The sequence below is a fragment of the Streptomyces abyssomicinicus genome (assembly GCF_008974245.1).
In the GTDB taxonomy this organism is placed as follows: Bacteria; Actinomycetota; Actinomycetes; order Streptomycetales; family Streptomycetaceae; genus Streptomyces; species Streptomyces abyssomicinicus.
The window spans coordinates 1-56621 of the sequence record NZ_BBZI01000015.1; the positions used below are offsets into that span (position 1 = coordinate 1).

Annotated in this window: 50 protein-coding genes, 5 tRNA genes and 3 pseudogenes; 40 read left to right on the forward strand and 18 right to left on the reverse strand. The window is 73.9% G+C overall.

The annotated features are described in order from the left end of the window. The first annotated feature begins 465 nt into the window (after positions 1-465). From GBN72_RS31585 to GBN72_RS31620, 8 genes are all read left to right on the forward strand, one after another. Complete coding sequence (locus GBN72_RS31585; RefSeq protein WP_151775414.1) at positions 466-1062, forward strand: YceI family protein; 597 nt, start codon at positions 466-468, stop codon at positions 1060-1062. A gap of 181 nt (positions 1063-1243) precedes the next feature. Continuing rightward, positions 1244-2764: a hypothetical protein gene (locus tag GBN72_RS31590; protein ID WP_151775415.1), complete on the forward strand. Its 1521-nt coding sequence runs from the start codon at positions 1244-1246 to the stop codon at positions 2762-2764. Continuing rightward, complete coding sequence (locus GBN72_RS31595) at positions 2761-3507, forward strand: HAD family hydrolase (protein ID WP_151775416.1); 747 nt, start codon at positions 2761-2763, stop codon at positions 3505-3507. The genes GBN72_RS31590 and GBN72_RS31595 overlap by 4 nt, the downstream gene beginning before the upstream one ends. Positions 3508-3602: 95 nt before the next feature. Continuing rightward, positions 3603-3674: transfer RNA gene (locus GBN72_RS31600), tRNA-Gln, on the forward strand. A gap of 21 nt (positions 3675-3695) precedes the next feature. Further along, positions 3696-3768: transfer RNA gene (locus tag GBN72_RS31605), tRNA-Glu, on the forward strand. A gap of 29 nt (positions 3769-3797) precedes the next feature. Further along, a tRNA-Glu gene (locus GBN72_RS31610) sits at positions 3798-3870 on the forward strand. A gap of 22 nt (positions 3871-3892) precedes the next feature. Continuing rightward, positions 3893-3964: transfer RNA gene (locus tag GBN72_RS31615), tRNA-Gln, on the forward strand. 28 nt (positions 3965-3992) lie between these two features. Beyond that, positions 3993-4068, forward strand: a tRNA-Glu gene (locus GBN72_RS31620). A 141-nt stretch (positions 4069-4209) separates the two neighbouring features. Here the strand turns inward: GBN72_RS31620 and ndgR are convergent. Continuing rightward, positions 4210-4926 (reverse strand): IclR family transcriptional regulator NdgR, encoded by a 717-nt coding sequence (gene ndgR, locus GBN72_RS31625; protein ID WP_151775417.1) that lies wholly within the window; start codon positions 4924-4926, stop codon positions 4210-4212. A gap of 156 nt (positions 4927-5082) precedes the next feature. Here ndgR and leuC point away from each other — a divergent pair, with 156 nt between their 5' ends. The 4 genes from leuC to GBN72_RS31645 all read left to right on the forward strand — a co-directional run bounded on the left by leuC (position 5083) and on the right by GBN72_RS31645 (position 8494). Next, positions 5083-6507 carry a 3-isopropylmalate dehydratase large subunit gene (gene leuC / locus GBN72_RS31630; RefSeq protein WP_151775418.1) on the forward strand — a complete coding sequence of 475 codons (1425 nt, stop codon included), beginning with the start codon at positions 5083-5085 and terminating at the stop codon, positions 6505-6507. Positions 6508-6534: 27 nt separating this feature from the next. Next, the gene (leuD, locus tag GBN72_RS31635; protein WP_151775419.1) at positions 6535-7128 is read left to right on the forward strand and encodes a 3-isopropylmalate dehydratase small subunit; all 594 of its coding nucleotides are present in this window, start codon (positions 6535-6537) and stop codon (positions 7126-7128) included. 338 nt (positions 7129-7466) lie between these two features. Further along, positions 7467-7697, forward strand: a complete 231-nt coding sequence (locus GBN72_RS31640; protein WP_151775420.1) for an SCO5555 family protein — start codon at positions 7467-7469, stop codon at positions 7695-7697. A 137-nt stretch (positions 7698-7834) separates the two neighbouring features. Then, entirely contained in the window at positions 7835-8494 is a 660-nt protein-coding gene (locus tag GBN72_RS31645) for an HU family DNA-binding protein (RefSeq protein ID WP_151775421.1), read from the forward strand. A 113-nt stretch (positions 8495-8607) separates the two neighbouring features. On the opposite strand, the gene GBN72_RS31650 is transcribed toward GBN72_RS31645, so the two are convergent. After that, entirely contained in the window at positions 8608-8820 is a 213-nt protein-coding gene (locus tag GBN72_RS31650; RefSeq protein ID WP_151775422.1) for a hypothetical protein, read from the reverse strand. 24 nt (positions 8821-8844) lie between these two features. After that, positions 8845-9486, reverse strand: coding sequence for a 2-phospho-L-lactate guanylyltransferase (cofC, locus tag GBN72_RS31655; protein ID WP_151775423.1), 642 nt, complete (start codon positions 9484-9486; stop codon positions 8845-8847). 214 nt (positions 9487-9700) lie between these two features. On the opposite strand from cofC, the gene GBN72_RS31660 reads away from it, so the two are divergent. The 7 genes from GBN72_RS31660 (at position 9701) to GBN72_RS31690 (ending at position 17950) form a co-directional block, all read left to right on the forward strand. Continuing rightward, positions 9701-10486 carry a lysophospholipid acyltransferase family protein gene (locus GBN72_RS31660; protein ID WP_151775424.1) on the forward strand — a complete coding sequence of 262 codons (786 nt, stop codon included), beginning with the start codon at positions 9701-9703 and terminating at the stop codon, positions 10484-10486. Continuing rightward, complete coding sequence (locus GBN72_RS31665; protein ID WP_151775425.1) at positions 10483-11523, forward strand: NAD(P)H-dependent glycerol-3-phosphate dehydrogenase; 1041 nt, start codon at positions 10483-10485, stop codon at positions 11521-11523. The genes GBN72_RS31660 and GBN72_RS31665 overlap by 4 nt, the downstream gene beginning before the upstream one ends. A gap of 106 nt (positions 11524-11629) precedes the next feature. Then, positions 11630-12799, forward strand: coding sequence for a D-alanine--D-alanine ligase family protein (locus GBN72_RS31670; RefSeq protein ID WP_151775426.1), 1170 nt, complete (start codon positions 11630-11632; stop codon positions 12797-12799). Positions 12800-13151: 352 nt separating this feature from the next. After that, on the forward strand, positions 13152-14369 hold the full coding sequence (locus GBN72_RS31675; protein ID WP_151775427.1) for a polyprenyl synthetase family protein: 1218 nt from the start codon (positions 13152-13154) through the stop codon (positions 14367-14369). Continuing rightward, on the forward strand, positions 14366-15937 hold the full coding sequence (gene crtI, locus GBN72_RS31680; RefSeq protein ID WP_151775428.1) for a phytoene desaturase family protein: 1572 nt from the start codon (positions 14366-14368) through the stop codon (positions 15935-15937). The genes GBN72_RS31675 and crtI overlap by 4 nt, the downstream gene beginning before the upstream one ends. After that, a complete protein-coding gene (locus GBN72_RS31685; protein WP_151775429.1) occupies positions 15924-16946 on the forward strand; it encodes a phytoene/squalene synthase family protein in 1023 nt (340 codons plus the stop codon). The genes crtI and GBN72_RS31685 overlap by 14 nt, the downstream gene beginning before the upstream one ends. Continuing rightward, entirely contained in the window at positions 16943-17950 is a 1008-nt protein-coding gene (locus tag GBN72_RS31690) for a Rieske (2Fe-2S) protein (protein WP_151775430.1), read from the forward strand. The genes GBN72_RS31685 and GBN72_RS31690 overlap by 4 nt, the downstream gene beginning before the upstream one ends. Before the next feature lie 124 nt (positions 17951-18074). Here the strand turns inward: GBN72_RS31690 and GBN72_RS31695 are convergent, their stop codons facing one another. The 4 genes from GBN72_RS31695 to GBN72_RS31710 all read right to left on the reverse strand — a co-directional run bounded on the left by GBN72_RS31695 (position 18075) and on the right by GBN72_RS31710 (position 23746). Further along, a complete protein-coding gene (locus GBN72_RS31695) occupies positions 18075-19571 on the reverse strand; it encodes an FAD-dependent oxidoreductase (RefSeq protein ID WP_174887243.1) in 1497 nt (498 codons plus the stop codon). Between the two features lie 125 nt (positions 19572-19696). Next, the gene (locus GBN72_RS31700; RefSeq protein WP_151775432.1) at positions 19697-20998 is read right to left on the reverse strand and encodes a lycopene cyclase family protein; all 1302 of its coding nucleotides are present in this window, start codon (positions 20996-20998) and stop codon (positions 19697-19699) included. 190 nt (positions 20999-21188) lie between these two features. Beyond that, positions 21189-22484 carry an NAD(P)/FAD-dependent oxidoreductase gene (locus GBN72_RS31705; RefSeq protein WP_151775433.1) on the reverse strand — a complete coding sequence of 432 codons (1296 nt, stop codon included), beginning with the start codon at positions 22482-22484 and terminating at the stop codon, positions 21189-21191. A gap of 209 nt (positions 22485-22693) precedes the next feature. Next, entirely contained in the window at positions 22694-23746 is a 1053-nt protein-coding gene (locus GBN72_RS31710) for a MerR family transcriptional regulator (RefSeq protein WP_151775434.1), read from the reverse strand. 183 nt (positions 23747-23929) lie between these two features. Here GBN72_RS31710 and GBN72_RS31715 point away from each other — a divergent pair, with 183 nt between their 5' ends. The 3 genes from GBN72_RS31715 to GBN72_RS31725 all read left to right on the forward strand — a co-directional run bounded on the left by GBN72_RS31715 (position 23930) and on the right by GBN72_RS31725 (position 26151). Beyond that, positions 23930-24589, forward strand: coding sequence for an RNA polymerase sigma factor (locus GBN72_RS31715; protein ID WP_151775435.1), 660 nt, complete (start codon positions 23930-23932; stop codon positions 24587-24589). Positions 24590-24699: 110 nt separating this feature from the next. Then, the gene (locus GBN72_RS31720; protein WP_151775436.1) at positions 24700-25545 is read left to right on the forward strand and encodes a DUF4397 domain-containing protein; all 846 of its coding nucleotides are present in this window, start codon (positions 24700-24702) and stop codon (positions 25543-25545) included. Between the two features lie 189 nt (positions 25546-25734). Further along, a complete protein-coding gene (locus GBN72_RS31725; protein WP_151775437.1) occupies positions 25735-26151 on the forward strand; it encodes a hypothetical protein in 417 nt (138 codons plus the stop codon). Between the two features lie 63 nt (positions 26152-26214). On the opposite strand, the gene GBN72_RS31730 is transcribed toward GBN72_RS31725, so the two are convergent. Together GBN72_RS31730 and GBN72_RS31735 are read right to left on the reverse strand one after the other, a co-directional pair. Next, positions 26215-26730 (reverse strand): DUF3515 domain-containing protein, encoded by a 516-nt coding sequence (locus GBN72_RS31730; RefSeq protein ID WP_151775438.1) that lies wholly within the window; start codon positions 26728-26730, stop codon positions 26215-26217. Between the two features lie 20 nt (positions 26731-26750). Continuing rightward, a complete protein-coding gene (locus GBN72_RS31735; RefSeq protein WP_151775439.1) occupies positions 26751-26984 on the reverse strand; it encodes an Lrp/AsnC family transcriptional regulator in 234 nt (77 codons plus the stop codon). 269 nt (positions 26985-27253) lie between these two features. Between GBN72_RS31735 and GBN72_RS31740 the strand changes: the two genes are divergently transcribed. Further along, complete coding sequence (locus GBN72_RS31740) at positions 27254-28219, forward strand: thiamine-phosphate kinase (RefSeq protein ID WP_151775440.1); 966 nt, start codon at positions 27254-27256, stop codon at positions 28217-28219. Between the two features lie 5 nt (positions 28220-28224). Further along, positions 28225-29028, forward strand: coding sequence for a bifunctional hydroxymethylpyrimidine kinase/phosphomethylpyrimidine kinase (gene thiD, locus GBN72_RS31745; RefSeq protein ID WP_151775441.1), 804 nt, complete (start codon positions 28225-28227; stop codon positions 29026-29028). 163 nt (positions 29029-29191) lie between these two features. Here the strand turns inward: thiD and rpmB are convergent, their stop codons facing one another. Then, positions 29192-29377, reverse strand: coding sequence for a 50S ribosomal protein L28 (rpmB, locus tag GBN72_RS31750; protein ID WP_151775442.1), 186 nt, complete (start codon positions 29375-29377; stop codon positions 29192-29194). Positions 29378-29668: 291 nt separating this feature from the next. Between rpmB and GBN72_RS31755 the strand changes: the two genes are divergently transcribed. After that, positions 29669-31399 (forward strand): DAK2 domain-containing protein, encoded by a 1731-nt coding sequence (locus tag GBN72_RS31755; RefSeq protein WP_151775566.1) that lies wholly within the window; start codon positions 29669-29671, stop codon positions 31397-31399. Between the two features lie 64 nt (positions 31400-31463). On the opposite strand, the gene GBN72_RS35705 is transcribed toward GBN72_RS31755, so the two are convergent. Continuing rightward, positions 31464-34478 (reverse strand): tetratricopeptide repeat protein, encoded by a 3015-nt coding sequence (locus GBN72_RS35705; protein ID WP_164540997.1) that lies wholly within the window; start codon positions 34476-34478, stop codon positions 31464-31466. Next, positions 34475-36337, reverse strand: coding sequence for an HSP90 family protein (locus GBN72_RS31765; protein WP_151775567.1), 1863 nt, complete (start codon positions 36335-36337; stop codon positions 34475-34477). The genes GBN72_RS35705 and GBN72_RS31765 overlap by 4 nt, the downstream gene beginning before the upstream one ends. A gap of 173 nt (positions 36338-36510) precedes the next feature. Here GBN72_RS31765 and recG point away from each other — a divergent pair, with 173 nt between their 5' ends. The 8 genes from recG to mutM all read left to right on the forward strand — a co-directional run bounded on the left by recG (position 36511) and on the right by mutM (position 44132). Further along, positions 36511-38718: an ATP-dependent DNA helicase RecG gene (gene recG / locus GBN72_RS31770; RefSeq protein ID WP_151775443.1), complete on the forward strand. Its 2208-nt coding sequence runs from the start codon at positions 36511-36513 to the stop codon at positions 38716-38718. 89 nt (positions 38719-38807) lie between these two features. Beyond that, a complete protein-coding gene (gene rsmD, locus GBN72_RS31775) occupies positions 38808-39395 on the forward strand; it encodes a 16S rRNA (guanine(966)-N(2))-methyltransferase RsmD (RefSeq protein ID WP_151775444.1) in 588 nt (195 codons plus the stop codon). 26 nt (positions 39396-39421) lie between these two features. Then, positions 39422-39901, forward strand: a complete 480-nt coding sequence (gene coaD, locus GBN72_RS31780; RefSeq protein ID WP_218042108.1) for a pantetheine-phosphate adenylyltransferase — start codon at positions 39422-39424, stop codon at positions 39899-39901. A 123-nt stretch (positions 39902-40024) separates the two neighbouring features. Then, on the forward strand, positions 40025-41221 hold the full coding sequence (locus GBN72_RS31785; RefSeq protein WP_151775446.1) for a cell division initiation protein: 1197 nt from the start codon (positions 40025-40027) through the stop codon (positions 41219-41221). 163 nt (positions 41222-41384) lie between these two features. Beyond that, a complete protein-coding gene (locus GBN72_RS31790; RefSeq protein ID WP_151775447.1) occupies positions 41385-42038 on the forward strand; it encodes a YceD family protein in 654 nt (217 codons plus the stop codon). A gap of 2 nt (positions 42039-42040) precedes the next feature. Further along, positions 42041-42214: a 50S ribosomal protein L32 gene (gene rpmF / locus GBN72_RS31795; protein WP_052859918.1), complete on the forward strand. Its 174-nt coding sequence runs from the start codon at positions 42041-42043 to the stop codon at positions 42212-42214. Positions 42215-42233: 19 nt separating this feature from the next. After that, on the forward strand, positions 42234-43145 hold the full coding sequence (gene rnc / locus GBN72_RS31800; RefSeq protein WP_151775448.1) for a ribonuclease III: 912 nt from the start codon (positions 42234-42236) through the stop codon (positions 43143-43145). 120 nt (positions 43146-43265) lie between these two features. Continuing rightward, positions 43266-44132: a bifunctional DNA-formamidopyrimidine glycosylase/DNA-(apurinic or apyrimidinic site) lyase gene (mutM, locus tag GBN72_RS31805; RefSeq protein WP_151775449.1), complete on the forward strand. Its 867-nt coding sequence runs from the start codon at positions 43266-43268 to the stop codon at positions 44130-44132. Between the two features lie 68 nt (positions 44133-44200). Here the strand turns inward: mutM and GBN72_RS31810 are convergent, their stop codons facing one another. Together GBN72_RS31810 and GBN72_RS31815 are read right to left on the reverse strand one after the other, a co-directional pair. Continuing rightward, entirely contained in the window at positions 44201-44692 is a 492-nt protein-coding gene (locus GBN72_RS31810) for an SMI1/KNR4 family protein (RefSeq protein WP_151775450.1), read from the reverse strand. A 36-nt stretch (positions 44693-44728) separates the two neighbouring features. Next, a complete protein-coding gene (locus GBN72_RS31815) occupies positions 44729-44935 on the reverse strand; it encodes an Imm32 family immunity protein (RefSeq protein WP_151775451.1) in 207 nt (68 codons plus the stop codon). A 306-nt stretch (positions 44936-45241) separates the two neighbouring features. Here GBN72_RS31815 and GBN72_RS31820 point away from each other — a divergent pair. After that, a pseudogene (locus GBN72_RS31820) lies at positions 45242-45621 on the forward strand (transposase); the annotation flags it as partial. Here GBN72_RS31820 and GBN72_RS34910 read toward each other — a convergent pair. Further along, entirely contained in the window at positions 45614-46045 is a 432-nt protein-coding gene (locus GBN72_RS34910) for a hypothetical protein (RefSeq protein ID WP_246213040.1), read from the reverse strand. The pseudogene GBN72_RS31820 and the gene GBN72_RS34910 overlap by 8 nt on opposite strands. 271 nt (positions 46046-46316) lie before the next feature. Here GBN72_RS34910 and GBN72_RS35710 point away from each other — a divergent pair. Further along, positions 46317-46751 (forward strand): annotated as a pseudogene (locus GBN72_RS35710) (carbohydrate binding domain-containing protein); the annotation flags it as partial. 150 nt (positions 46752-46901) lie between these two features. Continuing rightward, a pseudogene (locus GBN72_RS35715) lies at positions 46902-47807 on the forward strand (right-handed parallel beta-helix repeat-containing protein); the annotation flags it as partial. A gap of 32 nt (positions 47808-47839) precedes the next feature. Here GBN72_RS35715 and GBN72_RS36240 read toward each other — a convergent pair. From GBN72_RS36240 to GBN72_RS31845, 3 genes are all read right to left on the reverse strand, one after another. Further along, a complete protein-coding gene (locus tag GBN72_RS36240) occupies positions 47840-48211 on the reverse strand; it encodes a transposase (protein ID WP_151775454.1) in 372 nt (123 codons plus the stop codon). 38 nt (positions 48212-48249) lie between these two features. Continuing rightward, the gene (locus GBN72_RS31840; RefSeq protein ID WP_151775455.1) at positions 48250-48603 is read right to left on the reverse strand and encodes a DUF1330 domain-containing protein; all 354 of its coding nucleotides are present in this window, start codon (positions 48601-48603) and stop codon (positions 48250-48252) included. Between the two features lie 158 nt (positions 48604-48761). Beyond that, complete coding sequence (locus GBN72_RS31845) at positions 48762-49928, reverse strand: CAP domain-containing protein (RefSeq protein ID WP_151775456.1); 1167 nt, start codon at positions 49926-49928, stop codon at positions 48762-48764. A gap of 144 nt (positions 49929-50072) precedes the next feature. On the opposite strand from GBN72_RS31845, the gene GBN72_RS31850 reads away from it, so the two are divergent. From GBN72_RS31850 to ftsY, 4 genes are all read left to right on the forward strand, one after another. Then, entirely contained in the window at positions 50073-50354 is a 282-nt protein-coding gene (locus GBN72_RS31850) for an acylphosphatase (RefSeq protein WP_151775457.1), read from the forward strand. 387 nt (positions 50355-50741) lie between these two features. Beyond that, complete coding sequence (locus tag GBN72_RS31855; RefSeq protein ID WP_151775568.1) at positions 50742-50954, forward strand: hypothetical protein; 213 nt, start codon at positions 50742-50744, stop codon at positions 50952-50954. A 373-nt stretch (positions 50955-51327) separates the two neighbouring features. Beyond that, positions 51328-54882, forward strand: a complete 3555-nt coding sequence (gene smc, locus GBN72_RS31860; protein ID WP_151775458.1) for a chromosome segregation protein SMC — start codon at positions 51328-51330, stop codon at positions 54880-54882. A 115-nt stretch (positions 54883-54997) separates the two neighbouring features. Further along, entirely contained in the window at positions 54998-56206 is a 1209-nt protein-coding gene (ftsY, locus tag GBN72_RS31865; RefSeq protein ID WP_151775459.1) for a signal recognition particle-docking protein FtsY, read from the forward strand. The last annotated feature ends 415 nt before the right edge of the window (positions 56207-56621 follow it).

Here is a 56621-nt window from a genome sequence, read left to right on the forward strand (position 1 = left end):
CCCCGCCAGCGCACGCGCCCGGATCTCGCGCAGCTCCGCCACGCGCCCTCGCGCGTCGGCCGGCTCGTTCAGGTCCTCAGTGGGCTCGCCCAGCGCCTCATCCACAACGGTCATGCAGCGACCTTACGAAGCGGGCCTGAGGGACGGGGCCATCGACTCCGTACAGTGTCCGGCGCGATTTCCTGGTGCTACCGAACAGAAGACCTGGGCCATGCAGGCGTTCCTCCTGCCCGACCGCCCGTCCGGTTGTAGGAGTCGCACAAAGGGCGTGCTCCACCCGGGGGACGGCCCGCGCCGGTGCGCGGGTGGGGCCGGCCGGGTGATGCCGGAGCTTACCTCCCCGAGTCGGTTGAATCTTAAACAGAATCGCGCTACCTTCGGAGACGTCGGAGGTCGTTGAATCTTCAACCGACAGCCTGACCGTTCGCGTTCCATCCGTCGTCCCGACCCCCTGAGGAGCACACCATGGGCATCTTCAACCGCAGCAACGCCGGCGCCGAGAACACCCCGGTGAGCCCGGACCTCGCCGCCCTGACCGGGGACTACACCCTCGACCCGTCGCACACCACGCTGGGCTTCGTCGCCCGCCACGCGATGGTCACCAACGTCAAGGGCCAGTTCCGCGAGTTCACCGGCGCCCTCCACCTGGACGGCTCGGACCCGTCGAAGTCCACCGCCTCGCTGGACATCGTCGTGGAGAGCATCGACACCGGCTCCGCCGACCGTGACGGACACCTCAAGAGCGCCGACTTCTTCAAGACCGACGAGTTCCCGACCATGACCTTCCGCTCCACGCGGATCGAGGCCGTCGGCGGCGACGACTACCGGGTCACCGGCGACCTGTCCCTCCTCGGGGTCACCAAGCCGGTCACCATCGACCTGGAGTTCCAGGGCGCCGCCAAGGACCCGTTCGGCAACGAGCGCGTCGGCTTCGAGGGCCGGGGCGAGATCCTGCGCTCCGAGTGGGGCGTCACCTGGAACGCCGCGCTGGAGACGGGCGGTGTGCTGGTCTCCGACAAGATCAAGCTCCGCTTCGACATCTCCGCCGTCAAGAGCGCCTGACGCCCATGGGCTGCGCAGGTTCCCCGTCCGGGCCCCGGACGGGGAACGCGCGCCGCCCGCGCCCGGGGCCCGCGCGCGGCCCACGTCCGGGCGCAGTCGGGCTACACGCGGTCCCCCTCCTGCGGGACGCGGCCCCCGTGCCCCCTGTGCACCGGCACCGCCGGCCCGCACGCTGGTATCCATGCCTCACCTCATGGTCGCGCGACCCGCAGTGCTGTGGCCCGCGGCGGCAGCCGCCGTCTTCACCGCCGCCCAGTTCGTCCTGATCCCCGGTACCGGGCTCGGCTGGGACGAGATCGTCTACGTCACCCAGGTCGAGGGCGGCACCCCCACCGCCTACTTCTCGGCCCCCCGTGCCCGCGGCGTCAGCTGGCTGAGCGCCCCGGTCGCCGCGCTCACGGAATCCGCCGCCTCCCCGGCGGTGCTGCGCGTCTACCTGGCCGTCCTCGCCGGACTCGGGCTGCTGGTCGCCCTGCGCGCCTGGCGCGCCCTGCTCCCGCCCGCCGTCCTCGGCGCCGCGGGACTCTTCTTCGCCGGGCTCTGGATCACCCTCTTCTACGGCCCCCGCGCCATGCCCAACGTCTGGTGCGCCCTGGGCGCGCTGGCGGCCACCGGCTGGTTCCTGCGCGCGGTACGCCGCCGCCCCGGCGCGGCAGAGGACCGCCGCGCCCCCTGGCTCGCGGCCGCGGCCGTCGCCTTCGTCGCCGTGATGCGTCCGGCCGACGGCCTCTGGCTCGCCCTGCCGCTGGTGGCCGCCGCCCTGCTGGTGCCCGCGTGGCGGGGCCACCGGGCCCTGCCGCTGCTGCTGGCCGCCGGGCTGGCCCTCGGCGCGCTGCCCTGGGTGGTGGAGGCGTACGCGTCCTACGGGGGCCCGCTCGCCCGGCTGAGGCGCGCGGGGGAGATCCAGGGCGGCATGGGCCTGCACTTCGCCGTCGACGACCAGATCCGCTCCCTGGTCGGCCGGACCCTGTGCCGTCCCTGCACCGGCCCCTGGAACCACCGCTGGACCGCCCTGTGGTGGTTCCTGCTGCCTCTGGCCGCCGCCGCCGGGGTCGTCGCCGCCCGGCGGGCCGGCCGGGGGGCCGCCTCGGTCCTCGCCACCGTCGTCGCCGCCTCGCTCGCCGTCACCTACCTGTTCACCATCGACTACGCCGCCCCCCGCTTCCTGCTGCCCGCCTACGCCCTGCTGGCGGTCCCGGTCGCCGAGGCGCTGGCCGCCGCCGTCCGCGCCGTGGGCCGCGCCCGCGGCCGCACCCGGGCCCTGCTCGGCGGCGCGCTGGCGCTGCTGCTGCTCGGCCACGTGACGGTCCAGCTCGCGGTGGCGGCCACCGTGACCGAGCGCAGCCGGGCCCAGCACCGGGAGCTGACCGCCGCCGCCGCGGAACTGCACCGCCTCGGCGTGCGTCCCCCCTGCGTGGTCACCGGCGACCAGTTCGTCCCCGTCGCCTACTACGCGGGCTGCTCCTCCCGGCAGCCGGCCGGCGGCCACGACGGCAGCATCACGGTGGCCGGGCTGCTGCGCCTCGGGCGCTCCCAGCCGCTCGCGGTGATCACCGTGGACGGCCGACGGCCTCCCGGTTACGCCGGTGGCTGGCGTCCCGCGGAGCTGGCCGGGGGCCACGTCGCCTGGCTGCCGCCGGACGGACCGGCCGGGCCGGAACGGGGACAGGGTGCCGGTGGCGGGCGTACCGTCGAACCATGAGGATCCAGGCCGTCGTATGGGACGTTGACGACACCCTCTTCGACTACCGCGCCGCCGACCGCAGCGGAATCGCCGCCCATGTGGCCGCCGAGGGCCTGTCGACGGCCTTCGAGAGCCCCGACCACGCCCTCGCCCGCTGGTTCGAGGTGACCGAGTTCCACTGGGCCAGGGTGTCCGCCGGCGAGCTCACCTACGAGGAGCACTGCCGGGAGCGGGTGCGGGCCTTCACCGGCCGGGACCTGGACGACGACGAGGCCGACGCCTGGTTCGGGCGGTACATCGCGCACTACGAGTCCGCCTGGGCGCTCTTCCCCGACTTCCTCCCCGCCCTGGAGGCCCTGGTCCCCAGCCACCGCCACGCGGTGCTGTCCAACTCCAGCCTGCTGGTGCAGGAGCACAAGCTGCGCACCCTGGGCGTGCTGGACCGCTTCGAGGCGGTGCTCTGCGCCGTCGACCTGGGCGTCGCCAAGCCCGCCGCGGAGGCCTTCCACGCGGCCTGCGACGCCCTCGGACTGCCGCCGGAGCAGGTGGCCTACGTGGGCGACCACCCGGAGATCGACGGGCGGGGCGCCGCCGAGGCAGGCCTGCTCTCCGTCCTGATCGACCGGTACGGCGAGGAGCCCGCCGGGGAGACGGGTGACGGCGCGGGGGAGCGCGCCTGGCGGCGCATCCGCTCGCTCGCGGAGCTGCCCGCGGTCCTGGGGGCGGAAACCCGTTTTGGAGCACGGTCAACCTTCGGGTAATGTTCTTCCTGCGCCGAGGGGAACGGGCCGAACAGCCCGGGACAGGAAGCGCGAAACTAGAACAAGAACCCCCGGCGTGGGGGCTTGCGTTCCAGTGGCCTATGGTGTAATTGGCAGCACGACTGATTCTGGTTCAGTTAGTCTTGGTTCGAGTCCAGGTAGGCCAGCTCGCAGAGCTCATCTGCAAAGCCCCCGTTGTGTAGCGGCCTAGCACGCCGCCCTCTCAAGGCGGTAGCGCCGGTTCGAATCCGGTCGGGGGTACTGATTCTCTCCGGAGGATCGCAACAAAGGCCCCCGTTGTGTAGCGGCCTAGCACGCCGCCCTCTCAAGGCGGTAGCGCCGGTTCGAATCCGGTCGGGGGTACAAACTGGTCTAACCATGTAATTGGTCTATGGTGTAATTGGCAGCACGACTGATTCTGGTTCAGTTAGTCTTGGTTCGAGTCCAGGTAGACCAGCTCGGATCTGCGGAAACGTAAGATCCTCGCCCCCGTTGTGTAGCGGCCTAGCACGCCGCCCTCTCAAGGCGGTAGCGCCGGTTCGAATCCGGTCGGGGGTACCAGTAGGACAAGGGTCCCGTTCACAGAACGGGACCCTTGTTCGTGCGCTGGTCGTTCGCGTGCCGGTGGTGAGGCGGGGTGTGGAACGGGTGGTGTGAGAACGGCCCGTGCCCGCTCGGCGGGCGGGCACGGGCCGTTCGGGGTCAGCTGGCGCGCCTCAGCGCCTCGGAGAGCCGCGAGGCCGCGTCTATGACGGCCTGCGCGTGCATCCGGCCCGGATGCCGGGTGAGGCGCTCGATCGGACCGGAGACGGACACGGCCGCCACCACCCGGTTCGACGGGCCGCGCACGGGGGCGGACACCGAGGCGACGCCCGGCTCGCGTTCGCCGATGGACTGGGCCCAGCCGCGGCGCCGCACGCCGGAGAGCGCGGTGGCGGTGAACCGGGCTCCCTGGAGGCCGCGGTGGAGCCGCTCCGGCTCCTCCCAGGCCATCAGGATCTGCGCCGACGAGCCGGCCTTCATGGTCAGCGTCGACCCCACGGGAACGGTGTCCCGCAGTCCGGACAGGCGCTCGGCGGCGGCGACGCAGATCCGCATGTCGCCCTGGCGGCGATAGAGCTGGGCGCTCTCCCCGGTGACGTCCCGGAGATGGGTGAGCACCGGGCCGGCGGTGGCCAGCAGCCGGTCCTCGCCGGCCGCCGCGGCCAGCTCGGCCAGGCGGGGCCCGAGAATGAAACGGCCCTGCATGTCCCGCGCCACCATGCGGTGGTGCTCCAGTGCCACGGCCAGTCGATGGGCCGTGGGCCTTGCCAGTCCGGTCGCCGCGACCAGACCCGCGAGGGTGGCCGGACCGGACTCGAGAGCGCTCAGTACAAGGGCGGCCTTGTCCAGAACGCCGACGCCGCTGCTGTTGTCCATGCAACGATATTCGCGTCTCACTCTGTGAAACGCAAGTTCACTTTCCCGTGGAAGCCGCCACTCTGGATGCATGGCGTCGTGGTCGCTGCTCCAGGCGGCCGCCACCTGAGTCTCAAGAAGTGCGGGGCCGACGAGGTCCCCGCCGAAGGGAAAGCGATGGGTAGGACACTGGCGGAGAAGGTCTGGGACGACCATGTCGTCCGGCGCGCCGAGGGCGAGCCCGACCTCCTCTACATCGATCTGCACCTGCTTCACGAGGTGACCAGCCCCCAGGCCTTCGACGGCCTCCGCAAGAGCGGACGCAGCGTGCGCCGCCTCGACCTCACCATCGCCACCGAGGACCACAACACCCCGACGATCGACATCGACAAGCCGATCGCCGACCCGGTGTCCCGCGCCCAGCTGGAGACGCTGCGCAAGAACTGCGCCGAGTTCGGCGTCCGGCTGCACTCGCTGGGCGACGTCGAGCAGGGCGTCGTCCACGTGGTGGGACCGCAGCTGGGGCTGACCCAGCCGGGCACCACGGTGGTCTGCGGCGACTCGCACACCTCCACCCACGGTGCCTTCGGCGCGCTGGCGTTCGGCATCGGCACCTCGCAGGTCGAGCACGTGCTGGCCACCCAGACGCTGCCCATGGCCCGCCCGAAGACCATGGCGATCACCGTCGACGGCGAGCTGCCCGAGGGCGTCACCGCCAAGGACCTGATCCTCGCCGTGATCACGAAGATCGGCACCGGCGGCGGCCAGGGCTACGTCCTGGAGTACCGCGGCAGCGCCATCGAGAATCTCTCGATGGAGGCCCGGATGACCATCTGCAACATGTCGATCGAAGCCGGTGCCCGCGCGGGCATGATCGCCCCCGACGAGACCACCTTCGCGTACCTCGAGGACCGCCCGCACGCGCCGCAGGGCGCCGACTGGGACGCCGCCGTGGAGTACTGGCGGACCCTGCGCACCGACGACGACGCGGTCTTCGACGCCGAGGTCGTCATCGACGCCGCGGAACTCGCCCCGTTCGTCACCTGGGGCACCAACCCCGGCCAGGGCGCGCCGCTTTCGGCCTCCGTGCCGGACCCCGCCTCCTTCGAGGACGCGTCCGAGAGGTTCGCCGCCGAGAAGGCCCTCGAGTACATGGGCCTGGAGGCCGGCACGCCGCTGCGCGAGGTGAAGGTGGACACCGTCTTCGTCGGCTCCTGCACCAACGGCCGCATCGAGGACCTGCGTTCGGTCGCCGAGGTCATCAAGGGCCGCAAAGTCGCCGACGGCGTACGGATGCTGGTCGTCCCGGGCTCCGCGCGGGTCGGGCTGCAGGCGGTCTCCGAGGGCCTGGACGTGGTCTTCAAGGAGGCCGGCGCCGAATGGCGGCACGCGGGCTGCTCGATGTGCCTCGGCATGAACCCGGACCAGCTCGCCCCCGGCGAGCGCTCCGCCTCCACCTCCAACCGCAACTTCGAGGGACGTCAGGGCAAGGGTGGCCGCACCCACCTGGTCTCCCCGCCGGTGGCCGCCGCCACCGCCGTCCTGGGCCGGCTGGCCTCCCCGGCCGACCTGACCGACGCGCCCGTCCCCGCCGGCGTCTGAGAGATCTGGAACCGAGGAACCCACACCATGGAAGCCTTCACCGTTCACACCGGCCGTGCCGTCCCGCTGCGCCGCAGCAACGTCGACACCGACCAGATCATCCCCGCGCACTGGCTCAAGAAGGTCACCCGGGACGGGTTCGAGGACGGGCTCTTCGAGGCCTGGCGCAAGGACCCGGAGTTCGTCCTCAACCGCCCCGAGCGGGAGGGCGCCACCGTCCTGGTGGCCGGCCCCGACTTCGGCACCGGCTCGTCGCGCGAGCACGCCGTCTGGGCGCTGCAGAACTACGGCTTCAAGACCGTGATCTCCTCCCGCTTCGCCGACATCTTCCGGGGCAACTCGCTGAAGAACGGCCTGCTCACCGTGGTGCTGGAGCAGTCCGTGGTCGACGCGCTGTGGGAGCTGGTCGAGAAGGACCCGACCGCCGAGATCACCGTCGACCTCGAGGCCCGCGAGGTGCGTGCCGAGGGTGTCACCGCGGCCTTCGAGCTGGATGAGAACTCCCGCTGGCGGCTGCTGAACGGGCTCGACGACATCTCCATCACCCTGCGCGAGGAGGCGGACATCGCCGCCTACGAGGCGGGGCGGCCCGCCCACAAGCCCCGGACGCTCGCCGCCTGAGCCCGGGCCGGGCGCCGCCCCGAGCCCTTCCGCTCCGAGCGGCCCGCCACGCCAAGGCCCCCGGAACCGACCTGACCGGTCGGTTCCGGGGGCCTTTTTCGGCCACCCCGAAAGCGGCTCCGACGCGCCCCGCCGCCACGATCGGGGGTACTGCCGCGCCCTGCCGCGTAGACAGGTTGACGCCGCCCGATTCGTTCCCAACTCCCTGTGTTAGCTGCGGTGTTGCGCGGGTACCCGGGCCGTGGCGGCACCCCCGGCGGATGCCGTCGAAGGGCCCGTCCAGGCAGCAGTTGCCCCCTGCGCAGGCGACAACTCGCCCTAGATGGCACAATCTGTGCATGGAACACGACGGCCAACTCGCGCTCTATGCGGCGGTCGCGGACCGGCTCAAAGAAGCGCACACACAGGTGCGCGCACTGCAAGTCCCGGAGGGCGTACGGGTGGCGCTGACCCGGAAGCTGCTGATCATCACGGCGGCGGCCAAGCACGATCTCGCCGACGCGACAAGGCGGCTGGAGAGGTTCACGGAGGACCTCGCGCAGGGGCGATTCCCCGCCGAGAGCCACTGAGCACTCCGGGGCGGTCGAGTCCGTTGCGGCACAAGGGTGATTAGCCCGTTTCGTGTTTGATTTGCGGTATATATCTGCCTAACGTGCGAAAACGCTTGAACGGATACGTTCTGGCAAATGTCTCCGAAGGGGAAGACGTGAACAAGGCGCAGCTCGTAGAAGCGATTGCCGACAAGGTCGGTGGCCGTCAGCAGGCCGCCGACGCGGTGGACGCGGTCCTGGACGCCATCGTCCGCGCGGTCGTCGCCGGGGACCGGGTGTCGGTCACCGGTTTCGGTTCCTTCGAGAAGGTCGACCGTCCGGCGCGCTACGCCCGCAATCCCCAGACGGGGGAGCGGGTCCGGGTCAAGAAGACCTCCGTGCCCCGCTTCCGCGCCGGCCAGGGCTTCAAGGACCTGGTCAGCGGCTCCAAGAAGCTCCCGAAGAACGACGTCGCGGTGAAGAAGGCCCCCAAGGGCAGCCTCACGGGCGGCGCCTCCGCCACCGTGAAGAAGGCCGCGGCCAAGAAGACCACCGCCGCGAAGAAGGCCTCCGCCGCCAAGACCACGGCGGCCAAGAAGACCACGGCCACCGCCAAGAAGACCACCGCGGCCGCCAAGAAGACCACGTCGGCGACGGCGAAGAAGACCTCGGCCGCCGCGAAGAAGACCACCCCGGCGAAGACCACGGCCACCGCCAAGAAGACGGCCGCCAAGAAGGCTCCGGCCAAGAAGGCCGTGGCCAAGAAGGCGCCCGCCAAGAAGTCCACGGCGCGCAAGACCACCGCGAAGAAGACCACCTCGCGCGGCGGCAAGTAGGAACGCCACGCGCCTTCGGGGCTGCTCACGCGCCGGGCCGGACTCCTCCCAGGAGCTCCGGCCCGCAGCGCGTCACGGGCCGTCCGCGCGGTCCGGAGGGCCCGCCGCGGGGTTCAGAAGGTCTGCAGGGTCACCAGGGTGATCCGCGGGGCACCGCCGGCCGCAGGGGCGTCCGCCACCTCCAGGCGCACCCGCTGGCCCGGGCGCAGCAGCAGCAGCCCGCCCGCGTCGAAGGCGGCGGCGTCGAAGGGGACCGGCGTGCCGTCGTCGAGGAGCACCTGACCGGTGCGGGTGTCCGGGTCGAAGGTGTAAGCGGTGGCATGCATGGCGTCAGGGTACCGGCGTGCCGCTCAGGGGCCGGCCGGCAGCAGGAGCGCGGCCAGCACGGCCGTGCGCGGGCCCACCCCCAGTGCCAGGGCGGCCCGCAGGTCGGCGGCGGTGTCCACGTCCTGGCGCACCGAGTCCACGTCCGCCGGCAGCAGCTCGACGGCGCCCGAGGCCGCGTGCCGGGCCCGGGAATCCTCCCCGAATTCCGGACGCAATTCCCGGCCGGGCGAAGCCGCCAGCAATGTCGTCCCGATTCCCGCCGCGTCCGGGAGAAAGGCCCGGGGGAATTCCGCCGCCGCTTCCAGGACGCGGGCCAATTCCGCCGGCCGCAGTGCCGGGAGATCCGCGTTGAGCGCGGCCACCGCCCCGCCGGGCCGTGCCCGGCGGGCCACCGAGGCGCCGTGGGCCAGGGCGGCGTTCAGACCGCCGCCCGACGTGGCCTCCGGTACGACGCGCGCCCCCAGGGCCCCCAGTTCCCGTGCGGCCAGGGCGTCGTCCGTGACTACCGCCACATCGCGTACCTCGGGGCAGGCCAGTACGGCCGCCACGGTGTCCTGCGCGAACGCGAGCGCGAGGCCCGGCCGCAGCCCGTCCGAGGCGGCGTCCGACAGCCTGCTCTTGGCCCGCGCGAGGGGCTTCAGGGGGATGACCAGGGTCCAGTGCACGCGTGTTCGTCCTTCTCTCGACGCCGACATTGTCCCCCCGCGGGTCCGGCGACAGGGCGACGGCGGCCGTCGGACGGGGCGTACGGTGTTCTCGACAGACGGTCGGCCCGGGGCCACACTTGTGCGACCCACGACCGGCCGAATCCGAAGAACCAGGCCCCCGCCCCGTACGGCTCCCCGTACGGCCCGGAGTGCCCAAGAGGAAGGTGTGCGCGTGCCTCGCCGCAGAATCGGCTTCTGGTACCGCTTCGCAGCGGTCATCGCAAAACCGCCGCTGGTGCTTCTGCTGAAGCGGGACTGGCGAGGAATGGAGAACATTCCGGCCGAGGGCGGCTTCATCACCGTGGTGAACCACATTTCGCATGTGGACCCGCTCGTCTACGCGCACTACCAGTACAACACCGGCCGGCTGCCGCGCTTCCTCGCCAAGAGCGGACTGTTCAAGAAGGGCTTCGTCGGCGCCGTCATGCGCGGCACCGGGCAGATCCCCGTCTACCGGGAGTCCACCGACGCGCTCAGCGCCTTCCGCGGCGCCATCGACGCCGTGGAGCGCGGCGAGTGCGTCGCCTTCTACCCCGAGGGCACCCTCACCCGTGACCCGGACGTGTGGCCGATGACCGGCAAGACGGGCGCCGCCCGGGTCGCGCTGCGCACCAAGTGCCCGGTCGTCCCGGTCGCCCAGTGGGGGGCCAACGAGGTCCTGGCGCCGTACGGGAAGAAGCCGAGCCTGTTCCCGCGCAAGACGGTGCGGGTGACCGCCGGCCCGCCCGTCGACCTGTCGCGCTTCTACGACAAGGAGATGACGCCGGAGCTCCTCAAGGAGTGCACCGACGTCATCATGGACGCCATCACCCGCGAGCTGGAGCAGATCCGCGGCGAGAAGGCGCCCGAGGTGCGGTACGACCCCCGTGAGGTTCGCATCGAGCAGCGGCGCAGGGCGGCCCGGCAGGCCGCCGAGCAGGCCGGGTCCACCGCGTCGGGGGAGGGGAACGGCAGGTGACCGGACCCGAGACGGGCGGACCCGGTACGGCCGCCCCCGTGAAGGCGGCCGTCTTCGGCGCCGGTTCCTGGGGCACCGCCTTCGCGATCGTCCTCGCCGACGCGGGATGCGAGGTCACCCTCTGGGCGCGCCGTCCGGACGTGGTCGACGCGATCAACTCCACGCGGGTGAACGCCGACTACCTGCCGGGCGCCGAACTGCCCGCGGGGATCCGGGCCACCACCGACCCGGCCGAGGCGGCCCGCGACGCCGACTTCACCGTGCTCTCGGTCCCCTCGCAGACCCTGCGCGGCAACCTGGCCGCCTGGGCGCCGCTGCTCGCCCCCGGCACCGTGCTGGTCTCCCTGATGAAGGGCGTCGAGCTGGGCTCCGCGATGCGGATGAGCGAGGTGGTCGCCGAGGTCGCCGGGGTGGGCCCCGGGCGCGTCGCCGTGGTCACCGGCCCCAACCTGGCCCGCGAGGTCGCCTCCCGGCTGCCCACCACCGCCGTGGTGGCCTGCGCCGACGAGTCGGTCGCCCGCCGCCTCCAGGCCGCCTGCCACACTCCCTACTTCCGGCCGTACACCAACACCGACGTGGTGGGCTGCGAACTCGGCGGCGCCGTCAAGAACGTCATCGGCCTCGCGGTCGGCATCGCCGACGGCATGGGCCTCGGCGACAACGCCAAGGGCTCGCTGATCACCCGCGGGCTCGCCGAGACCACCCGGCTCGGGCTGGCCATGGGCGCCGACCCGCTCACCTTCGCCGGCCTCGCCGGCCTCGGCGACCTGGTCGCGACCTGCTCCTCGCCGCTCTCCCGCAACCACACCTTCGGCACCAACCTCGGCAAGGGGATGACGCTGGAGGAGACCATCGCGGTCACCCGGCAGACGGCGGAGGGCGTCAAGTCCTGCGAGTCGGTGCGCGACCTCGCCCACCGGCACGGGGTGGACATGCCCATCACCGAGACGGTGGTCGAGATCGTCCACGAGGGCAAGCCGCCGGTCGTCGCCCTCAAGGAGCTCATGGGACGCGATCCCAAACCGGAACGCCGCTGAAGGACGCCTGGTCGGCCCCCTCGCGCGGGGCAGACCGGGCGAATCGTCCGTGTGCCCGACCGTGCCCGCTGACCTGTCCGGAACCAGCGGGTACGCTCAATCCGTTATGAGCACCCAGAACCTCCCCCAGAGCCCTGAGCGGACCGCCGGGCAGCCGCAGCGCAAGCCGCGCGTCGCCGTCGTCTTCGGCGGCCGCAGCTCCGAGCACGGCATCTCCGTGGTCACCGCCGGCGCCGTGCTGCGCGCGATCGACCGGACGAAGTACGACGTCCTGCCGATCGGCATCACCCGGGAGGGGCGCTGGGCCCTGACCGCCGACGAACCGGACCGGATGGCGATCACCGACCGCGTCGTCCCGGCCGTGGAGGAACTCGCCGAGTCCGCCGAGGGCGGCGTGGTGCTCCCCGTCGACCCGGCCAGCCGCGAGGTCGTCTACAGCGAGCCCGGATCGGTCTCCAAGACGCTGGGCGAGATCGACGTGGTCTTCCCCGTCCTGCACGGCCCCTACGGCGAGGACGGCACCCTGCAGGGCATGCTGGAGCTCTCCGGCGTCCCCTACGTCGGCGCGGGCGTCCTCGCCTCCGCCGTCGGGCAGGACAAGGAGTACATGAAGCGGGTCTTCACCTCCTTCGGCCTGAAGGTCGGCCCCTACGTGGTGATCCGCCCCCGCGAGTGGGAGCTGGACCAGGCCGCGGCCCGCAAGAAGATCGTCGACCTGGCCGGCGACCACGGCTGGCCGCTCTTCGTGAAGCCGGCCCGGGCGGGCTCGTCCATCGGCATCACCAAGGTCGACGACCTGTCCGGACTGGACGAGGCCATCGCCGAGGCCCAGTTCCACGACCCCAAGATCATCGTCGAGGCGGCGCTGGTGGGGCGCGAGATCGAGTGCGGCGTCCTGGAGTTCGAGGACGGCCCGCGGGCCAGCGTCCCGGCGGAGATCCCCCCGGCGCAGAGCCACTCCTTCTACGACTTCGAGGCCAAGTACATCGACTCCGCGGCCGGCATCGTCCCCGCGCCGCTCACGCCGGAGCAGACGGCCGAGGTCCAGCGCCTGGCCGTCGAGGCGTTCGAGGCGGCGTCCTGCGAGGGGCTGGTGCGGGCGGACTTCTTCCTCACGGAGGAAGGGGAGTTCGTGATCAACGAGATCAACACGATGCCGGGGTTCACGCCGATCTCCATGTACCCGCGGATGTGGGAGGAGTCCGGGGTGTCCTACACGGAGTTGGTCGACCGGTTGCTGCGGGCGGCGCTGCGGCGGCGGACGGGCCTGAGGTAACGGTTCGCCTCGCGGGGCGCCGCCTCGCGGGGCGCCGCCTCGCGCCTCCGGCGTAGCCGCCCCCCCCGGGCCCCGCCGGGGGATCCCACGTGTTCCCGGGCCGCGGAGTCCCGCCCCTTCTCCCGCCCCACGACGAACCGCCCGCCGCACCGCGGGCGGTTCGTCGTTTCTCGTGCCCATCCTCCTTCCCCTTCGCCGCCCGGGATCCCCCGGCCCGGTCACCCGGACAGGGCCGGTGGGGTGACGCCGGGCCGGGAGGGCGCCCGGAGCGGGCAGGGATCAGCGCATCCATCCACCATCCCCCGGCCGAAGCACTGGCGTGCAGCTGACCGAGAGTGAAGAGGGGTTGTGCATGCTGGGACTGCGGCTCACGGTGGCCGAACCGGTCAGGCGGCTCGACGGCCCACGCGACGGCCCGGGCGACGACGGCCGGGGCAGCGACGGCCCAGGCGACGACGGCCGGGGCGGCGACGGCCCGCTCACGGCCCGGGAGGCCGTCCGGGCGGCCGAGACGGAACTCGCCGGCGTGCTGGACGACGCGCTGGCCAGGGCACGCGACACCGACCCCGTCTTCGCCCGCGACGTCGCCGACCGCCTCGCCGCGTTCGTGCGCCGCGACGGCAAGCGGCTGCGCGCCGCGTTCGCCTGGTGCGGATGGCGGGCCGTCGGCGGCACCGGCGACGCCGCGCCCGTGGCCCGCACGGGCGCGGCCCTGGAACTCGTCCAGGCGTGCGCGCTGGTGCACGACGACGTGATGGACGGGTCGACGCTGCGCCGCGGCGGCCCGGCCCTGCACGTGGAGTTCGAGGAGGCGCACCGAGACGCGCGGCGGACGGCCGGCCCGCCGGGCACGTTCGCCCTCTCCGCCGCCGTGCTCGCCGGCGACCTGGCGCTGGCCTGGGCGGACGACCTGATGGCGGAGACGGCGCTCGGCTCGCCGCACGGACGGCGGCTGCTGCGTACCTGGCAGGCCATGCGGGGCGAGATGGTGGCCGGGCAGTACCGGGACGTCCGCGCCCAGGCCACCGCCGCCTCGGGCCTGGACGAGGCGCTGACCATCGCCACCCTCAAGAGCGCCATGTACACGGTCGAACGCCCCCTCGCGCTGGGGGCGGCGCTGGCCGGGGCCGAGGGACCGGCCCTGGACGAGCTGCGCCGCGCCGGGCGCTGCGCGGGGCTGGCCTTCCAGCTCCGCGACGACCTGCTCGGCGCGTTCGGCGACCCGGCGCTGACCGGCAAGCCGGCCGACGACGACCTGCGAACCCGCAAGCTGACCTGCCTGCTCGCCCTCGGGCTCCGGCTCGCCGAGGCCGCCGGCGACACCGCGGCCGCCGCCGCGCTCGCCCCGGACGCGCCGGCCGGGACGGACCAGGACGTGCGGCGGATGCGCGCCGCGCTGACGCGGACCGGGGCGCGGGCCGCCGTCGAGGCGAGGATCGGGGAACTCGCCGTGACCGCCCTGCGGCACTTCGGCCGGAGCGGCGCCCACCCGGCCGTGCGGCGGGAGTTCGCCGAGCTGGTCGGCCGGGCCGCCGGGGTCACCCTCGCGGACACCGGGGAGGCGGCGTGAGGACGGTACCGGGTCCCACGGACCACGTCGTCGTGGTGGGCGCCGGGCTCTCCGGCCTCGCCTGCGCGCTGCACCTGCTCGGCGCGGGCCGCCGCGTCACCGTCGTCGAACGCGACGCCGGCCCCGGAGGCCGGGCCGGCCGGGTCGGCCTGGGCGGATACGCGATCGACACCGGCCCCACCGTGCTGACCATGCCCCACCTGGCCGACGAGGCGTTCGCCGCGGTCGGCGACAGCCTCCGCCACCACGTGGAGCTCACCCCCCTGCACCCGGCCTACCGGGCGGCCTTCGCCGACGGCAGCGCGCTCGACGTCCACACCGACGGCGCGGCCATGGAGGACGAGGTCAGGCGGTTCGCCGGACCGGCCGAGGCGGACGGCTACCGCAAGCTGCGGGAGTGGCTGGAGCGGCTGTACCGGGCCCAGATGCGGCGCTTCATCGACACCAACTTCGACTCGCCGTTCCAGCTCCTGCACCCGGACCTGGCGCGCCTGGCGGCTCTCGGCGGGTTCGGCCGCCTCGACCGGCGCATCGGCCGGTTCCTCGCCGACCCCCGGCTGCGCCGCGTCTTCTCCTTCCAGGCCCTGTACGCCGGCGTCGCCCCGGCCAGGGCCCTCGCCGCCTACGCGGTGATCGCCTACATGGACACCGTGGCCGGCGTCTGGTTCCCGCGGGGCGGCATGCACGCGCTGCCCCGCGGGATGGCCGCCGCGGCGGCCGGCGCGGGCGCCGGGTTCCGCTACTCGTCCGAGGTGACCGCGCTGGAACGCGCCGCCGGCCGGGTCCGCGCGGTGCGGCTCGCCACCGGCGAACGCATCGCCTGCGACGCCGTGGTGCTGACCTGCGAACTGCCCGCCGCGCACGGACTCCTGGGGCGTGCCCCGAAGCGTCCGGTACGGCTGCGCCACTCGCCGTCGGCCGTCGTCCTGCACGCCGGGACGGACCGCACCTGGGACTCGCTGGCCCACCACACCCTGTCCTTCGGCGCCGCCTGGGAGGACACCTTCGAGGAACTCACCCGTACCGGACGCCTGATGAGCGACCCGTCGCTGCTGATCACTCGCCCCACCACGCACGACCCCGGCCTGGCGCCGCCCGGCCGGCACCTCCACTACGTCCTCGCGCCCTGCCCGAACACCGCCGTCGGCCCCTCCGCGGCGGCCTGGCACGACCTGGGCCCCCGCTACCGGGACAGTCTGGTCGCCGAACTGGAGCGGCGGGGACTGGACGGGTTCGCGGACAGCGTCCAGGAGGAACTGCTCGTCACCCCGCTGGACTGGGCGGGGCAGGGCCATGCCGACGGCAGCCCCTTCTCCGTCTCCCACACCTTCGCCCAGACCGGCCCGTTCCGCCCCCGCAACCTGGTGCGCGGCGCGGAGAACGTGGTGCTGGCGGGCTGCGGCACGACCCCCGGCGTCGGGGTGCCCACGGTACTCATCAGCGGCAGGCTCGCCGCCGCCCGCGTCACCGGAGGGACCCCGCGCAGGACGTCCGTGCACCTTCCGCCGGCGCCACGCGCCGACCGGGCCGTCCCGCCGGCCCCGGCAGGTGTCCATGACGCGCCGTGAACTCGACGCCGCCCGGATCACCGACCCCGCGCTGCGCGCCGCCTACACCCGGTGCCGCCGGCTCAACGCCCGCCACGGCCGCACCTACTTCCTGGCCACCCGGCTGCTGCCGGTGGAACGCCGGTCCGCCGTGCACGCGCTGTACGGGTTCGCCCGCCGGGCCGACGACCTCGTGGACGACCTCGACGGGCCCCGGACGCCCGCCGAGCGCGACGCGGCGCTGCGGCGCCTCGAGACGGACCTCGCCCGCGCCCTGCGGACCAGGACGGGGCGGACCGGGACGGGGCGGACCGGGACGGGGGACGATCCGGTGGTCCGGGCCGTCGCCGACACCGCCGGGCGGTACGGCATCGGGCACCCGCTGTTCGCCGACTTCCTCACCTCGATGCGCAGCGACCTGCACGTCACCGACTACCCGACCTACGCCGACCTGCGGACCTACATGCACGGGTCGGCCGCGGTGATCGGGCTGCAGATGCTGCCCGTGCTCGGCACGGTGGCGCCCCGCGAGGAGGCGGCCCCCTACGCGGCGGCCCTCGGGGAGGCGTTCCAGCTCACCAACTTCCTGCGCGACGTGGGCGAGGACCTGGACCGCGGCCGGATCTACCTGCCGGCGGACCTCCTCGGCGCGCACGGGGTGGACCGGCCGCTGCTGGAGTGGAGCCGCCGCACCGGCCGCACCGACCCGCGCATCCGGGCCGCCCTGCTCGCCGCCGAGGCGCTGACCAGGCAGGTCTACCGCGCGGCGGAACCCGGCATCGCGCTCCTCGACCCGCGGACCCGCCCCTGCGTGCGCACCGCCCACACCCTCTACGGCGGGATCCTCGACGCGATCGCCGACCAGGGGTACGCGGTGCTGCACCGCCGCGCCGTGGTGTCCGCCGGACGGCGCGCCGTCACGGCGGCCGCCGGACTGGCACAGATCGCCGGCGCGCGGGCCCGCGCCCGCACCGCACGCCGCGCACCCCGCCCGGGCGCGGCGCTCTCCTGGAAAGGACCCGTCGAGTGAGCGAGCGAACGGACCGGGACGGCTGGACCTCCCCCTTGCGGCGCCGCCGCCGGTCGGCGTGGGCGGCGCAGACGCCCACCTGGCGTGACGCGCGGCCCGGCCTGATCGCCCAGGCGCTGAAACGGGCCTCCGCGCGCCCCTCCGGCAACTGGTTCGTGGTCGGCGCCTCCCGCGGCATGCGCGCCGCCGACCGCCCGTACGGCCGGACCGTCGGCGGGAGCGAGGTCGTGCTCTGGCGGTCGGACGGCGGCGGACTCCGCGCGGGCCCCGGCGCGTGCCCGCACCTCGGCGCCCCCCTGCGGGACAGCCGGGTGGTGTGCGGCACCCTGGTGTGCCACTGGCACGGCCTGGCCCTCCGGGGCGGCGCCACCGCCGGATGGGAGCCGTACCCGGTGCACGACGACGGGGTCCTGGTGTGGGTCCGGCTGGACGCGGTCGGCGGCGAGGAGCCGACGGCCCTCCCCCTCGTCCCCGCGCGGCCCGGGACGGGCAGCGGCGTGGACGCCGTGTACACCGGCGTCGGGCGGTGCGAACCCGAGGACGTGGTCGCCAACCGGCTCGACCCCTGGCACGGCTCGTGGTTCCACCCGTACTCCTTCGTGGACCTCACGGTGGCCCGGCCGCCCCGCGGGGAGGACGACGACGCCTTCGTCGTCGACGTCTCCTTCCGGGTCACCGACCGCCTGGTGGTGCCCGTCCGGGCCGAGTTCACCGCCCCCGGGCCCCGCACCGTCGTCATGCGCATCACCGAGGGGGAGGGGCGCACCTCGGTGGTGGAGACCCACGCCACGCCCCTGACGGCCGCCGACGACCCCCACCCGCGGACCGCCGTCGTCGAGGCGGTCGTCGCCGCCTCGGACCGGCGCGGCTTCGCCCTCGCCCGGGCGGCCGCCCCCGTGCTGCGCCCCTTGATGCGGCGGACCGCCGGCCGCCTGTGGCGGGACGACCTCGCCTACGCCGAACGCCGCTGGGCGCTCCGCGGCACCGGCCGGTTCCCGGGCTGAGCAACCCCCGGGCGCGCCCCGGGCCCCTCGGACGAGCCGCTGCCGGGTGCGCGTCCGCAGCCGGGCCCGGGGCGCGTCCAGAGCCGGGCCCGGGGCGCGTCAGGACGGGCCCGGGGCCCGGCGGTCAGCGTCCGGCGAGGGCGGCCAGCCCCCGCAGCGCGGCGGAGCGGCCCGCCCGGGGCACCGTCCACAGCACCTGCCCCCGCACGCCCCAGTCGGCCAGCAGGGCGCCGGCCGCCAGGAACCCGGTGGTGGCGGCGCGTTCCATCAGCGCCACCGGCAGGTCGCAGCGGATCGCGTCACCGGCCAGCGTCACCCGGGGATGGGGCGTGCGCACGGCCGGCCGCCTGCGGTGGGAGCCGACCGGGAAGAACGGGCAGTCGGCCCGCCACTCGTGACGGGCGTCCACGACGCGGGCCCCGCGCGTCTCGGGGTAGACCCGGCGGAGACCGGCGAGCAGTCGGTCCTGCACCTCCTCGCGGTCCGCGCCGGCCGGCACCGCGTAGGCGTGCAGCTCGACCACCGAGCCGCCGGTGCGGGCGGCCCAGCGGGCCGCCTCCCCCTCGTAGCGCTCCAGGACACTGACGTTGTCCAGGCCGTCGTAGCCGCTGGTGCCGAGGAAGCCCGGGCGCCCGGCCCGCACCGGGCGGTCCAGCCAGAGCCGGGACACCAGGAAGGGCGGCGCGGTCCGCAGCGCGGCGACGTCCTCCCGCCAAACCGGGGTGCCGAGGGCCGGCGAGGCCTCCACCAGCGCGCGCAGCGCCCCGGGGTCCAGGGCGAGCACCGCCGCCTCGTGGCGCTCCACCGAGCCGTCGGCGACGACCTCGACGCCCCCGTCCTCGTGCGGCCGGACGCCGTGGACAGGGGTGCCGGTGCGCACGCGTGCCCCGAGCGTCCGCAGGTGGTCGCCGAGCGGTTCCCACAGCGCCTGCGGGAAGGGCTCGGCCGGCACGTCGAACAGCAGCCCCTCGGAGGAGCCGAGGAAGTAGATGTGGAACATCAGGAGCAGCTCGGCCGCCGACAGTTCGCGCGGGTCGGCGAAGAAGCTGCGGGAGAACACCTCGAACGCCAGGTGGTGCGCCGCCTCGGGGAAACGGACCCGGTCCAGGAAGGCCGTCGCGCTCGTGCCGTCGAAGCGTTCGTAGACCTCGGGGACGCGGACGTCCAGGAGCGGCAGCGCCGCCCGGGGGTCCATGGCCGCCAGGTCGCGCCAGCCGAAGGTGGGGCTGAGGGCGACGAAGCCGAGGGCGCTGAACGGCGGGGTGCGCGGCACGCGGGCGAAGCTGTCGGTCAGTCCGCCGCTGTGCCGCAGCGGGTAGTCGGGCAGCGGCCGGAGGCGGTCGAGCCCGGGGTCGGTCCTCCGCAACAGGCCCCGCAGGTTGTAGTACTGGCGGAAGAAGGCGTGGAAGCCGCGGCTCATGGTCGCCGCCGACCCGTCGGCCAGGCGGGTGCGCCAGCCGGCCAGCCGGCCGCCGAGCGTGTCCCCCCGTTCGTACAGGGTCACCCGGGCGCCCCGCTCGGCCAGCAGCGTGGCCGCGGCGAGACCCGCGATCCCGCCGCCGACCACGGCGACGCCGGGCGCGTCACCGGGAGTGAAGCGCTCACGGCCCGGTGCGGGCATCAGGATCTCCGCCCTGCGGTCACGGCCCCGCCGGGCGGCGCGCGGCCGGGTTCCCGGCGGGCGCCGGCCGGGGGCGGGCGGGGCGTGGTCGAGCGCGCGGACCGGGCGGGGGTCGAACGGCGGCGTCATCGGTGGCTCTCTCCGGTGGACGGTGCGGACGGCGGACGACGGGGGAGGAAGGGCAGTTCGAGGGCGGTCCGGAGCATCGGGCCGACGGGTGTGCGCAGTCCGACGCCGAACTCCTCCCACAGGGAGGTGCCGCCGTCGAGGAAGCGCAGCAGCCGCTCCGCCGGAACGCGGCGGAACAGGTCCGTGAAGAAGGCGGGGCCGTCGACGCGGCCGGTGTCCAGCGCCCGCAGCAGCACCGCGTCCATGGCGAGGGCCCGCCGCCCGTGCGGCGGTGGCACGCTCGTGCGGCCCGCGCGCAGGGCGGCGGCCACCGCCCGGCTCTGCCGCTGCACGGCGGCGAAGGTGTAGCCGGTGGCCGGGCGGGTGGCGCCGCCCGCGGTGCCGATCCGGAAGACCGAGCGGCCGGCCCGGCGGGCGAAGCGCCCGTCCGTCATGGGGATCACGCCCTGCTCCGCGGCCTCCACGGTCAGCGCGCCCAGTCCCAGGACGTCACGGCAGTAGTGGTCCAGGGCCGCCTCGTACGCCTCGGTGGCCAGCGGCGCGCGGGAGAACTCGGTGTACTCGACCAGCGCCCGGTCCGCGGCCAGCGGCAGGACGTACCCGAAGGCCAGGCCGTGCCGGGGCTGCGGCACCCGGAAGTCCATCAGGTCGGCGACCGCCGGATCGAACCGCGGGACACCGGTGCGCACGAACCAGCCGCGGAAGTGCTGCAGCAGGTGGGTCCGGGCGGGGGGCAGGACGCGCGGCGGGCGGGAGTCGAACACGAGGCGGGCGCGGAGCGAGAGGGCGCCGCCGTCCGGCGCCGTGCAGTGCACCACGGCGCCGTCGGCCGCCTCCCGGACCGTGTCCGCCGTGGCCCGCAGGAGGCGGGCCCCGGGGGAGCCGGCCAGCCGGGCGCGCACCAGGCTCTCGAAGCCGGTGGACCGGATCATGCGGTAGCGCAGCGGAGCGGGGTCCACGGTCAGGGCCCGTCCGTCGGCGCCGTGGACGCGCAGCCGGGACCAGGAGGCGACGACGGCCTCGTCCAGGCCGTCGCCGTCGCCGTCGGTGCCGGTGCCGTCGGTGCCGCCGTCGTCGCCCGGGTGGTCGCGGTGCCAGTGGCACCAGGTCCGTTCGGGCGGACGCAGGGGGCCGTCGGGGGCCTCCACCAGCGTCAGGGTGAGGGGAGGGGAGACCCCGGGGGAATCCGGGGGCCCCGCGATCTCCGCCAGCCGGTGCGCGAGGCTCAGTCCGGCCGCGCCGCCGCCGAGGACGACGACGTCCGAGACCTGAGGGGCCGCGGCGGAACGCCGGCTCATCCGGCCGTCCGGTCGTCGCTCCGGGCCGGGTGCGGGCGGGGGACGCCGGATCGTCCGCGGGTACGGGCGCCGTCGAGGGTCACAGTCCACTCCCGGAAGTCGAAGACGGGCGTCGGCCTTGCCCACGCATCGTCTCTTCCGGATCCGGGCCGCCGGCGGATGCGGCGCGCGGTCCGCGCCGGATCCGCCGTCAGCCGGGTGACGGATCGGCCAGCAGCTCCCTGGCGGCCCGCGTGCCTGACGCCAGCGCGCCCTGGACGCTGCCGGTGGCCCGGTGGTCGCCGCAGACGTACCGGCCCGCCGCGACACGCGTGGGGCGGCTCAGCGGCCACGGGGGCTCCATCACGGGCAGGGCGCCCCGGACGGTGTACACGGCGACCTGCCGCCAGTCGCGGGTGTCGGCCCCGTACAGCTCGCCCAGGCGGCGCAGCACCGCATCGTCCGCCCCGGGACGGTCCTCGCCCAGCACCGACGTGGAGACCAGAGCGGTCCCCGGCGGCGCGTAGGCGGGCGTGACCTCGCTCGGCACGCACGTGTTCAGCACGTGCCCCGCGCCGTCCACCATCAGCGTCGGCTCGGCCAGCGGGGGGCGCGGTGCGGCGTGGTAGTAGGTGGTGACCGTGCGGCCGGCCGGCACGTCCAGCCCCGGCAGCAGCCGCGCCGCGGCGGCCGCGTCCGTCGCCACCACGACGCCGGGCGCGGCCAGTTCACGGCCGTCGGCGAGCAGCACCCCCTCGCCGGTGACCGCCTCCACCGGCGTCTCCAGCCGCAGCGTGCCCGGGGGCAGACGGCCGGCCAACTGCTCCGGGACGGCGCCGATCCCGCCGGCGGGCAGGCACAGCGTGCCCCGGACCATGCTCCGCCAGACCAGGTGGAAGAAACGGGCGGACGTCTCCAGCCGGTCCTCCAGGAACACGCCGGAGAGGAAGGGCCGCAGGATCTCGTCGACCGTGCCGGCCGAGACCCCGGCCCGGGACAGGGCGGCGGCCGTGGAGCGGTCGTCCGGGCCGCGGGTGAGGAAACGGGCGGGCAGCAGGGCGTCGCGCGCGGTGAGCGCGCCCAGGGCGGCGAGGTCGCGGGCCGGCAGCACCCGCCCGGGCAGCAGCGCCCCCGCCTCCCCGGGGCGCCGGGTCGGATCCGCCAGCCGGACCGGCCCGGCCGAGGTGTGGGCGACCAGGCCGGGCGTGAACGGCCGCAGCCGCAGCGCCCGCAGGTCCAGCCGCCGCTTGACCTGCGGGTAGGAGGTGTTGAACACCTGGAAACCGCGGTCCAGCAGGAACCCGTCACGGCGGTCCGTGCGCATCCGGCCGCCCACGCCGTCGGACGCCTCCAGCAGTGCCACGCGTCGTCCCGCGCGGCACAGGTCCAGCGCGCAGGCCAGGCCGGCGAGGCCCGCCCCGACGACGACGGCGTCCGGGGTGGGCCGGGTGCTCGGGGCGGCGCGGCCGCCCGGGGCGGTGCGGGCGCTCGGGGGGTGACCGGTCATGGTTCCCTTCCTCCGGCGTTCCTCCGCCGCCGCGCGCGGGCGGTGACGGGTCCGCCGCCGGGGAAGTCCCGGACGGCGACGGGTCCGCCCGGGCCTCCCGCGGGCGGGTGCCGTCCGCCGGGGCGGGCGGCACCGCGGCCGAGTACCCGGCGGGCCGGTCCTCGTCACCTGGGCGCGGCGCCCGCAGTCCGCACCGCCGCGCGGCACGGTCACCGGCGCACGGCCGTCTCCACCGCCGCGACGGCCTCCGCCAGCCCCGGCGGATGGGGGAGCCCGGGTGCGGTCTGCCCGGCCCAGCCCGGGCCCAGCGTCAGCACCGCGGGTCTCCTGCGGGCACCGCGAACCCCCCACTCGATCGCCGCGACGTGCTGGGCCAGCGGCCGGCTGGCCGTGGTGCGGGACTGCGCCCACAGCCCCACCACCGCCGGACCGGTCCGGCGCACCGCGGTCACCAGCGACTCCACCGGCAGCGCGCCGCCGAACATGCGCACCGGCAGGCCCCGTTCGGCCAGCGACGCGGCCAGCACCTCCAGCGGCAGCGTGTGGTTCTCCCCGGGGACACAGGCGAGCACCGTCGTGGCGCCGGGCCGGTCGGCGGCCACGGGCGGCGCGTGACGCCGCAGCGCTCCCGAGACGTGCCAGGACAGGAAGTGCTCGACCTCGACGTAGCGCTCCCCGGAGCTCTCCCACTTCCGGCCGACCGCCTGGAGCGTCGGCATGATCACCTCGGTCCAGGCGGCCACCAGGCCGTGATCCCCTATCGCCTCGTCCAGCAGCCCGTCGAGGGCCACGGCGTCCAGGCGCAGCGCCGCCCGCGCGATCCCCTTGCACTCCTGCCGCACGTCCCCCAGGCGCAGCCCCGACCCGGCCCGGCTGCGCGCGCGGGCGCCCGGCCTCGGGCGGGCGGCGGCCGCCGCCGCCGTGGCGCGCGGGGGAGCGCCGGACTCCGCTTCGGCGAGGACCACCCGGGCGGCCTCGGCCGGCGGCACACCGGTCGCCGTGAGCGCGCACATCCGCTCCAGGCGGGCGAGGTCCGTGGCCGTCCAGCGTCGGTGCCGGCCCCCGGTGTGCGCGGTGGGGCCCAGCCCGTAACGGCGGTCCCAGGAGCGGACCGTGGTCGGTGCCACGCCCAGCCGCCGCGCCACCTCGCCGGTGGTCAGCCCGCCTTCCCGCGGCGCGCCCGGCAGCCCGTCGCGCCCGTCGTGCCCCTCGCGCTCGCCGTGCTCGTCGCGTCCGCCGTGCTCGCCGTGCTCGCCGTCCATCGCCGCACCTCCTGCTGCTCACCTCCATCGTACGACGCACAAACGACGCATGTTGAGTGCGTCGTTATCACTCACAAGACTGACATCACGAGCCGGTGGTCAGGGCGCGCACGCCGTCCCGGCCCGCTCCGCGGGCGGTCGACGCCGACGCCCGCACGGCGCAGACGGCAGGAGGAACAGGTCATGACCACGTACATGCCGCACGCCGGTGTCCGTCCCCCGGCCCCGGCCGGAGCCCCGCGCGAGACCCCGGCGCCCGGCCGCCCGGCCCCGGACGACGAGGAGCTCGCCCATGGCCTGCGCGCCGCCGACGAGCATGCCTTCGCCGCCGTCTACCGACGCTGGGGCCCCCTCGTCCACACCATGGCCACCCGCTCGCTCGGCGACACCCACGAGGCCGAGGACGTCACGCAGCAGGTGTTCATCGGCGCGTGGCGCGGGCGGGACGGCTACCGCCCGGAGCGCGGAACGCTGGGCGGTTGGCTCGTCGGCATCACCCGCCGCAAGATCGTCGACGCCCTGGCGGCGCGCACCAGGCGCCTCACGCTCGTCGACAGCGTCACCCGCGCCGACGACGGCGGGGGAGCGCGCCCCGAGGGTGCGCCCGAGGAGGTCCTGGACCGGGTCCTGCTGGTCGACGCCCTGTCCCGGCTGCCCCGCGGACAACGCGAGGTGCTGTGCCTGGCCTTCTACGAGGACCTGACCCAGGCCCAGATCGCCGACCGCACCGGACTGCCCCTGGGCACCGTGAAGAGCCACACCCGGCGCGGCCTGCTACGGCTCCGCGCGGCGATCGAACAGGGTGACGGCGTCGGCGTGACAGGGGAGCGGGCCGGGCCGTAGGTGACCGGAATGGAGGAAATGTCCCTCCTGTGCATCCGTTCCGGGGGGCACCCGCGAACTACGGGTGAGACCGCGCAACCGGCGCGGACCTCGAAGAAGGGATCACTCCCATGACCTCCCGGACTCCCCTCCTCATCGGTGCCTCCGCCGGAGCATGCGCCCTGGCCCTCGCCGTCGCCGCCCCGTCCGTGACCGCCGCGGCCGCCGACAGTGACTGGACGGGCACGGTGTCCGTGTTCCACGGCGTTCCGGGGACGACCGTGGACGTCTACGCCAACGGGGACCGGCTGCTCGGCGACTTCAAGCCCGGCACGGTCACCAAGCCGCAGGCCCTGGACGCCGGAACCTACGAGATACAGCTGTTCAAGGCCGGTCAGGGCCCCGACGGCACGCCGGTCCTGGAGAAGAAGGTCCAGGTGCCGGAGGGAGCCGACGCCACGATCGCGGCGCACCTGTCCGCCGACGGCGAGCCGCAGCTCACGACCTTCAAGAACGACACGTCGAAGGTCGACGCCGGCCAGGCCCGGCTGACCGTCCGGCACGTGGCCGCCGCCCCGGCAGTGGACGTCAGGGCCGGGGGCGAGCCCGTCTTCACCGGGCTGACGAACCCGAACCAGGACTCCACCGTGGTGGACGCCGGCACCGTGAACGCCGACGTGACCCTTGCCGGCACCGGCACCGTGGCGATCGGCCCCGCGGACCTGAACCTCAAGGCGGGCAGCGACACCGTCGTCTACGCCTGGGGCAGCGCGGACGACCAGAACCTCGCCCTGGCGACCCAGACGCTCGGCGGCACGGAATCCTCGCCGAACGCCGTCCACGCGGGCGGCACCGGCGCGGCGGCCGCCGTCACCCCCAACTCCCCGGAGGCCTGGCTGGCGTGGGCCGCCGTCACCGGACTGGTCACCCTGACGGGCGTGCGGGTGGCACACCGGGTCTCCGACCGGCGCGGATGAGGGAACGGGACGCCGCCGCCTGCTCGCCGTGACGACCGCCGCCCCTGGCGGCGGTCGTCGCCGTGCAGCCCCTCCGGGTGCGGGAACGGGCGCCCGAACCCCTCGTGCAGGGACGCGCCGCGCGGGAACGCCCGCACGGCCAAGGCACGCGCGGGTACGTCCCGCCAGGCGAACAAGGGAAAACGAACGGTGGCGCACGTCGACCCCACGCACCTCATGGAACTGGCCCTCGGCAACGGCGTGACACCCGACGACGGCACGCTGCGCCACCTCGCGGGGTGCGGGCACTGCCGGGAGGAGCTGCGCCGGACCCTGCGGGTCGTCGTCGCGGCGCGGGGGGTGCGGGAGCGGGACCTGCCGAGCGAGCCGCCGGAACGGGTGTGGCGGGCCGTCGCCCGGAACCTCTCCGCGACGGACCGGCCCCTCACGCCACCGCCCCCACCGGCCCCGGCCTCACTGGCCCCGGCCTCGCCGGCCCCGGCCTCGCCGGCCCGGATGTCTCCCGGGGCCTCCCGGTGGGCGGCCCGGCGGGGGACGGCGTGCCGCGCGGCCTGCCGTCGGCTTCTGTCCGCGCTCGCCGCCGTCACCCGACGCCTCAGGGGCTGACCGGCCGCCGGCCGGGCCGGTGGGGGATTCAGCGGAGGCCCGCGGCGGAAAACTCTGGCGCTGCTAGTCCGCGACGCCCTGCGGGATCGTCCTCTTGATCGCCGGGGCCAGGTCGACCAGGGCGAACGAGCCGCTCACGGCGGCGACCTCCCCGGGGAGCGAGACCTCGACGTAGGCCCGGCGCAGCGACGTGGTGAAACGGTGTGCGCCGTCCTCCAGCTCCTCGAGCACCCACCCCACGCCGTCGACCTCCACGGTGACAGCGTCGGGATCGCTCATCACCGGGGGCCGCGGGATCCCGCAGCGGAGTATGATCGCCGGGCTTCCCCAGCCCGCCGTGAGCTCGGACTCCGGCTCCGGGTCGGAGCGGTCCTCGTCGACCACCGTCTCCGGCAGAGCCTTGTCCAGCCCACGGCAGAGTCCGGTCACTTCCTTGCCCGGAGAGGGAACCGCCGCCTCGGCCCGGTCGTCTGCCGAGGAGCAGGCGGCAGCCAGCAGCACCAGCCCGGCCACGCCCGCCGGGGCGAGAGGACGGGCACGACGGGCACGGGGACGAGGCCGGTGGCGGTAGGAGCTCACCGGCCCAGGGTAGACGGGGGCTACAGATGCACGACCGGGCAGGTCAGCGTCCGCGTGATGCCGTCCACCCCCTGGATCTTCGCGACCACCATGCGGCCGAGTTCGTCGACCGAGTCGGCCTGGGCGCGCACGATCACGTCGTACGGTCCGGTCACGTCCTCGGCCTGGATCACACCGGAGAACTTGCTGATCGTGTCGGCGACGGAGGACGCCTTTCCTACCTCCGTCTGGATGAGGATGTACGCCTGTACCACGGAACCTCCAGGGCGGCTTCGAGGATCGTGTGGAGAGAAGGAACGACACGGTATCGCGTAGTCCCACCCCGGGGGGAGACCTCACCGATCAAGGGCTCGCGCGCCAGGGTGCACTCCTCGGCGCCGGTTGACGCCCGCCCGCGCCGGCGACGGGCGGCCACGCCCGTCAACGGCCGACGGGAACAGCCGCCCCCGCGGACATGCACACAGGGGATACCCATGACACTGATACCCGGCACAACGACCGCTGAAGGGAACGGTGAGGCTCGGTGAAGGGAACCGTGGGGGAACTGGGGGAGTTCGGGCTCATCAGGGAGCTCACCTCGCGGCTCACCACCACCCCGGCGGTCCGGCTCGGCCCGGGCGACGACGCCGCCGTGGTCGCCGCACCCGACCGGCGGGTGGTGGCGAGCACGGACATCCTGCTCGAGGGACGCCACTTCCGCCGGGACTGGTCGACCGCCTACGACGTGGGCCGCAAGGCCGCCGCGCAGAACCTGGCCGACATCGCCGCGATGGGCGCGGTGCCGACGGCACTGCTGCTCGGCCTGGTACTGCCCGCCGAACTGCCGGTGACCTGGCCGACCGAGCTGATGGACGGCCTGCGCGACGAGTGCCAGGTGGCGGGCGCCGCGGTGGTCGGCGGGGACGTGGTCCGCGGCGACACCATCACCGTCTCCATCACCGCCCTGGGCGACCTTCGCAACCACGAGCCGGTGACCCGGGCCGGCGCGCAGCCGGGCGACCTGGTGGCCGTCACCGGCTGGCTGGGCTGGTCCGCGGCCGGGTTCGCGGTGCTCTCCCGGGGCTTCCGCTCGCCCCGCGCCTTCGTCGAGGCCCACCGCCGCCCCGAGCCGCCCTACCACGCGGGCCCGGCCGCGGCCTCGCTCGGCGCGACCGCCATGTGCGACGTCAGCGACGGACTGATCGCCGACCTCGGGCACATCGCGGAGGCCAGCAAGGTGCGCATCGACATCCGCTCGGGCGCGCTGGACGTCCCCACCCAGATGAACGACATCGGTTCGGCGGTCGGCGTCGACCCGCTGCAGTGGGTGCTCACCGGGGGAGAGGACCACGCCATCGTGGCCACCTTCCCGCCCGACGTGAAGCTGCCCGCGCGGTGGAAGGTGATCGGCGAGGTCCTCAACCCGTCGGCGCTGCCGCAGGTCACCGTGGACGGCGCGCCCTGGACCCGCAAGGGCGGCTGGGACCACTTCTCGGACATGGAGGGCTGAGGGCGATGACCGACACGGGAGCGCCGCCGCTGGTGCTGACCGTCGCCGGATCCGACTCCGGCGGCGGCGCCGGCATCCAGGCGGACCTCAAGACGATGCTGGCCCTCGGCGTGCACGGGATGAGCGTGCTCACCGCGGTCACCGCGCAGAACTCACGCGGCGTGCACGGCGTCTGGGACCTGCCCGCCGAGGCGGTGCGCGCCCAGTACCGGGCGGTGGCCGACGACATCGGCGTGGACGCGGTCAAGACCGGAATGCTCTCCTCGGCGGAACTGGTCGAACTGGTCGCCGAGTTGATCAGCGGCACGGCCGTGCCCGCCGTGGTCGACCCGGTCAGCGTCTCCAAGCACGGCGACCCGCTGCTCGCCGCGTCCGCGCTGGAGGCGGTGCGCACCCTGCTGCTGCCCGCGGCCACCGTCGTCACCCCCAACCTGGACGAGGTGGCCCAGCTCACCGGCGTGCGGGTGGAGGACGAGACGGGAATGCGGAGGGCCTCCGCGGCACTGCTGGAGCTGGGGCCGCGGTGGGTGCTGGTCAAGGGCGGCCACCTGGCCGGCGAGGCGGTCGACCTGCTGACCGACGGCTCCGAGGAGCACTGGCTGCGCGCCCCGAGGCTGGACAACCGGCACACCCACGGCACCGGGTGCACACTGGCCTCCGCGATCGCCTCCCACCTGGCGCTCGGACGGCCGGTGCCGGAGGCGGTGGCGCTGTCCAAGGAGTACGTCACGGGGGCGATAGCCGCCGGTTTCGCGCTGGGCGCGGGCATCGGCCCCGTGGACCACGGCTGGCGCGACCGCGGACGGTAGAAGCTCCGGACCGCCCCGGGTGCACGCGCTGCGCCCGGGGTGCCCGGAGACAGCAGAAAGCCGGTCCACGGAAATCGTGGACCGGCTCAATGCAGCGAACCGGCAGTGGCCGCGCGTGATGTCCCCGCAGCCCGGGGAGTCCCGGGACGACGGGTGATGGACGTCAGCGCGAGACCTTGCCGGCCTTGATGCACGAGGTGCAAGCGTTCACGCGCTTCGGCGTCCCGCCCACCACGGTACGAACGCGCTGGATGTTGGGGTTCCAGCGACGGGGCGTACGGCGGTGCGAGTGCGAGATGTTGTTGCCGAAGCTCGGGCCCTTGCCGCAGACGTCGCAGTTGGCAGCCACGGGTCACTCCAAAGACTTCAGATGCACTTACGGTGGACCCCGGCATGCCAGGGGTCGGATCGAAGGGATCTGAGTGGCCTTGCCAGGGGAATGGCCCGAACGGATCGGGCAACCGGAGCAGCATACAACGACTGCGTCCGTACAACGAAACTACCACGGGACGGGCATCGACCCGCCCGGAGCCCCCGCACCGGACCGGGACACCAGGGCCGGTCACCGCGGGCACCCGCGGGCACTACGCTGCCTACCGGTCCGGAAGACCAGCAGAACAGGGAGGCGCAGGTGGCGCAGGTGCCGAAGGTGCCGGAGACGTTCTTCGACGCACCCGCGGTGCGCGCCTGGTGCGCTCTCGCGCTCGACGCGCTGGGCAGGGCGCGCGAGGAGATCGACGCGATCAACGTCTACCCGGTGCCCGACGGTGACACCGGGACCAATCTCTACCTGACCCTCGAGTCGGCCGCCGCGGGCGTCGAGCAGGCCTTCGCCGACGGGGCCCGCCCCTCTCTCCCCGAGGTCATGCGGGCCATGGCCCACGGTGCGCTCGTCGGCGCCCGCGGCAACTCCGGCACCATCTGCGCGCAACTGCTGCGAGGCATGGCCGAGGGCCTGGACGACAAGGCCCCGCACGCCGACGCCGACGCCCTCTGCGCGGCGCTGCGGCGGGCCGCCGATTCCGCCTGGGAGGCCGTGGCACGTCCCGTCGAGGGCACCGTGCTCTCCGTCGCCTCCGCCGCCGCGGTGGCCGCGACCGCCGCGTCGGCTGCCTCGGCGGCCTCGGCCGACGGGGGCGGGGACTGCGGCGCGGTGGTGCGCGCGGCGTACGAGGGCGCCTGCGAGGCCCTGGCACGCACCCCCGGGCAGCTGGAGAGCCTGGGCCGGGCCGGTGTGGTCGACGCGGGCGGGCGCGGGCTGGTCGCCGTGCTGGGGGCGCTGGTGGAGGCGCTCACCGGGGAGCGGCCGTCCGCGTCACCGGTGACGCGGCCCGCAGGGGGGACGCCGGTCGGCCCGGCCGTCGGCGCGAACGACGCCTACGGGGCGGACGCCTGCGCGGCGGGACACGGGCACGGCGGCGACGACGGCGACGGCGACGGGCCGGGGTACGAGGTCGTGTACCTGCTCGACGGCAGCGACGACGAGGCCGTGGCCCGGCTCCGGGAACGGCTCGACGCCCTCGGCGACTCCCTGGTGGTCGTCGGCGGCGACGGGCTGTGGAACGTGCACGTCCACGTCGACGACGCGGGGGCCGCGGTCGAGGCCGGCATCGAGGCGGGACGGCCGCACCGGATCCGGATCACCCACTTCGCGGGCGACCAGGGGGTACGGCGCGGTGCGCCCTCCTTGGAGTCGGCGCCGGAGCCGGTGCGGCGGGCGGTGGTGGCAGTGCTGCCCGGCGAGGGGCTGGCCGCGCTCTGCGCGGAGGCCGGGGCCGCGACCGTGCTCGCCCCGCCGGGACGCCCGCCGACCGCCGGGGAACTCCTCGACGCCGTCCGCGCGGCGCACGCCCGTGAGGTCGTCCTCCTGCCCAACGACGACGAGCTGCGCCGCACCGCGGTGACCGCCGCCGAGCAGGCCCGCGCCGAGGGGATCCGCGTCGCGCTGATCCCCACCCGCGCCGCCGTCCAGGGCATCGCCGCCCTCGCCGTCCACCAGCCGGAGCGGAGCTTCGACGAGGACGTGGTGTCGATGACCTCGGCGGCGGGTGCGACGCGGTTCGCCGAGGTCGCGGTCGCCGACCGCCAGGCGTGGACCATGGCCGGCATCTGCCAGCCGGGCGACGTCCTGGGCATGGTCGAGGGCGACGTGGCCCTCATCGGCTCCGACGTCACCGAGGTGGCCCTCGACGTCCTGGAGCGCATGCTCTCCGCGGGCGGCGAGCTGGTCACCCTCGTCCTCGACGACACCGCCCCCGCCGCCCTGGCCGCCACCCTGGAGTCCCACGTCCACGACCACCACCTCGCCGTCGACACGGTCGTCCACCACGGCGGCGCCCAGGGAGCCCCCCTCCTCATCGGCGTGGAGTGACCCCGGTCCCGGCCCCGGAGGCGTGCCCACTGCGGGCAGCCCCCGGGCGCCTTGCGGCGGAGGGTCAGCCGGTGGCCTCGCGGAGGAGGGCCTCCGCGTCCGAGCGGCGGGTGCGGAGGGGGCCGGACGGGTCGCTGTCCGCGTCGCAGGCGGCGAGGACCTCACGGGCGCGGGCGGCGGCGTCGGCGGGACGGCCGAGGGCGGCCTCGAGGCGGCCCAGGGTGAGGAGGGCGTCGGCATGCGCCGCGCGGGCCGGATCACCGAGGGCGGCGAAGCCGGACACCGCCTCCACGAGATGGCCGTGCGCCTCCTCGGACGGCCCCTCGTGGTCCGCGAGGAGACCACCGAACTGGTGGCGCGTACCCGCCAGCTCCGCCGCCACCGGGAGCCGCTCCCCGTCTTCCTCCGCCACGGCCAGCGCCTTCCGGCACGCGTCCAGCGCCCGGTCCATCAAGGCCCGCGCGGTGGCCACGTCCTCCTCGGCCGCCAGCCACGCCCGCGCCCGCAGCGCCCGGACCTGCCCCGGCAGGTCGCCCAGCTCCCGCCACAGCTCGCCCGCCCGCGCGTACGCCGCGTCCGCCTCGGCCGGCAGCTCGGCCCGCGAGAGGGACTCCGCCGCGAGGTGCGCCAGCGTCGCGTGGTCCCGCTGGTCCGGCCACCGCGCCGCCAGCTCGGCCGCCCGGAGCCGGCGCTCGGCGGCGTCCCGGTGGTCGCCGAGGGAGGCGAGGCAGTCGCCCAGCCACCACAGCGTCTGCACCACCGTGCCGTCGCCGTGCGTCTCCGGCGTCAGGTCCGGCAGCGTGGACTCCATGACCTCGGCCGCCTCCGCCCAGCGCCCCTGCCGGTGCAGCAGGCCGCCGAGGCGGTGCCGCGCGTAGGCGCCCAGCGTGGCGGACTGCCCGGCCTCGTCGGCCCAGTGCGCGGCCTCCAGCGCGTGGTCCCCCGCCTCGGCGACCGCGTCCCCGCCCGACTCCGCGAGCACCTCGCTCAGCTGTAGGTGGAGATGGGCGTGCCCCAGCGGCGGCAGAGCCTCCCCGCCGTGCTCCAGCGCCGCCCGCAGGTGCCGCCGGGCCGCTTCCAGGTCGTCCAGGTGGTGCGCGATCGCGGCCAGCCGCGACTCGTACTCCACGGTGTACCAGGGCAGCCCGGCGTCCAGGAACTGCCGTACCGCCAGGGAGAGTTCGGGCACGGCCTCCTCCGGCCCGGCGGCCATGTCGCCGAGCATGGCGTGCGCCTCGGCGGTCCGCGAGAGCAGGTGCGGGTCCTCGGTGTCCGGGGCGTGCTCCGCGACGAAGGCCAGCACCTCGCGGGCCGCCTCCCGGGTCCCCTCCGCGGCCTCGGCCTCAGCCGCCGGGTCGGGCTCCTGCCCGTCGGCGCCCTGCGCGAGCCGCAGCAGCACCCGGGCCCGGGCCATCAGCACCGACGCGGTCTGCCGCACCCCGGTGTCCCCGGCCGCGAACAGCGCCAGGCACTGCCGGTACGGCTCGGTGACGTCCTCCAGCGCTCCGTCGAGCTTGCCTGACAGGGTCCGCGCATACACCCCGCGGGCCCGGGAGGCCAGCGCCTCCCCCAGGTCGCCCGCCTCGGCGTACAGCGCGGCGGCGGTGGCGAACAGGTCCACGCCGTCCGGCCCCAGCCCCAGCGCCCGGTGCTCGGCGATCTCCGCGCGGTCCCGCGCGGACAGCTCCACCGCCTCCGCCGAGCCGGCCTCCGCCGAGCCGGCCTCCGCCGAGCCGGCCTCCGCCGAGCCGGCCTCCGCCGAGCCGGCCTCCGCCGCGCCACCCTCCGCCGGACCCGCCTCCGCCGAACCCGCGGCGGCCCGCTCCACGGCCTCCCACGCCTCCACCGCGCTCGGCAGCAGCGCCTCGGAGCGCCGCCGGGCCTCGGCGAGCAGCGCCGCCAGGTCCTGGGCCTCCGCGGACGCCGCCACGGCCGGGGCGGCCGGACGGGGCGCCGCGGTGCCCACCGCGACCCGCACCCCCAGCGGCAGGCGGTCCACCAGCGGCTCCCGCGCCATCCGCTCGCGCAGCCGGTCGCTCACGTACGTGGTGCCGTTGCGCCGGTCGAAGGCGTCGGCCAGCGCCAGCGCCTCCTCCCGGGCGTGCGCGGCGAGCTCCGCCGCCGTCCAGTCGCGGCCGGCGGGCCCCGGCACCTGCCGGTCGCCCATCCCCAGCGCCACCAGCCGGTCCATGAGCAGGGCCGTCACCGCCAGGTAGTCCCCCTTGCTCGACGGGTGCCCGTCGTCCGTGAAGTACGCCGGCCGCTGCGCGAGGAGCTCCAGCGCCCGCGCCTCGTTCCCGGTCAGCGCGCAGAACTCGACGTGCTCGGCGTAGGAGGCACGCATGCTCTCCGTCGCCCGCACCAGCCGGAAGCCCCGCAGATGGTTGGCCTTCGCCTCGCCGAGGCGGCCCAGCCGCAGCAGCGGCAGCAGCGAGGACGCCAGCACGTTGTGCGGCTCGTGGGCGCAGGTGAACCGGCCCTCCAGCACCGGCGCCCACACCTCCAGCGCCTCCTCGTCCCGGCCCCGGAGCACCTGCCACCACCCCTGACCCTGCAACTCGCAGGCGTAGCAGTCCGCCATCCGGTCGCGGTCGGCGGACAGCCAGGCCGCGTAGGCCGCTTCGGCCCGCTCCAGGTCGCCGACATGGCTGGCGACGTGGAACTCGCAGGAGCGCACCGCCCGTTCGGAGTGGCCCGCCAGCCGGTAGCGGCGCTCCATCTCCTCCAGCCAGTTCTCCATCGCGTCCAGCGGGATGTGCGGCTGGCCGAGCATCCCCGTCGACATCCACTTGAAGCGCCAGAACAGCGAGTGCGTCTCGTACGCGTCGAAGTCCTCCGGCCGCTCGTCCCACATCCGCAGCAGCCGGGCGAACGGCACGAACGCCTTGTCCTTCTCCGAGCTGTAGTTGTAGACGGTCAGCTGGTGGCCCAGCGCCTCGATCACGGCCAGCGGCAGGCCCAACGACTCGGCGTCCGCCAGCAGTTGCTCGGCCCGCGCGTTGCGCGCCGGTCCCTCGGGCCGCTCGCCGTTCTCCGCGATCGCGCGGCGCAGCTCGTCCAGACTGGTCACGGAAGTCAACGGACGTCCTCCTCCGGGTCGTCGCCGTGCGTGGCGTCGCCGTGCGTGGCCCACTCCAGCAGGCCGAGGAACGCACGGTTGAGCAGCGCGGTGTCCGCCGGCCGCAGCGGGCGCTGCGCCATCAGCAGCGCCTGCCCGTACAGGGACTCCGTCGCCGTGCCGATCAGCTCCGGGTCGGTCAGCGAACCGATGCGCCGGACCAGCGGGTTGAGGTGGTTGAGCACCAGGCGCGCCCGCGGCGCCCCGCCCCGCAGCGAGCCGAGGATCCCCGACCACAGGTCGTCGGCACGGTCCTCGGCCTCCGCCCGCGCCTGCTCGTGGCGGGCGGCGCGGTCGTCCAGGTGCAGCGCGGGCACCGTCACCGGATGGAACGCCCGCAGCGCCACGTCGCAGCCCAGGCCGTCCAGCCGGGCGCGGGCGGCCGCCAGGAACGGCGAGAGCGCCAGCTCCACCGACGGGTCCACCGAGTCCAGGTGCGCGGTCACCACGTCCGCGTCCAGCTCGGCGACCGCCGTCCCCGGCCGCACCGACGGCAGCGCCTCCACCAGCTCCGTGTCGTAGGTGTAGCCGCCGTTGACCACCCCGACGCCCTGCGCCGAGGCGATCGCGGAGACCTGCCGGTACTCCTCCACGGTCCGCGTGTAGTGCACGACCTTGTGGCGCTGGGCGAACTCCTCCAGGGACAGCCGCCCGTCGGTGGTCTCGAACGGCAGCCACGGAAGCATCACCCGCAGCATCTCGGAATCGTGCCGCGCCAGCGCCTTCACGCCCAGGTGGTGCACGGCCAGGAAGGCCGTCAGCCGGTCCGGGTCGCCCGCCGCGAGCCCGGTCAGCCACGACCGGATCCGCTCGCCGAGGGCCTCCCGCACCGCCGCCAGCGTCTCGTCCTCGTACAGCGACTCGCGCGACGCGGTCGGCCGCAGGGTGTCGGTGTCCAGCACGCAGCGGACGAAGAACGCCCAGTCCGGCAGCAGTTCGTCGGCCCGGTCGGTCAGCAGCATGCCCTTCAGGTGCACCCGGTGACCGGCCCGCTGCGCGGGGCTGACCGCGGTCGGCAGCACGTACGCCACACCCCGCACGCCCGCCACCGGCACGTCCAGGTCGATCGAGTCCAGCGGCGTGAAACCGAACAGCTCGTCGCAGTGGCGTGCCAGCGCCACCCGCCGGGTCGCCGGGCTCTGGTACGCCCGGTCCCACGGCGCCGGCAGGTCGGTCACCGCCTCGTCGTTCACCCGTACGTCGTACGGCAGCAGCGAACCGAAGTCGCGGGCCAGCTTCAGCACCCGCTCCTCCTCCAGCCACTGCGCCGCCCCGGCCCGCGCCCGCAGGTGCACGGTGGTGCCCGGCTCGGTGCGGGCGTCCTCCGGCAGCGTGCGCACGGTGTACGAGCCGTCGTCGGCGGCCAGCCACTCCACGGGCGGCGCGCCGGGCGTCCGGGCGCTGCGGCTGACCACCCGGATCTCCTCGGCGACCAGGAAGCAGGCCAGCAGACCGATGCCGAACTGCCCCAGGAACCCGGAGCGGGCCGACTCCAGCGAGGCCGCGTCACCGCGCTTGGAACTGCGGCCGATGGTGGCCAGCAGGTTGTGGACGTCCTCCTCGGTGAGGCCGACGCCGGTGTCCTCCACCCGCAGCGTCCCGCCCTCGGCGCGCAGTCGCACGCGGGCCGGCGCGTCCGGGTCCTCCGCGCGCCGCGCGGTGACGGCGTCGACGGCGTTCTGCAGCAGCTCGCGCAGGTAGACCTTGGGACTTGAGTACAGGTGGTGGGAGAGCAGGTCCACCAGGCCGCGCAGGTCGACCTGGAAGGAGTGCGGGGCGGAAGGGGCGGGCTGGGACGGCTTCGAGGTCTGGGAGTCCATCGTCACGGCGCCGGTGGGGGAGACAGCGGAACGGCGCGGGGTCGGGCGGCACCGTATGGGGCGGTGGACCGCGGGTCAGTGGTGGCCGGACGTGCCATCCTAGGAGCTGAAGAACACACCTGACCAGGAGTTTCCACAGGCATTCCGCAACGCTGTCGCACCCGTGGTGTGGAATGGAAGGCGTGCCCGCACTGGAAGAACCCCTGAAGAAGGTGCTCGGCCCCGCCACCGCGAAGGTGATGGCCGAGAACCTCGGCCTGCACACCGTGGGCGACCTGCTGCACCACTACCCGCGCAGATACGAGGAGCGCGGCCGGCTCACCCGGCTCGCCGACCTCCCCATGGACGAGCACGTCACCGTGGTCGCCCAGGTCGCCGACGCCCGGCTGCACACCTTCGCCTCCAGCCGCGCCCCGCGCGGCAAGGGCCAGCGGCTGGAGGTCACCATCACCGACGGCAGCGGCCGTCTCCAGCTGGTGTTCTTCGGCAACGGCGTCCACAAACCGCACAAGGAGCTGCTCCCCGGCACCCGCGCCCTCTTCGCCGGCAAGGTCTCCGTGTTCAACCGGCGGCTCCAGCTCGCCCACCCCGCCTACGAGCCGCTGCGCGGCGAGGACGCCGCGGAGACGGTCGACAGCTGGGCCGGGGCGCTCATCCCGATCTACCCGGCCACCGCCAAGCTGGAGTCCTGGAAGCTGGCCAAGGCCGTCCAGACGGTGCTGCCCAGCGCACAGGAGGCCGTCGACCCCCTCCCGGACGGCCTGCGCGAGGGCCGCGGCCTGGTCCCCCTCCCCGAGGCGCTGCTCAAGATCCACCGCCCGCAGACCCCGGCCGACGTCGAGGACGCCCGCTCCCGCCTGAAGTGGGACGAGGCGTTCGTCCTCCAGGTCGCCCTGGCCCGCCGCCGCCACGACGACGCCCAGCTCCCCGCCGTGCCCCGGAGACCGAAGCCTGACGGCATCCTCGCCGCCTTCGACGACCGCCTCCCGTTCACCCTCACCGAGGGCCAGCGGAAGGTCTCCCGGGAGATCTTCGACGGCCTCGCCGCCGCACACCCCATGCACCGCCTCCTCCAGGGAGAGGTCGGATCGGGCAAGACCCTGGTGGCGCTCCGGGCCATGCTCGCGGTGGTCGACGCCGGAGGCCAGGCCGCGATGCTGGCGCCCACCGAGGTGCTGGCCCAGCAGCACCACCGCTCGGTCACCGAGATGATGGGCGACCTCGCCCAGGGCGGGATGCTGGGCGGCGCCGAGCACGCCACCAAGGTCGTGCTGCTCACCGGTTCCATGGGCGCCGCCGCCCGCCGCCAGGCCCTGCTCGACCTGGCCACCGGCGAGGCCGGCGTCGTCATCGGCACCCACGCCCTGATCGAGGACAAGGTGCAGTTCCACGACCTCGGCCTGGTCGTCGTCGACGAACAGCACCGCTTCGGCGTGGAGCAGCGTGATGCCCTGCGCGGCAAGGGGAAGCAGCCGCCCCACCTGCTGGTGATGACGGCCACCCCGATCCCGCGCACGGTCGCCATGACCGTCTTCGGCGACCTGGAGACCTCCGTCCTGGACCAGCTCCCCGCCGGACGCTCGCCGATCGCCAGCCACGTGGTGCCGGCCGCCGACAAGCCGCACTTCCTGGCCCGCGCCTGGGACCGTGTCCGGGAGGAGGTGGAGGCAGGACACCAGGCGTACGTGGTCTGCCCGCGCATCGGGGACGAGGAGGACGACCCGAAGGGCCGGAAGAAGAAGGAGGAGGCCGGGACGGCCGACCGCCGGCCCCCGCTCGCCGTCCTGGAGGTCGCCGAGCAGCTGGCCCGGGGCCCGCTGGCCGGACTGCGCGTCGAGGTGCTGCACGGCAGGATGCACCCGGACGACAAGGACGCCGTGATGCGCCGCTTCGCCGCCGGGGAGACGCACGTCCTGGTCGCCACCACGGTGATCGAGGTCGGCGTGAACGTCCCCAACGCCACCGCCATGGTGATCATGGATGCGGACCGGTTCGGCGTCTCCCAGCTCCACCAGCTGCGCGGACGGGTCGGCCGCGGTTCCGCCCCCGGCCTGTGCCTGCTGGTCACCGAAGCGCCCGAGGCGAGCCCCGCGCGGCAGCGGCTCGGCGCCGTGGCCGCCACCCTCGACGGGTTCGAGCTCTCCCGGATCGACCTGGAGCAGCGCCGCGAGGGCGACGTGCTGGGCCAGGCCCAGTCCGGCGCCCGCTCCTCGCTGCGGGTCCTCGCGGTGATCGACGACGAGGAGGTCATCGCCCAGGCGCGCGAGGAGGCCGCCGCCGTGGTCGCCGAGGACCCGGACCTGAGCGCGCACCCGGGCCTGCGGACCGCCCTCGACGCCCTCCTCGACGAGGACCGGGAGCAGTACCTGGAGAAGGGCTGAGAGACTGTGGAGCGCACGACCTGTCCGCACCGTCTCCCTCACGGCTCGCCGAGTGAGCCCCGGGGGCGGACCGAGCCCTAAGGAACACAGTGAGCCGCGTGATCGCCGGGACGGCGGGGGGACGCCGTCTGGCCGTGCCCCCGGGCAACGGCACCCGTCCCACCTCCGAACGGGCTCGCGAGGGCCTCTTCTCCACCTGGGAGGCGCTGCTCGGCGGCCCCCTGGAAGGCGAGCGGGTCCTCGACCTGTACGCCGGCTCCGGCGCGGTCGGCCTCGAGGCGCTGAGCCGCGGCGCGTCCCACGCCCTGCTGGTGGAGGCCGACGGCCGGGCCGCCCGCACGGTGCGTGAGAACGTCCGCTCGCTGGGCCTGCCCGGCGCCGAGGTCCGCAACGCCAAGGCCGAGCAGGTGATCCAGGGAACGCCCCCAGGCGCCCCCTACGACCTGGTCTTCCTCGACCCGCCGTACGCCGTCACCGACGACGATCTCCGCGAGATTCTCCTCACACTCCGCTCCGGAGGCTGGCTCGCCGAGGAGGCGCTCGTCACCGTGGAGCGCAGCACCAGAGGCGGCGAGTTCAGCTGGCCGCGGGGTTTCGCGCCCCTGAGGTCCCGCCGTTACGGAGAAGGCACCTTTTGGTACGGTCACGCCGCCTCCACCAGCGAGGACGCGCCATGACCGGACCGGAGAGCGAGGGATCTCACGTGCGCCGCGCCGTCTGTCCCGGGTCGTTCGACCCCATCACCAACGGACACCTCGACATCATCGCCCGAGCCTCCCGTCTGTACGACGAGGTCTACGTGGCCGTGATGATCAACCAGAACAAGAAGGGCCTGTTCAGCGTCGAGGAACGGATCCAGCTGATCCGCGAGGTGACCGCCGACTGCTCGAACGTGGTCGTCGAGTCCCACCACGGCCTGCTGGTCGACTTCTGCAAGCAGCGCGACATCCCCGCCATCGTCAAGGGACTGCGCGCCGTCAGCGACTTCGACTACGAGCTGCAGATGGCCCAGATGAACAACGGCCTCACCGGGGTGGAGACCCTCTTCGTCCCCACCAACCCCACGTACAGCTTCCTCTCCTCCTCGCTGGTCAAGGAGGTGGCGGCCTGGGGCGGCGACGTGGCCCACCTGGTCCCGCCGACCGTCCTGACGGCACTGGCCGAGCGGCTGCGCCGGAGCTGAGCGTTTTCGGCGCCGACGCGCCGGGGACGCAGCGACGTCCCGTCATCCGTGTCGGACGGGGCCGCGGTCGCCGTACAGTCGTCCCGTCCGTCTCCAACCAGCTGTAGAGAGTGGCGAGTCCAGGTGGACGTGCAGAACAAGCTCGACGAGATCGTCGGCATGGTGTCAGGTGCCAGGTCGATGCCGATGTCGGCCTCGTGCGTGGTCAACCGCGCCGAACTCCTCGCCATGCTCGAAGAGGTCCGTGAGGCCCTCCCCGGCTCGCTGGCGCAGGCGCAGGAGCTGATCGGCGGCCGCGAGACCATGGTCCAGCAGGCCCGCCAGGAGGCCGACCGGATCGTCGAGGGCGCCCATGCCGAGCGCGCCTCGCTGATCTCCGGCACCGAGATCGCCCGCCAGGCCCAGCAGGAGGCCGAGCGCATCCTCGCCGAGGCCCAGCAGCAGGCCGAGGAGGTCCGGGCCGAGGCTGACGACTACGTCGACTCCAAGCTCGCCAACTTCGAGGTCGTCCTCACCAAGACGCTCGGCTCGGTGGGCCGTGGCCGCGAGAAACTGCTCGGCACCGGCCCCGGCCTGGACGAGAACGGCTACGAGGACGAGGACGCCCCCGAGCGCAGCCACGACCCGGAGACCCTGCGCCGGGACGCGGACAGCTACGTCGACGTCAAGCTGGGGGCCTTCGAGGCGGTCCTCGCCAAGACCCTGGAGGCGGTCGGCCGCGGGCGCGACAAGCTCCAGGGCCGGATCGCCTCGGACGCGCTGGCCGACCTGCCGCTGGGCGAGGACGGCATGCCGCTGGCCCACGAGAGCGACGAGGACTTCCTCGCCGGGCTCGCGGACGCCGCGCAGGCCCCGGACCGCCGGCCGGACCGGCACGCCGAGCAGGCGCCGCCCGCGCACCAGCCCCAGCACCAGCCACAGCACCAGCCGCAGTACGACCAGCAGTCGCCGTACGAGCAGCCCCTGCACCAGCCCGGGTACGAGCCGCAGGCGGCACCGGACCCGTACGGCTACCAGCAGCCCCAGCCGGCCGCGGCGTCCTACGGCGGCTACGAGCAGCAGCCGCAGCACTCGCAGGGGTACGGCTACGACTACCAGCAGGCGGACCCGTACGCGGCCTACGGGCAACAGCCCCAGCAGCCCCAGCAGCACGCGCAGCAGCCGCAGCAGCCGCAGCAGGGATACGAGCAGGACTACGGCCGGCAGGACGCCTACGGGGCGCCCGCTGGGGCCCGCGCGCTGGACGAGACCAGCTTCTTCGACACGGGCATGATCACGCCGGAGCAGCTGCGGGCCTACGAACAGGGCCGCGGGCAGTAGCGGGCGGTGGCGGGCGGTGGCCGCGGGCGGTGTCCGCGGCCTTGGTCGCGCGAGGTCGAGGGGGGCCGGTTGGGTCCCGGCCGAAACGTCCAGTATCCTGGCTCTTCGGTCGTGCCTTCTGGGCGCGATTCCCCCCTCTTCACCTCGCAGATCTAAGGCTGGAATGGCTCAGAACGCCCGCCTCGACCACCGCGACCCTCTCGTGTTCGACACGCATGAGCTGGGGCGGCGGCCCGGTGCGCTGCGGCGCCTGACCAGGACGGTCGACGCGCCCCGCGACCTCGGCATCGCCGACGTCATCGGTGTGCCGGAGGGCAGGCCGGTGGAGCTCGAGCTCCGCCTGGAGTCGGTCCTGGAGGGCGTCCTCGTCACGGGGACCGCCCGTGCGAAGGCCGAGGGGGAGTGCGTAAGGTGTCTGGAGCCGCTCGAGCGTCAGCTCGTGGCGGACTTCCAGGAGATGTTCTCGTACCCTGACGCCGACGACCGGGGCCGCCCCAAGGCGGACGCCGGCGACGACGCCGAGGACGACGAGGACACTCTTCACCTCGAGGACGGCATGTTCGACCTCGAGCCCGTGCTGCGTGACGCGGTGGTACTCGCACTGCCGATGCAGCCGGTGTGCCAGGAAGACTGCCCTGGTCTGTGCCCCGAGTGCGGGGTGCGGCTGGCGGACGACCCGGACCACCACCATGACGCCGTCGACATCCGTTGGGCGGCTCTGCAGGGACTCGCAGGTTCACTCGAACCCGGCGAGAAGGACGAGATGAGCGGCGGCGCGCCTCAGTCAGCACGCGCCGACGAGAAGCAGGAGAAGTAGCCGTGGCTGTTCCGAAGCGGAAGATGTCGCGCAGCAACACGCGCCACCGCCGGTCGCAGTGGAAGGCTGCGGTCCCCACCCTGGTGTCGTGCGAGCGCTGCCACGAGCCCAAGCAGCAGCACATCGCGTGCCCGTCTTGCGGCACCTACAACAAGCGCCAGGTCCTCGAGGTCTGAGCGGCTGGTGAGAGGCTCCATGTCACACGCCAAGAAGGCGGACACGGCCTCGTCCCACACGCTTCTGGAAGGGCGGCTCGGGTACAAGCTCGAGTCCGCCCTTCTGGTGCGTGCGCTGACCCACCGTTCCTACGCGTACGAGAACGGCGGTCTGCCCACCAACGAGCGGCTGGAGTTCCTCGGGGACTCCGTGCTCGGTCTGGTGGTCACGGACACGCTGTACCGGGTCCACCCCGACCTCCCGGAGGGCCAGCTGGCCAAGCTCCGGGCCGCGGTGGTCAACTCGCGCGCGCTGGCCGAGGTGAGCCGTGGGCTCGACCTCGGCTCCTTCATCCGGCTCGGCCGGGGTGAAGAGGGCACGGGCGGCCGGGACAAGGCATCCATCCTCGCCGACACCCTCGAAGCGGTGATCGGCGCGGTCTACCTGGACCAGGGTCTGGACGCGGCGGCGGAGCTGGTGCACCGCCTGTTCGACCCGCTGATCGAGAAGTCCTCGAACCTGGGCGCCGGCCTGGACTGGAAGACCAGTCTCCAGGAGCTCACCGCGACCGAGGGGCTCGGCGTTCCCGAGTACCTGGTCACGGAGACCGGCCCCGACCACGAGAAGACCTTCACTGCTGCCGCCCGCGTCGGAGGCGTCTCGTACGGCACCGGCACCGGCCGCAGCAAGAAGGAAGCGGAGCAGCAGGCCGCGGAGTCCGCCTGGCGGGCCATCCGGGCCGCTGCGGACGAGCGTGCCAAGGCGGAGGCCGTCGCTGCCGCCGCCGCCACGCCCGCGGCGGACACCGCCGCGGACGGCGTCGCCTCGGCGGCGTCCGTGCCGTCCGGAGAACCCCGCGAGGGCACCTCCGGAGCTTCCGAAGAGACCGGCGCCCAGGCCGACGCCCCGCAGGCCGGTGGTACGACCGGCGCGGAGCAGGCGTCCGCCTGACCCGCGCCTGATCCGCCCCGGCACAGCCCGTGGCGGCACATCCGTGAGCGCCCGCCCCCGACCGACCGGGGGCGGGCGTTCGCCCACGTCCACGCCCACGTTCACGGGGGAGACCGAGCCATGCCCGAACTGCCCGAGGTCGAGGTCGTCCGGCGCGGCCTGGAACGCTGGGTCGCCCACCGCACCGTCGGCGCCGTCGAGGTGCTGCACCCGCGCGCGGTGCGGCGGCACCTGGCGGGCGGCGAGGACTTCGCCCGCAGCCTGAGCGGTCACCGGATCGGCGTGCCCAGCCGGCGCGGCAAGTACATGTGGCTGCCGCTGGAGGATGCCGGCCAGGCCGTCCTGGCCCACCTCGGCATGAGCGGCCAGCTGCTGGTCCAGCCGCACGACGCCCCCGACGAGAAGCACCTGCGCATCCGGATGCGCTTCGACGACGCGCTCGGCACCGAACTCCGCTTCGTCGACCAGCGCACCTTCGGCGGCCTCTCGCTGCACCCCGTGGACGCCGAGGGGCTGCCGGACGTGATCGCGCACATCGCGCGCGACCCACTGGACCCCCTCTTCGACGACGAGGTCTTCCACCAGGCCCTGCGGCGCCGTCGCACCACCGTCAAGCGGGCGCTGCTGGACCAGTCGCTGATCAGCGGCGTCGGCAACATCTACGCCGACGAGGCGCTGTGGCGCGCCCGGATCCACTACGAGCGCCCCACCTCCGGATTCACCCGCCCGCGCACGACGGAACTGCTGGGCCACGTCCGCGACGTGATGTCGGAGGCCCTCGACGTCGGCGGGACCAGCTTCGACAGCCTCTACGTCAACGTGAACGGGGAGTCCGGCTACTTCGACCGCTCCCTGGACGCCTACGGCCGCGAGGGCCTGCCCTGCCGCCGCTGCGGCACCCCGATGCGCCGCCGCCCCTGGATGAACAGGTCCAGCTACTTCTGCCCCCGCTGCCAGCGCCCGCCGCGCGGGGTGACGCCGGGGTGAAGCAGGGGGGTTGACGCGCCGGGCGACGGCGCGGGCGACGCGTGTCGGGCCGGCGCGGAGCCGTCACCCTAGGCGCTGTCCGCGGTGAGGCCCTCGACGAACGAGCGGAAGTCGTCGGCGAGGTGGAGCTCCGTCCCGAGGTCGGTCTCGAACCAGGTGACCGAGGGCTCGCCGTCCGGCCCGCAGGCGCGGTAGTCCAGCCCGATCCAGCAGTGCCCGTCGCCGGACAGCAGCACCAGCGCCGCCGGCAGACCCCACTCCGTGAGCAGGTACGGGGTGTCGAGCAGGGAGCCGGTTCCGTCCTGCCGCCCGATGCCCATCAGCACGTCGAAGGGAACCTGGTCCTCGCTCCACGAGGTCGGCCGGCCGGTGGGGAACACCTCGTGCTCGTCGGCCACGACGCCGCCGTTGCGCAGCCGGAGCAGATCGAGCAGGGCCGAGGGCAGCGTGACACCGAGCACGCGCTCGGCCTCCCGCACCATCTCGTCCGTCAGAGGCGGCTGGACACCGTGATCACCGTCGCCCCAGAACGTCGCCCTGACCTCTTCGAACCGCGCCATGCCCCGCAGCCTACGGATCGGCCGTACGGGCCTGCTCTACAGCTTGTCGTCGCGCTCCAATATCAGGCTGATCGAGCCGTCCTCGAGGTCGATCCCGCTGTCGAGGTGCTCGTGGTAGCCCTCGGAGAGCTCGGGATCGGCGAGGGCGATGAGCCGTTCGGCGAGGTTCCGCAGTCCTGCGGCGTTGGCCGCGACAGTGATCTCCGTGACGGAGCCGTACACCGTGATCCGGGGTTCGTCCATCCGCCCACGCTACTCCCCGGCCGCCGGGGCGGAGGCCCGGTAGGACCCCCAAGGCCCGCCGGCCACGGCTGACGGCCGGGCCGGCCGGCGCCTGCCCCCCAGTAGCCGAAGAAGTGACGACTGCCCGCCCTGACCAGCTGCTCCGCACTCGATCCGGCGCCTCGTCATGGTGTCGGCCAGGACGGGCGCGATCGACAGAGCCTGCGCAGCGTACTAAGACCGTGTCCTATGTGGTGATGTCGGACTGCTCAGGAGGCCGACCGCTCGCCCAGCACCACCACTCGGGCGACATCGACTGCACAAGAGGTCTTGACGTCCATGCCGGGGATTGGCGTCAGGACCGGAACCAGGATCCTCATCGACGTCGGCGACGGCAGCGCGTTCCCGAGCGCCGCCCACCTTGCCTCCTATGCCGGCCTCACCCCAGCCACCCGCAGCTCGGGCTCCTCGATCCACGGAGAACAACCCTCCCGCCGCGGAAACAAACAGCTCAAACGGGCGTTTTTCCTCTCCGCGTTCACAGCCCTGACCGACCCCGCCTCCCGCACCTACTACGGCAAGAAGATCGAGCAGGCAAGCACCACACCCAAGCCCTTCTCTGCCTCGCGAGACGACGAGCCGACGTGCTCTTCGCGTTGCTCCGCGATGGCACCTTCTACGAGCCGCAGCCAGCGGCCGTCACATGACCTGCGGGTCGCCCAGCAGCACCACACGGTCGGCCCCGACGTCGAAGCCGAGAACCGGGTGGAGTGGATCAGAATCCAGGCTCAGCAACACCGGCTTACCGAGCCGATGCCCTATCGCCCGCAGCAAACGGCACAGCACATCCACGCCACCCTGACCCTGCAACTCCCGCAGATCAACGTCGAAGTCGACCGAGCCAGCCTCATACACCCGAAAGATCACTAGAAATCCAGGGACCGGCCAGACCCTCAGCAACACGTCGGCACCCTCGCCGCGGGCCAGCATGTCCGCAGCTCTCGGCAGCCGGACCGCAACACCATCCTCGGAGTACTCGCACGACCACCCCTGCGACCGAACGAGGTCAAGCACTGCTTGCCAGTCCTCCACCGAGGTATCCGGGACGCGGACGTCCGGAAGTGACCCCATCAGATCGGGAGCAAAGAAGCTCTTCACGTCATCCCGCAGCGGGTCAGGCGTCACGCCATGCTGCCTTGCCACTCACCGAAACGCAGCCCGATTCCCTTGACGGTACCGATAGGGGCACCCCCTGCCCGGGTGGCCCCAGGACGGATCGGAGCGGCCGGACCGCCAACAGCCGCAGCCCGGCTGCCGACCCTTGACTCCAGCATTGGTCTAGTCCAAGTTATGGGTACGCAGGCCCTGCTTCGCTCTCTCCCTCTATATCGGAGCGTCCCTCATGACACACCACGGCCGCCGCCTCCCCCGTGTGCTCGGCGCCGCCGGAGCCCTCTGCCTCGGCTCCGCCCTGCTCACCCTGGTCCCCGCCCAGGCGAGCGCGGCCGGTGACCTGCTGGGCAATCCCGGGTTCGAGGCCCCCGACCTCGCCCCCTGGACCTGTACAGGCACCGCTGCGCCGACGGCCACCACTCCTCGCTCCGGAGGCTCCGCCCTGAGCTCCTCCCCGGGTGCGGGCGACCTCGGGGCCTGTATGCAGACCGTGACCGTGCAGCCGAACACCGCCTACACCCTGACCGCCTGGGTCAAGGGCCCGTACGTGACCCTCGGCGCCGCCGGCACCGGTGTCTCCACCTCCACCTGGGCCAACGCCCCGGCCTGGACCCAGCTCACCCGCACCTTCACCACCGGCCCGGACACCACCCAGGTCACCGTCACACTCAGCGGCTGGTACGGCAGCCCCTATCAGGCCGACGACGTCTCCCTGAGCTCAGCGGGCACCACCCCGTCTCCCTCCCAGCCGACTTCGCACTCGCCGTCACCGACACCGACCCCAACGGCCACTGCAACACCGACGCCGACGCCGACCGCCACGGCTACGCCCGGCAACACGGTCAGGGTCACCAACGCCTCGGAGCTGCAGAGCGCGTTGACCGCCGCCGTCCCGGGCCGGACCATCCAGTTGGCCGACGGCACGTACAAGGGCAACTTCAAGATCACCACGGGTGGCAAGGCCGCGGCCCGGATCACCCTGATCGGCACGTCCCGCGCCGTCCTCACCACCACGACCGGTGGTGGCTACGGCCTGTCCCTGGCCAATGCCCCCTACTGGACCGTCCAGGGCATCACGGTGACCGGGGCACAGAAAGGCATCATGGTCGACGCCTCCGACCACGTCGTGCTCGACTCGGTGACGGTGAACCACATGAAGATGGAGGGTGTGCACTTCCGCCAGTCCTCAAGCTACGGGGTGCTGCGCAACTCCACCGTGCACGACACGGGCACCGCGCGCGACGGCAAGGGCGAAGGCGTCTACGTCGGCACCGCCAACACGCTGTCCGACAAGAGCGACTACGTACAGATCCTGAACAACGTGATCGGCCCGAACATCGGCGGTGAGAACATCGACCTGAAGGAGGGCACCACCGGAGGTCTGGTCTCTGGGAACCGATTCGACGGCAACGGTCTGACCAACGTCAACTACGACGACTCGTGGGTCGATGTGAAGGGCAACGGCTACGTCATCGAGAACAACGTCGGCGTCCGCACGATGAACCACGGGTTCGAAACCCACTCCCAGGACCCGGGCTGGGGCTGCGGCACCGTCTTCCGCAACAACCGCTCCGACCTGACAACCGCGAGCGGCAGCACCACCAAGAAGTACGCCATCAACGTCACCAACCGGACAGGCTCCTGCCCGGTCACCATCACCGCCGACAACACCGTCATCGGAGGTACCGCGCTCACCAACCCGGGCATCCCCGTCGGCTGACAACCGGCTCTGTTCACTTCTAAGACCGTGTCCTATGTAGTGAGGCGGACCAGTCGCTTGTAGCAGCAGAGGGCTGCGGCGAGGCCGAGAAAAGCCAGGTAGTTGCGGGGGTGGCGTTCGTAGCGGTGGTTGAGCCGACGGTAGCCGGTCAGCCAGGACATGGTCCGCTCGATGACCCATCTGCGGCGGCCGAGTCGTTCGGAGGACGATATCCCGAAGCAGGGCGGCAGGACCCGCCAGGCACAACCGGACACCAGCACGTAGATGATCGCGGCGAACAGCGTCTCATCAGGCGTGTCCTGCGTCCCGCCGCCTTGCGGCCGGACCCTGGACGGCGGGATCAACGGCTTCGCGATCTCCCACAGCCCGTCCGGAACAATCCAACTCCACGTACCCCGCCCAATGGCGACCCCAACGACCGCCTCACCACATAGGACACGGTCTAAGCCTGCTCTCCGGTCGTCTCTGCCTGGAGTTTCTCCGCACGTTCACGTGGGTCGTACTCGGGGCTCACGCCCTCGACCAACACGAGGTCTCCGTCGATGTGGTCGGCCCGTAGCCGCAGGATCTTCCGGTACTCGGGAGACTCGTACCAGGCGCGGGCTTCGGCCATGCCAGGGAACTCGATCAGCACCATGCTGCCCGGCCAGCTGCCCTCCACCACCGCCGTCGGCGGGCCGTGGATCAGGAAACGGCCATGGAACGGGTTGAGGGTGCCCTGGATTCGTTCGAGGTACTCGAGGACATCCGGGTGGTGGCGACGATCACGTAAGTGCGCGAAACCGTATGCGGGCACGTCCGGCTCCTTCGTTCGCTCCGGTGGGACAACGCAAACGTAGCCAGGGACGTCACCCGCCACCATTACCTCTCAGGTAATGGTGGCGGAGCCACTTGCTCAGCCCGTCACGCACCTTGACCCCGGTTCCCCGAACGCGCCGGCGAGCGGCGGCTGCCTCAGTAGCCGAAGTCCTGGGTCCACCAGGGGCCGCCGGAGGCGAAGTGGACGCCCACGCCGAGGGTCTTGAAGTCGCAGTTCAGTATGTTCGCCCGGTGGCCGTCGCTCTGCATCCAGGCGTCCATGACCGCGGCCGCGTCCGCCTGGCCGCGGGCGATGTTCTCGCCGCCCAGGTTGTCCACGCCGGCGGCCGCCGCGCGGTCCCACGGCGTGGCGCCGCTGGGGTCCGTGTGGTCGAAGAAGCCCTCGTCCGCCATGGCCTGGCTGAAGTCGTCGGCCAGCTCGGTCAGCCCGCCGTCGGACTTGACCGGGCTGCACCCGGCGGCGGACCGCTCCTGGTTCACCAGTTGGAGGACCGCTGCCCGCGCGGCGTCCTCCCGGGACAGGTCGGCCCCGTCGGCCGGCGGAGCCTTCGGCTCCGGGGCCTTGGTGGTGGGCTCGGCCTTCTCCGGGGTGGCCGTCTTCTCGGCGGCGGTGCGCGAGGGGGACGGCTTCGCCTCCTTCTTCTCCTTCGCGGAGGCGGAGGGGGACGCGGAGGGGGACGGCTTCACGGAACCGGTGCCCGTGCCGGCCGAGGGGGCGCCCGGGTCGACCCGGCCCCCGGAGCCGCCCTGCTGGGTCTCGGCGTTGCCCGGACCGTCGATCGCGCGGATCGAGCCGTCGCCACCCAGCCGGTAGGTGTCCAGCCCCGGCACGATCCCGGTGGCCGCCGCGACCACGCCGACCGCCAGCGCCGCGGAGACGCCCAGCAGCCCGGTGCGGACCGGACGACGGGGCCGCTTGCCCCGAGGGCCACGGCCCGGCGGGGCCGCGGCGGTGTCGCGCTGGACGGGCAGAGCGGCGGTGGGCGCGTCGACGTGGACCGGGGCCGAGGACTCCTCCGTGCCGAACAGGTAGGCGTGACTCCGTGCGTAGTCGTCCCCGCCGTAGGGGCGACCGTGACCGGGGGAGTGGTAGGAGCCGGAGGAGTCGCCGTGGCCGTAGGCGTCGTCGTGGACGTACGGGCTGTTGGAGCCCTGGGGGTACGAGCCGTAGGCGTCGTACGTCGTCCGGTACTGCTCCTGCCCCGGCCTGTTCCCGGCGGCGGGCGCCGTACCGGTGACGGGGGGAGTCGGAGTGCCGCCCTTGCCCTTGCGGCCGGCGGCGGAGCGTCGGTGGCGTCCCATTCCTCTGCTGGCCTCTCTCGGTGCTGCGGTCCACGCCACTCACTCGTAAGGGTGAGTTTCGCTGGGGGTCGAGGGGGGACGCTACCGCATCGCCCCAGGGGGTGTGGGCGTCCGGTGAGGTTTTTGCTCGGTTAGCGTGCACACATGAACGACGATGCACGACTGGTCGCCTGGGTCCGGGGCAAGGTACAGCGCGTGGGTTTCCGCTGGTTCACGCGAGCGAAGGCGCTGGAGCTCGGCGACCTGAGTGGTTTTGCTCTCAATCTCCAGGACGGACGCGTCCAGGTGGTCGCCGAGGGCCCCCGCGACCGCTGCGAGCGGTTGCTGGAGTGGCTGACGGGGGAGGACACGCCGGGCCGCGTGGACGGCGTCACCGAGATTTGGGACACACCCCGCGGCGGCTACAGCGGCTTCGAGATCCGCTGACGGCCGCCCCGCGCGGACGCCCGGACGCCGCCGTCCGGTCGTTCCCCGGCGGCCCCGGACCGGAAAAGTCCAGGTGGCCGCCGCACAAGGGTTGTCAGGGATGGCGCCACAGGACAGGATGATCCGCACGCCCCCGGGCCCCGCAGGAGACGCCGCGCCAGCAGTTCCGCGCAGAGCGCCCCGGGGACACCGCCGATACGGGGCGTGATCGTGTTGACCGTCAAACTTTTTGGTGAGACTCTGAAAGCCCCGCGCACCCTAGCTGTTTGGCATGTGGAAACAGCGGCAGGAACTCAGCTGACATCGCAGTGTCGGGCACTACGGGTGCGATTCCCTCACGACCCACCACCGCTTCGGTCGGTCACTCAGTGTGGAGGACCATCCATCATGGCAAAGGCGCTTCTCGGTTACGTCGGCGGCTCCGACCCGCGACTCCTCGCCGAGATGCGACGGCTCCAGCAGCGCGTCCAGGATCTGGAATCCGAGCTCGTGCGGATCCAGGCGGAGAAGGACGCGCTCGCGGCTGCCGCTTCTCGCGACCGCATCATGGAGAGCATGGAGAGCATCGACGCCCACCAGGCGGAGCCCGCGTACACCTGATCCGGCCCGCGCGCAGGCCGGAGCCGCGCCCGCACCCCCGCCGGTGCCTCAAGGGACGCCTTCGGCGTCCCTTTCGCCGTTCCCGCTCCGTCTCCGGCCTCTCCGGCCCTCCCTCGTCCCATCAGCTCTGGTCCGCGTCCCCGGCCCCTCCCGGGGCCGCACCGGCCCAACCCCCGCAGCCGTTCTCGTAGCTCTGATCTGCCCACCGCCCTGCCGCGCGAAACCGGATCGGTCCGCCGGTACGTCGGGACCGGCGCGTCGAGACGTGCGGCCTGTGCATCGAGCCCGTGCAGTGAGGCCTGTGCAGTGAGACCGGTGCATTGAGACCGGTTTCATGGAGAAGCGGAGGAACCCGCCGGTAAAGTCCACCGGCGTGCACCTCAAAGCCCTGACCCTCCGCGGCTTCAAGTCGTTCGCGTCCGCGACCACGCTCCGGTTCGAGCCGGGGATCACCTGCGTGGTCGGCCCGAACGGCTCGGGCAAGTCCAACGTCGTGGACGCGCTGACCTGGGTCATGGGTGAGCACAGCGCCAAGTCGCTGCGCGGCGGCAAGATGGAGGACGTCATCTTCGCCGGGACCACCGGCCGCCCCCCGCTCGGCCGCGCCGAGGTCTCGCTGACCATCGACAACTCCGACGGCGCCCTCCCCATCGAGTACGCCGAGGTCACCATCACGCGGATCATGTTCCGCAACGGTGGCAGCGAGTACCAGATCAACGGCGACACCTGCCGCCTGCTGGACATCCAGGAACTCCTCTCCGACTCCGGCATCGGCCGCGAGATGCACGTCATCGTCGGCCAGGGCCAGCTGGACTCGGTGCTGCACGCCGACCCGATGGGCCGGCGTGCCTTCATCGAGGAGGCGGCCGGCGTCCTCAAGCACCGCAAGCGCAAGGAGAAGGCGCTGCGCAAGCTGGACGCCATGCAGGCCAACCTGGCCCGCGTCCAGGACCTCACCGACGAGCTGCGCCGCCAGCTCAAGCCGCTCGGACGGCAGGCCGCCGTGGCCCGCCGGGCCGCCGTCATCCAGGCAGACCTGCGGGACGCACGGCTGCGGCTGCTCGCCGACGACCTGGTCAGGCTGCGCGAAGCCCTCCAGGCCGAGGTCGCCGACGAGGCCGCCCTCAAGGAGCGCAAGGAGGCCACCGAGGAGGAGCTGAGCAAGGCGCTGCGGCGCGAGGCGCTCCTGGAGGACGAGGTCCGCCGCCTCACGCCGCGCCTGCAGCGCGCCCAGCAGACCTGGTACGAGCTCTCCCAGCTCGCCGAACGGGTCCGGGGCACCGTCTCGCTTGCCGACGCCCGGGTGAAGAGCGCCACCGCCGCGCCCGTCGAGGAACGCCGGGGCCGCGACCCCGAGGAGATGGAACGCGAGGCCGCCCGCGTCCGGGAGCAGGAGGCCGAGCTGGAGGCCGCCCTGGAGGCGGCCGAGCGCGCGCTGGAGGACACCGTCGCCCACCGCGAGGAGCTGGAGCGCTCCCTCGCCGCCGAGGAGCGCCGCCTCAAGGACGTCGCCCGCGCCATCGCCGACCGCCGCGAGGGCCTGGCCAGGCTCAGCGGACAGGTGGGCGCCGCCCGCTCCCGGGCCGCCGCCGCCCAGGCCGAGATCGACCGCCTCACCGCCGCCCGGGACGAGGCGGAGGCCCGCGCCGTCGCCGCCCATGAGGAGTACGAGGCCCTCAAGGCCGAGGTCGACGGCCTGGACGCCGAGGACACCGAACTCGCCGACCGGCACGACCGGGCGAAGGCCGCCCTCGCCGACGCCGACACCGCCCTGACCACCGCCCGTGACGCCCTCACCGCCGCCGAACGCGAACGCGCCGCCACCCGCGCCCGGCACGACGCGCTCGCCCTGGGCCTGCGCCGCAAGGACGGCACCGGCGCCCTGCTCGACGCCCGGGACACCCTCACCGGAGTCCTCGGCCCCGCCGCCGGGCTCCTCACGCTCACCCCCGGCCACGAAGCCGCCCTCGCCGCCGCCTTCGGGGCCGCCGCCGACGCGGTGGCCGCCGCCTCGCCCGCCGCGGCCGCCGAGGCACTGCGCCTGCTGCGCAAGCAGGACGCCGGCCGCGCGGCGCTCCTGCTCGCCGGAGCCGCCGAGGACCAGGACCCCGCCGCCCGCCACGACCGGTGGCCGCACGCCGCCGACCTGGTGGCCGGCCCCGACGAGCTGATGCCCGCCGTCCGCCGCCTGCTGCGCGGCGTCGTGGTGGTCGACTCCCTGGACGACGCCGAGGAACTGGTCCGGGCCCGCCTTGACCTCACCGCCGTCACCGCCGAGGGAGACCTGCTTGGCGCCCACTACGCGCACGGCGGCTCGGCCGCCGCCCCCAGCCTGCTCGAGGTGCAGGCCTCCGTCGACGAGGCCGCCGCCGCCCTCCAGGACCTGGAGGGCCGGTGCGAGGAACTCGCCGAGGCGCAGGGCCTGGCCGCGGAGCGCCGCACGGAGTGCGCCGCCCTGGTGGAGGAACTGGGGGAGCGGCGCCGGGCCGCCGACCGGGAGAAGTCCGGCGTCTCCCAGCAGCTAGGACGTCTGGCCGGCCAGGCCCGCGGCGCCGCGGGGGAGGCCGAACGCGCCGCCGCGGCCACCGCGCGCGCCCAGGATGCGCTGGAGAAGGCGCTCATCGACGTGGAGGAGCTGGCGGAACGCCTGGCCGTCGCCGAGGAGATGCCGGTCGAGGACGATCCCGACACCTCGGCACGCGACCGGCTCGCCGCCGACGGGGCCAACGCCCGGCAGACCGAGATGGAGGCCCGGCTCCAGCTGCGCACCCACGAGGAGCGGGTCAAGGCGCTGGCCGGCCGCGCCGACTCGCTGGACCGCGCCGCCCGCGCCGAACGCGAGGCCCGGGTCCGCGCCGAACGCCGCAGGGCCCGGCTGCGCCACGAGGCCGCCGTCGCCGGGGCGGTCGCGTCCGGGGCCCGGCAGCTGCTCGTCCACGTCGAGGTCTCGCTGGACCGGGCCGACCGGGAACGCGCCGCAGCCGAGGCCGCCAGGACCCGGCAGGAACAGGAGCTCGCCGCCGCCCGCGGCGCGGGACGCGACCTCAAGGCCGAACTCGACAAGCTCACCGACTCCGTCCACCGGGGCGAGGTGCTCGGCGCCGAGAAGCGGCTGCGGATCGAGCAGCTGGAGACCAAGGCGCTCGAGGAGCTGGGCGTCGAGCCGCAGGCCCTGGTCGCCGAGTACGGCCCCGGCCAGCCCGTGCCGCCGTCCCCTCCGGCCGAGGGGGAAGCACTGCCCGAGGACCCCGAGCACCCGCGCAACCGGCCCCGGCCGTTCGTCCGCGCCGAGCAGGAGAAGCGGCTGCGGGCCGCCGAGCGCGCCTACCAGCAGCTGGGCAAGGTCAACCCGCTCGCGCTGGAGGAGTTCGCCGCACTGGAGGAACGCCACCAGTTCCTCAGCGAGCAGCTGGAGGACCTGAAGAAGACCCGCTCCGACCTGCTCCAGGTCGTCAAGGAGGTCGACGAGCGGGTCGAGCAGGTCTTCACCGAGGCGTACCGGGACACCGCCCGGGAGTTCGAGGGCGTCTTCGGGCGGCTCTTCCCCGGCGGCGAGGGACGGCTGATCCTCACCGACCCCGACAACATGCTCACCACCGGCGTGGAGGTCGAGGCCCGGCCGCCGGGCAAGAAGGTCAAGCGGCTCAGCCTGCTCTCCGGCGGTGAGCGGTCCCTGACGGCGGTGGCCCTGCTGGTCTCCATCTTCAAGGCCCGGCCCAGCCCGTTCTACGTGATGGACGAGGTCGAGGCCGCCCTCGACGACACCAACCTCCAGCGGCTGATCCGGATCATGCAGGAGCTCCAGGAGTCGTCCCAGCTGATCGTGATCACCCACCAGAAGCGGACGATGGAGGTCGCCGACGCGCTGTACGGCGTGTCCATGCAGGGTGACGGCGTCTCGAAGGTGATCAGCCAGCGGCTGCGGTAGGCGGGGCGGCGGTCACCGGCGGGCGGGGCGCGCGACCCGCCTCCGGACTCCCGGGGAAGAACCACGGCGCGCGCCCCGGGCGGCGTGCGCCCCATGGCCGATACTGGGACGCGTTATGGACACCGTCATCCTTGCCGTAGTCATCGCGGTGGTGGCCCTCGTCGCCTTCGCCGGCCTCCTCGTCGGCGGCCGGCGCAAGAAGCAGCTGCCCCCGCCGCCACCGTCCGCGCCCGACATCACCGCCCCGCCGGCCGAACCGAAGGCCGGTGAGGAGGCCGAGACACCGGGGGACGAGGAGCGCCGCACGACCGAGGAGGCCGACCTCCCCGGATCGCCCACCGGCGCCACCCTGGTCGAAGAAGTCCCGGTGGAGCCCGCCGCCCCGGCGGTCGAGGTTCCCGAGCCCACCGCCGGCCGCCTGGTCCGGCTGCGCGCCCGCCTGTCCCGTTCGCAGAACGCGCTGGGCAAGGGCCTGCTGACCCTGCTCTCCCGCGAGCACCTCGACGAGGACACCTGGGAGGAGATCGAGGACACGCTCCTCACCGCCGACGTCGGCGTCCAGCCCACCCAGGAGCTCGTGGAGCGCCTGCGCGAGCGGGTCCGCGTGCTCGGCACCCGGACCCCGGAGGAGCTGCGGAACCTGCTCCGCGAGGAGCTGCTGCAGATCCTCAACCCCGAGTTCGACCGGTCCGTGAAGACCGACGCCAAGGAGGGCACCCCCGGGGTGGTCATGGTCGTCGGAGTCAACGGCACCGGCAAGACCACCACCACCGGCAAGCTGGCCCGCGTCCTGGTCGCCGACGGCCGGACCGTGGTGCTCGGCGCGGCGGACACCTTCCGCGCGGCCGCCGCCGACCAGCTGCAGACCTGGGGCGAGCGGGTCGGCGCCCACACGGTGCGCGGCCCGGAGGCCGGCGACCCGGCCTCCGTCGCCTTCGACTCCGTCAAGGAGGGCATCGCCACCGGGGCCGACGTGGTGCTGATCGACACCGCCGGCCGTCTGCACACCAAGACCGGTCTGATGGACGAGCTCGGCAAGGTCAAGCGGGTCGTCGAGAAGCAGGCCCCGCTGGACGAGGTGCTGCTGGTGCTCGACGCCACCACCGGTCAGAACGGCCTGGTGCAGGCCCGGGTGTTCGCGGAGGTCGTGAACATCACCGGCATCGTGCTCACCAAGCTCGACGGCACGGCCAAGGGCGGCATCGTGATCGCCGTCCAGCGCGAGCTGGGGGTGCCGGTCAAGCTGGTCGGCCTCGGGGAGGGGGCCGACGATCTGGCGCCGTTCGAGCCGCAGGCGTTCGTCGACGCGCTGATCGGGGACTGATCCCGGAGCCGCCGCGCTCCTCCGACGCCCGCTCACCCGCCCCCGGGTCAGCGGGCGTCCGCCATCCCGGACCCCACCCGTCCCGCCCCGCCCGCCGGCCATCGTGCCGCCACGCGGCGCACAGCTCACGCCCTCCCGTGCTGCGGGCAATCGTGCCGCCGTGCGGTGCGCAGCTCACGCCCTTCCGTCTGCGGGCAATCGTGCCGCTAAGGGCGGCACGGGTGGGCGCAGGCCTCACGTACGCACGCGACGGCTCGCTCCGCGGAGGTTGAGCCCCTGGGAAGGGGGCGGGTCGGGGGATGAACAGTGCTGTCCGCACGGGTTGCTCGGGGTCGCCGCGGTGAGGTCACGTGCGTACGGCACCGCAGGGCTTGCGCATGGTGGATGGGACCGCTCGCCGCGGAGGGCGCCGCCC

Coding starts and splice junctions, on each gene's coding strand:
- GBN72_RS31585 (WP_151775414.1), top strand. CDS start 466: ATGGGCATCTTCAACCGCAGCAACGCCGGCGCCGAGAACACCCCGGTG.
- GBN72_RS31590 (WP_151775415.1), top strand. CDS start 1,244: ATGCCTCACCTCATGGTCGCGCGACCCGCAGTGCTGTGGCCCGCGGCG.
- GBN72_RS31595 (WP_151775416.1), top strand. CDS start 2,761: ATGAGGATCCAGGCCGTCGTATGGGACGTTGACGACACCCTCTTCGAC.
- ndgR (WP_151775417.1), bottom strand. CDS start 4,926: ATGGACAACAGCAGCGGCGTCGGCGTTCTGGACAAGGCCGCCCTTGTA.
- leuC (WP_151775418.1), top strand. CDS start 5,083: ATGGGTAGGACACTGGCGGAGAAGGTCTGGGACGACCATGTCGTCCGG.
- leuD (WP_151775419.1), top strand. CDS start 6,535: ATGGAAGCCTTCACCGTTCACACCGGCCGTGCCGTCCCGCTGCGCCGC.
- GBN72_RS31640 (WP_151775420.1), top strand. CDS start 7,467: ATGGAACACGACGGCCAACTCGCGCTCTATGCGGCGGTCGCGGACCGG.
- GBN72_RS31650 (WP_151775422.1), bottom strand. CDS start 8,820: ATGCATGCCACCGCTTACACCTTCGACCCGGACACCCGCACCGGTCAG.
- GBN72_RS31670 (WP_151775426.1), top strand. CDS start 11,630: ATGAGCACCCAGAACCTCCCCCAGAGCCCTGAGCGGACCGCCGGGCAG.
- GBN72_RS31675 (WP_151775427.1), top strand. CDS start 13,152: ATGCTGGGACTGCGGCTCACGGTGGCCGAACCGGTCAGGCGGCTCGAC.
- GBN72_RS31685 (WP_151775429.1), top strand. CDS start 15,924: ATGACGCGCCGTGAACTCGACGCCGCCCGGATCACCGACCCCGCGCTG.
- GBN72_RS31695 (WP_174887243.1), bottom strand. CDS start 19,571: ATGCCCGCACCGGGCCGTGAGCGCTTCACTCCCGGTGACGCGCCCGGC.
- GBN72_RS31700 (WP_151775432.1), bottom strand. CDS start 20,998: ATGAGCCGGCGTTCCGCCGCGGCCCCTCAGGTCTCGGACGTCGTCGTC.
- GBN72_RS31705 (WP_151775433.1), bottom strand. CDS start 22,484: ATGACCGGTCACCCCCCGAGCGCCCGCACCGCCCCGGGCGGCCGCGCC.
- GBN72_RS31710 (WP_151775434.1), bottom strand. CDS start 23,746: ATGGACGGCGAGCACGGCGAGCACGGCGGACGCGACGAGCACGGCGAG.
- GBN72_RS31715 (WP_151775435.1), top strand. CDS start 23,930: ATGACCACGTACATGCCGCACGCCGGTGTCCGTCCCCCGGCCCCGGCC.
- GBN72_RS31720 (WP_151775436.1), top strand. CDS start 24,700: ATGACCTCCCGGACTCCCCTCCTCATCGGTGCCTCCGCCGGAGCATGC.
- thiD (WP_151775441.1), top strand. CDS start 28,225: ATGACCGACACGGGAGCGCCGCCGCTGGTGCTGACCGTCGCCGGATCC.
- GBN72_RS31765 (WP_151775567.1), bottom strand. CDS start 36,337: ATGGACTCCCAGACCTCGAAGCCGTCCCAGCCCGCCCCTTCCGCCCCG.
- recG (WP_151775443.1), top strand. CDS start 36,511: ATGGAAGGCGTGCCCGCACTGGAAGAACCCCTGAAGAAGGTGCTCGGC.
- GBN72_RS31790 (WP_151775447.1), top strand. CDS start 41,385: ATGGCTCAGAACGCCCGCCTCGACCACCGCGACCCTCTCGTGTTCGAC.
- rnc (WP_151775448.1), top strand. CDS start 42,234: ATGTCACACGCCAAGAAGGCGGACACGGCCTCGTCCCACACGCTTCTG.
- mutM (WP_151775449.1), top strand. CDS start 43,266: ATGCCCGAACTGCCCGAGGTCGAGGTCGTCCGGCGCGGCCTGGAACGC.
- GBN72_RS31810 (WP_151775450.1), bottom strand. CDS start 44,692: ATGGCGCGGTTCGAAGAGGTCAGGGCGACGTTCTGGGGCGACGGTGAT.
- GBN72_RS31815 (WP_151775451.1), bottom strand. CDS start 44,935: ATGGACGAACCCCGGATCACGGTGTACGGCTCCGTCACGGAGATCACT.
- GBN72_RS34910 (WP_246213040.1), bottom strand. CDS start 46,045: ATGGGGTCACTTCCGGACGTCCGCGTCCCGGATACCTCGGTGGAGGAC.
- GBN72_RS31845 (WP_151775456.1), bottom strand. CDS start 49,928: ATGGGACGCCACCGACGCTCCGCCGCCGGCCGCAAGGGCAAGGGCGGC.
- GBN72_RS31850 (WP_151775457.1), top strand. CDS start 50,073: ATGAACGACGATGCACGACTGGTCGCCTGGGTCCGGGGCAAGGTACAG.
- GBN72_RS31855 (WP_151775568.1), top strand. CDS start 50,742: ATGGCAAAGGCGCTTCTCGGTTACGTCGGCGGCTCCGACCCGCGACTC.
- ftsY (WP_151775459.1), top strand. CDS start 54,998: ATGGACACCGTCATCCTTGCCGTAGTCATCGCGGTGGTGGCCCTCGTC.